Annotated in this window: 43 protein-coding genes (2 of these 43 only partly in view); 27 read left to right on the forward strand and 16 right to left on the reverse strand. The window is 35.8% G+C overall.

The annotated features are described in order from the left end of the window. Positions 1-12: the final stretch of a DUF1572 family protein gene (locus HCX49_RS11690; protein WP_021188481.1), read on the forward strand. The gene continues 555 nt to the left of window position 1, outside the view; the window shows 12 of its 567 coding nt (coding positions 556-567); its start codon lies off the left edge, out of view; its stop codon occupies positions 10-12. Positions 13-86: 74 nt separating this feature from the next. Here HCX49_RS11690 and rnr read toward each other — a convergent pair whose 3' ends face one another. From rnr to fsa, 3 genes are all read right to left on the reverse strand, one after another. After that, the gene (rnr, locus tag HCX49_RS11695; protein ID WP_132770835.1) at positions 87-2,216 is read right to left on the reverse strand and encodes a ribonuclease R; all 2,130 of its coding nucleotides are present in this window, start codon (positions 2,214-2,216) and stop codon (positions 87-89) included. Between the two features lie 509 nt (positions 2,217-2,725). Then, the gene (locus HCX49_RS11700; protein ID WP_021188479.1) at positions 2,726-3,184 is read right to left on the reverse strand and encodes a Fur family transcriptional regulator; all 459 of its coding nucleotides are present in this window, start codon (positions 3,182-3,184) and stop codon (positions 2,726-2,728) included. A gap of 100 nt (positions 3,185-3,284) precedes the next feature. Then, positions 3,285-3,944 carry a fructose-6-phosphate aldolase gene (gene fsa, locus HCX49_RS11705; RefSeq protein ID WP_021188478.1) on the reverse strand — a complete coding sequence of 220 codons (660 nt, stop codon included), beginning with the start codon at positions 3,942-3,944 and terminating at the stop codon, positions 3,285-3,287. A gap of 169 nt (positions 3,945-4,113) precedes the next feature. Between fsa and HCX49_RS11710 the strand changes: the two genes are divergently transcribed. Continuing rightward, on the forward strand, positions 4,114-5,334 hold the full coding sequence (locus HCX49_RS11710) for an MFS transporter (RefSeq protein ID WP_132770834.1): 1,221 nt from the start codon (positions 4,114-4,116) through the stop codon (positions 5,332-5,334). On the opposite strand, the gene HCX49_RS11715 is transcribed toward HCX49_RS11710, so the two are convergent. The 5 genes from HCX49_RS11715 to HCX49_RS11735 form a co-directional block, all read right to left on the reverse strand. Next, positions 5,296-5,763, reverse strand: a complete 468-nt coding sequence (locus HCX49_RS11715; RefSeq protein ID WP_021188476.1) for an aspartyl protease family protein — start codon at positions 5,761-5,763, stop codon at positions 5,296-5,298. The two genes, HCX49_RS11710 and HCX49_RS11715, sit on opposite strands and share 39 nt — an antisense overlap. 60 nt (positions 5,764-5,823) lie before the next feature. Beyond that, on the reverse strand, positions 5,824-6,351 hold the full coding sequence (locus tag HCX49_RS11720) for a helix-turn-helix domain-containing protein (RefSeq protein ID WP_206368423.1): 528 nt from the start codon (positions 6,349-6,351) through the stop codon (positions 5,824-5,826). Between the two features lie 49 nt (positions 6,352-6,400). After that, positions 6,401-7,339 carry a malate dehydrogenase gene (locus HCX49_RS11725; protein ID WP_132770832.1) on the reverse strand — a complete coding sequence of 313 codons (939 nt, stop codon included), beginning with the start codon at positions 7,337-7,339 and terminating at the stop codon, positions 6,401-6,403. A gap of 127 nt (positions 7,340-7,466) precedes the next feature. After that, complete coding sequence (locus HCX49_RS11730) at positions 7,467-9,770, reverse strand: BamA/TamA family outer membrane protein (RefSeq protein ID WP_237682784.1); 2,304 nt, start codon at positions 9,768-9,770, stop codon at positions 7,467-7,469. Continuing rightward, positions 9,760-15,030: a translocation/assembly module TamB domain-containing protein gene (locus HCX49_RS11735; RefSeq protein WP_132770830.1), complete on the reverse strand. Its 5,271-nt coding sequence runs from the start codon at positions 15,028-15,030 to the stop codon at positions 9,760-9,762. The genes HCX49_RS11730 and HCX49_RS11735 overlap by 11 nt, the downstream gene beginning before the upstream one ends. Before the next feature lie 287 nt (positions 15,031-15,317). On the opposite strand from HCX49_RS11735, the gene HCX49_RS11740 reads away from it, so the two are divergent. Continuing rightward, positions 15,318-15,749: a Dabb family protein gene (locus HCX49_RS11740; RefSeq protein ID WP_132770829.1), complete on the forward strand. Its 432-nt coding sequence runs from the start codon at positions 15,318-15,320 to the stop codon at positions 15,747-15,749. Between the two features lie 60 nt (positions 15,750-15,809). Here the strand turns inward: HCX49_RS11740 and HCX49_RS11745 are convergent, their stop codons facing one another. The 4 genes from HCX49_RS11745 to HCX49_RS11760 form a co-directional block, all read right to left on the reverse strand. After that, positions 15,810-16,103 (reverse strand): DUF4342 domain-containing protein, encoded by a 294-nt coding sequence (locus tag HCX49_RS11745; RefSeq protein ID WP_037525171.1) that lies wholly within the window; start codon positions 16,101-16,103, stop codon positions 15,810-15,812. A 69-nt stretch (positions 16,104-16,172) separates the two neighbouring features. Continuing rightward, positions 16,173-16,367: a YqaE/Pmp3 family membrane protein gene (locus HCX49_RS11750; RefSeq protein ID WP_021188471.1), complete on the reverse strand. Its 195-nt coding sequence runs from the start codon at positions 16,365-16,367 to the stop codon at positions 16,173-16,175. A 131-nt stretch (positions 16,368-16,498) separates the two neighbouring features. Then, positions 16,499-17,371, reverse strand: a complete 873-nt coding sequence (locus tag HCX49_RS11755) for a hypothetical protein (protein WP_168127144.1) — start codon at positions 17,369-17,371, stop codon at positions 16,499-16,501. Between the two features lie 292 nt (positions 17,372-17,663). Further along, entirely contained in the window at positions 17,664-20,279 is a 2,616-nt protein-coding gene (locus HCX49_RS11760) for a valine--tRNA ligase (RefSeq protein ID WP_132770825.1), read from the reverse strand. 338 nt (positions 20,280-20,617) lie between these two features. Between HCX49_RS11760 and HCX49_RS11765 the strand changes: the two genes are divergently transcribed. The 12 genes from HCX49_RS11765 to HCX49_RS11820 all read left to right on the forward strand — a co-directional run bounded on the left by HCX49_RS11765 (position 20,618) and on the right by HCX49_RS11820 (position 35,375). After that, the gene (locus HCX49_RS11765; protein WP_132770823.1) at positions 20,618-22,498 is read left to right on the forward strand and encodes an LTA synthase family protein; all 1,881 of its coding nucleotides are present in this window, start codon (positions 20,618-20,620) and stop codon (positions 22,496-22,498) included. Positions 22,499-22,507: 9 nt separating this feature from the next. Beyond that, positions 22,508-24,439, forward strand: coding sequence for an LTA synthase family protein (locus HCX49_RS11770; protein WP_132770822.1), 1,932 nt, complete (start codon positions 22,508-22,510; stop codon positions 24,437-24,439). Positions 24,440-24,904: 465 nt separating this feature from the next. Continuing rightward, positions 24,905-26,281 carry a tRNA uridine-5-carboxymethylaminomethyl(34) synthesis GTPase MnmE gene (gene mnmE, locus HCX49_RS11775; RefSeq protein ID WP_132770820.1) on the forward strand — a complete coding sequence of 459 codons (1,377 nt, stop codon included), beginning with the start codon at positions 24,905-24,907 and terminating at the stop codon, positions 26,279-26,281. A 438-nt stretch (positions 26,282-26,719) separates the two neighbouring features. Beyond that, on the forward strand, positions 26,720-27,877 hold the full coding sequence (locus tag HCX49_RS11780; protein ID WP_132770818.1) for an esterase: 1,158 nt from the start codon (positions 26,720-26,722) through the stop codon (positions 27,875-27,877). Positions 27,878-27,887: 10 nt separating this feature from the next. Next, positions 27,888-28,481, forward strand: a complete 594-nt coding sequence (locus tag HCX49_RS11785; protein WP_132771061.1) for a TIGR00730 family Rossman fold protein — start codon at positions 27,888-27,890, stop codon at positions 28,479-28,481. Positions 28,482-28,628: 147 nt separating this feature from the next. Then, positions 28,629-29,003: a transmembrane 220 family protein gene (locus HCX49_RS11790; RefSeq protein ID WP_132770816.1), complete on the forward strand. Its 375-nt coding sequence runs from the start codon at positions 28,629-28,631 to the stop codon at positions 29,001-29,003. Between the two features lie 11 nt (positions 29,004-29,014). Beyond that, positions 29,015-29,710, forward strand: a complete 696-nt coding sequence (locus HCX49_RS11795; protein ID WP_168127145.1) for an EboA domain-containing protein — start codon at positions 29,015-29,017, stop codon at positions 29,708-29,710. A 14-nt stretch (positions 29,711-29,724) separates the two neighbouring features. After that, complete coding sequence (locus tag HCX49_RS11800; RefSeq protein ID WP_021189017.1) at positions 29,725-30,711, forward strand: TatD family hydrolase; 987 nt, start codon at positions 29,725-29,727, stop codon at positions 30,709-30,711. A gap of 41 nt (positions 30,712-30,752) precedes the next feature. Further along, positions 30,753-31,607: a UbiA-like protein EboC gene (eboC, locus tag HCX49_RS11805; RefSeq protein WP_168127488.1), complete on the forward strand. Its 855-nt coding sequence runs from the start codon at positions 30,753-30,755 to the stop codon at positions 31,605-31,607. Positions 31,608-31,623: 16 nt separating this feature from the next. Next, a complete protein-coding gene (locus tag HCX49_RS11810) occupies positions 31,624-32,793 on the forward strand; it encodes a 3-dehydroquinate synthase (protein ID WP_168127146.1) in 1,170 nt (389 codons plus the stop codon). A 10-nt stretch (positions 32,794-32,803) separates the two neighbouring features. Next, positions 32,804-34,012 carry a metabolite traffic protein EboE gene (gene eboE, locus HCX49_RS11815; protein ID WP_168127147.1) on the forward strand — a complete coding sequence of 403 codons (1,209 nt, stop codon included), beginning with the start codon at positions 32,804-32,806 and terminating at the stop codon, positions 34,010-34,012. Between the two features lies 1 nt (position 34,013). Next, on the forward strand, positions 34,014-35,375 hold the full coding sequence (locus tag HCX49_RS11820; protein ID WP_168127148.1) for an alkaline phosphatase family protein: 1,362 nt from the start codon (positions 34,014-34,016) through the stop codon (positions 35,373-35,375). 119 nt (positions 35,376-35,494) lie between these two features. Here the strand turns inward: HCX49_RS11820 and HCX49_RS11825 are convergent, their stop codons facing one another. Further along, positions 35,495-37,507, reverse strand: a complete 2,013-nt coding sequence (locus HCX49_RS11825; protein WP_168127149.1) for a c-type cytochrome — start codon at positions 37,505-37,507, stop codon at positions 35,495-35,497. Between the two features lie 21 nt (positions 37,508-37,528). After that, positions 37,529-38,965 (reverse strand): DUF1080 domain-containing protein, encoded by a 1,437-nt coding sequence (locus HCX49_RS11830; protein WP_168127150.1) that lies wholly within the window; start codon positions 38,963-38,965, stop codon positions 37,529-37,531. A 272-nt stretch (positions 38,966-39,237) separates the two neighbouring features. Here HCX49_RS11830 and HCX49_RS11835 point away from each other — a divergent pair, with 272 nt between their 5' ends. The 10 genes from HCX49_RS11835 (at position 39,238) to HCX49_RS11880 (ending at position 53,019) form a co-directional block, all read left to right on the forward strand. Then, positions 39,238-41,724, forward strand: coding sequence for a ThuA domain-containing protein (locus HCX49_RS11835; protein WP_168127151.1), 2,487 nt, complete (start codon positions 39,238-39,240; stop codon positions 41,722-41,724). A 305-nt stretch (positions 41,725-42,029) separates the two neighbouring features. Continuing rightward, positions 42,030-42,737 (forward strand): DUF4198 domain-containing protein, encoded by a 708-nt coding sequence (locus HCX49_RS11840; protein WP_168127152.1) that lies wholly within the window; start codon positions 42,030-42,032, stop codon positions 42,735-42,737. 122 nt (positions 42,738-42,859) lie between these two features. Beyond that, positions 42,860-45,196, forward strand: a complete 2,337-nt coding sequence (locus HCX49_RS11845) for a TonB-dependent receptor domain-containing protein (RefSeq protein WP_168127153.1) — start codon at positions 42,860-42,862, stop codon at positions 45,194-45,196. Between the two features lie 35 nt (positions 45,197-45,231). Then, positions 45,232-46,452: a DUF4374 domain-containing protein gene (locus HCX49_RS11850; protein WP_168127154.1), complete on the forward strand. Its 1,221-nt coding sequence runs from the start codon at positions 45,232-45,234 to the stop codon at positions 46,450-46,452. 100 nt (positions 46,453-46,552) lie between these two features. Beyond that, on the forward strand, positions 46,553-46,885 hold the full coding sequence (locus tag HCX49_RS11855) for a hypothetical protein (RefSeq protein WP_168127155.1): 333 nt from the start codon (positions 46,553-46,555) through the stop codon (positions 46,883-46,885). A gap of 3 nt (positions 46,886-46,888) precedes the next feature. After that, positions 46,889-47,170 (forward strand): hypothetical protein, encoded by a 282-nt coding sequence (locus HCX49_RS11860; RefSeq protein ID WP_021189975.1) that lies wholly within the window; start codon positions 46,889-46,891, stop codon positions 47,168-47,170. 9 nt (positions 47,171-47,179) lie between these two features. After that, positions 47,180-48,811, forward strand: coding sequence for a PepSY-associated TM helix domain-containing protein (locus HCX49_RS11865; RefSeq protein ID WP_168127156.1), 1,632 nt, complete (start codon positions 47,180-47,182; stop codon positions 48,809-48,811). A 277-nt stretch (positions 48,812-49,088) separates the two neighbouring features. Beyond that, positions 49,089-49,832, forward strand: coding sequence for a LytR/AlgR family response regulator transcription factor (locus tag HCX49_RS11870; RefSeq protein WP_132770790.1), 744 nt, complete (start codon positions 49,089-49,091; stop codon positions 49,830-49,832). After that, positions 49,829-51,754 (forward strand): histidine kinase, encoded by a 1,926-nt coding sequence (locus HCX49_RS11875; RefSeq protein ID WP_132770788.1) that lies wholly within the window; start codon positions 49,829-49,831, stop codon positions 51,752-51,754. The genes HCX49_RS11870 and HCX49_RS11875 overlap by 4 nt, the downstream gene beginning before the upstream one ends. A 71-nt stretch (positions 51,755-51,825) precedes the next feature. Further along, a complete protein-coding gene (locus HCX49_RS11880) occupies positions 51,826-53,019 on the forward strand; it encodes a metallophosphoesterase (RefSeq protein ID WP_168127157.1) in 1,194 nt (397 codons plus the stop codon). A gap of 16 nt (positions 53,020-53,035) precedes the next feature. Here HCX49_RS11880 and HCX49_RS11885 read toward each other — a convergent pair whose 3' ends face one another. After that, complete coding sequence (locus HCX49_RS11885; protein WP_021189979.1) at positions 53,036-53,629, reverse strand: HD domain-containing protein; 594 nt, start codon at positions 53,627-53,629, stop codon at positions 53,036-53,038. Positions 53,630-53,992: 363 nt separating this feature from the next. Here HCX49_RS11885 and HCX49_RS11890 point away from each other — a divergent pair, with 363 nt between their 5' ends. Continuing rightward, the gene (locus HCX49_RS11890; RefSeq protein ID WP_132770784.1) at positions 53,993-56,239 is read left to right on the forward strand and encodes a DUF5703 domain-containing protein; all 2,247 of its coding nucleotides are present in this window, start codon (positions 53,993-53,995) and stop codon (positions 56,237-56,239) included. A gap of 173 nt (positions 56,240-56,412) precedes the next feature. Here HCX49_RS11890 and HCX49_RS11895 read toward each other — a convergent pair whose 3' ends face one another. Further along, a complete protein-coding gene (locus tag HCX49_RS11895; protein ID WP_168127158.1) occupies positions 56,413-57,081 on the reverse strand; it encodes an HAD family hydrolase in 669 nt (222 codons plus the stop codon). 263 nt (positions 57,082-57,344) lie between these two features. Here HCX49_RS11895 and HCX49_RS11900 point away from each other — a divergent pair, with 263 nt between their 5' ends. Further along, positions 57,345-57,671, forward strand: the 5' end (the start) of a protein-coding gene (locus HCX49_RS11900) for an MgtC/SapB family protein (RefSeq protein WP_021189984.1). Its footprint extends 429 nt past the window's final position; the window shows 327 of its 756 coding nt (coding positions 1-327); it begins with the start codon at positions 57,345-57,347; the stop codon falls past the right edge of the window.

Consider the following 57,671-nt stretch of genomic DNA (forward strand, 5'->3'; position numbering starts at 1 on the left):
TTGGATGGTTAGTTTCTCTTTGAAATGAAAAGCCCCCAAAAAAGTGTTTTACTTGATTGGAGGCGTCCATTGTATTTTAATATAACTTAACTGATTAAAGTAAAATCGATTTGACGTTTATCAAGATCAACCTTTTTAACTTTGATCTGTACTTCGTCACCTAATTGATATTTCTTTTTCTTGCGTTGACCTATGATTGCAAAGTTCTTTTCGTCTAATACATAAAAGTCGTCGTTAATGTCTCGTAATCTAACCATACCTTCACATTTGTTGGTTTCAATTTCTACGTACATACCCCATTCAGTTACACCAGAGATAATTCCTGTATATTCAGTCCCAATTTGTTCCTGTAAAAATTCAGCTTGTTTATATTTAATTGAAGCACGTTCGGCTTCTGCTGCCTTCTTCTCCATTTGTGAAGTGTGCTCACACATTTTTTCATAATGATCGGCATTGATTTTATCACCTCCACTTAAATAGTATGCTAATAATCTATGTACCATTACATCTGGATATCGGCGAATAGGTGAAGTGAAGTGCGTATAATAATCAAATGAAAGACCATAATGACTTGTTCCTTTAGTCGTATAGATCGCTTTTGCCATCGAACGAATTGCCAAGGATGTTAACATATTTTGTTCTTTACTGCCTTCAATTTTAGTCATTAAAGCATTGAGAGATTTTGCAGTTTCTTTGTCAGATTTGATCGTTAACTTATGCCCGAATCGAGCAGCAAATTGAGAAAATGTAGTTAATGTCTCTGGATTGGGGACATCGTGAAAACGATAAACAAATGGTAATTTATTTTTTCCTTTTCCTTGTTTTCCAATGTATTCAGCAACTTTTCTATTGGCTAAAAGCATGAAATCTTCAATGAGTTTATGCGCATCTTTTCTTACTTTGGTATAGACACCCGTTGGTTTACCGTTCTCATCCAACGTGAATTTTACTTCTTCACTTTCAAATGCGATTGCACCATTTTTAAATTTGCGCTCACGAAGAATATAAGCAAGTTCATTTAGTTTTAGTATCTCTGAAGCAAAATCTCCTGTTTTTGTTTCAATAACTTCTTGAGCTTCTTCGTAAGAAAAGCGTCGATCAGAATGAATGATAGTTCTTCCGAACCATTGCTCTACAACATTTGCCTTTTCATCAAGCTCAAAGACCGCCGAAAAACAAAGTTTATCCTCATGTGGTCGTAATGAACACACACCATTGGAAAGTCGCTCTGGAAGCATGGGGATTACCCTATCGACAAGATATACTGAAGTACCTCTTTCGTAAGCTTCTTTGTCCAGTTCAGTCTCTGGAATAACATAGTGCGAAACATCGGCAATATGGACTCCGATTTCATAATTCCCATTTTCTAATTGCTGAAAAGAAATTGCATCGTCGAAATCTTTTGCATCAGCAGGATCAATTGTAAATGTGGTGATTGCCCTGAAATCCCTACGTTTTGCAATTTCATCCTGAGAGCAGGTTTCTGGTAAAGCATTTGCCTCTTCTTCAACTTTTTTAGGAAACTTTAATGGAAATCCGTAGTCTGCCAATATAGCATTCATTTCCGTGTTGTTTTCTCCTTTTTTACCTAAAATAGTCTTGACTTTGCCAATCGGATTTTTTGCACCTTGTGGCCATTCAATAATAGAGACTACAACCTTTTCTCCATCCTTAGCACCCTCAAGATTATCAAGCGGTATAAAAATATCATGCAACATCTTTCTATCGTCTGCAATAAAGAATGCAAAGTTTTGAGAAAGATTGATAATACCTGTGAAATCTGTTTTTGCACGCTGTATAATTTCAACAACTTCTCCTTCTTTTTTACGGCCTCTGCTCTTTTCAAAAGTATGTACTTTAACAATATCTCCATGCAGTGCTTGACGTAATTTTCGAGGTGCTACAAAGATATCATTCTCAAATTCGTCTTGAGGTATAATATAAGCCGATCCTTCAGCAGTCATATCGACTTTTCCCGTCACGTAAACTTTAAGTTGACGAAGTTTGAATTTACCCTTCTCAACCTCTAAAAAAGGGCTGTTTTTCGGATGGTCAGTCAGAATGTTGGCGATTGCTATTTTGGAATCTGAATCGTGAACGTTCAGCTTTGATGCGACTTGTTTATAGTTGAGTGGCTTGTTGTTTGACTTCTCGAAGATGTCGATGATGAGCTGTGTTAAAACCTCTTGGTACGGGTTTTCTTTTTTTGTCGTCATACGTTTTTATTTACTTTTATCGTGTTGTAAGTGGGGGAGAAGGCTACTGTAGTTTGCAATATAATACCATTGCTATTTAGGCTATTCCCGATGTCTTATCACATACAATATACAAATATTAATCCGAAATTGTGGATATCTAAATGTTCTTTGTTTTTGTTATAGAATTAAGTGTATTTTTAATTCTATTTAGCTTATTTAATATTTTGATAACCAGTATAGTGAGTATTAAATAGCTTAATGAATCATTATTTGTGATGTTGATAAACAATATACTTTCAGGTTCTGCTCGATTTTTAATATTTTGCTAAATGTGTTTTTATCAAATTCTTATTTATTAAAATTTAATAAAGTGTATTGTATCAATTATTTAGATTTCTTTTTGCTGAATTTTAGTTGATGATTAAGAAAGAATCTTAGCATCAGGATTTAGTAGAAGCGTGTGCAAAGTAAAGGTTTTTAGAAATACTGGTACCTTCCTTTGAATTCAGTAAAATTTTGTTTTTTTATTATTTTTCCTGACATTGATCGCATAGACCCAGGGCATTTATAGCTACAGCTTCAAGTTTGTAACCTTCAGGAATGTTGAAGGAGGGAAGTGTGATTTCATCCATACAAAATACGGAGTTACAGCTTCTGCAGATGAAGTGCACATGTTGGTCATGATGATTGTGCTCGGAGCAGTTGGTCGAACAGAGGGCGTAAGTAGCTGTACCATTTAGATCAAAAATTTTATGCAATATTCCCTTCTCCTCAAATGAAGCTAAAACGCGATAGAGGGTGACACGATCAATTTCTTTACCGATTAATTTTTCGAGCTCTGGTTGTGAAATGGCTGATTTCTTAGTCGATATAACTTCCAAAGTTCGCAGTCTAGGCTGTGTAACCTTAAGCTGATATTGTTTTAGTAAAGTTGTAAAATCGACACGCTCATGTACTGTTTTTTCCTGTTGTTGCTCTTTACTCATAATACAAAAATACATCATTATTCTAATATAAAAAAGCGGTCAGAAACAAGTTATTCATACTCGTTTCTGACCGTTTCTTTAAAGTCGTTTTATATCGATTTTATTTCCCTGCTGCCTTCGCGTGGTCAGCTAAGAAAGTAGCAAGACCACTATCTGTTAAAGGGTGTTTTAATAAAGCTGTGATTGCAGATAAAGGACCCGTCATCACATCAGCTCCAATCTTAGCACAACCTAAAATGTGTGCACTGTTACGTACCGAAGCGGCTAAGATCTGTGTTGGGAAACTGTAGTTATCATAGATTAAACGGATTTCTTCGATAAGTCCTAAACCATCTGTAGAAATGTCATCTAAACGACCAATGAAAGGTGAAACATAAGTAGCTCCAGCTTTTGCAGCTAGGAGTGCCTGACCTGCAGAGAAAACCAAAGTACAATTTGTTTTGATTCCTTTTTTGCTGAAATATTTAATTGCCTTGATACCATCTTTGATCATAGGAACTTTAACAACAATCTTGTCATCTAACTTTGCAAGTGCTTCTCCTTCTTTGATCATTTCTTCGTAGTTTGTAGAAATTACCTCCGCACTTACATCGCCATCTACGATAGCACAGATCGCTTTGTAATGATTGATTACATTCTCGTCACCACTGATTCCTTCTTTAGCCATTAAACTTGGGTTTGTTGTTACCCCGTCTAATACACCTAAATCTTGTGCTTCTTTGATTTGTTCTAAGTTTGCTGTGTCAATAAAAAATTTCATCTTGTATTGAATTGATTGTTAATTGTTTGGTTTATTTATCATTAAGTGGCAAAGTTATCGATTAAAATTCACTAATCTTGTGCAGAAATGAAATTACTGCACAAATATTGCTTAGTCATTACTGTTCATTTTAGATCATTCCTTTCATTTACTTCTATTATTCATTGATATGCAGATATTTCGTTCGCTTCAGTATCCAAATTTTAGATTACATATAATTGGCCAGGCAATCTCATTGATGGGCACTTGGATGCAACGTGTTGCTATAAGTTGGTTAGTATATAAGTTAACAGATTCTGTTTTCTGGTTAGGTTTTGTATCTTTCATCTCCCTGCTTCCTTCTTTGGTATTATCTCCATTTATTGGAAGTTTTGTCGATAAACATAAAAAGTATAAGCTTGTTTTTATTACACAAATAGGTCTAATGATTCAAGCAGGAATCTTAACACTATTAGTGTACCTGAAGATGGAAACAGTATTGTGGTTATCTATTTTGGGATTTGCACAAGGAGTAATCAACGCTTTCGATGTGTTAGGAAGACAATCGTTGATGGTACACTTAGTGGATAATAGAAAAGATCTGCCTAATGCAATAGCACTAAATTCTTCTATATTTAATGCCGCGCGTATGGTTGGTCCGGCTATTGGTGGTATATTATTGAGTACATACGGTGAAATGATGTGTTTCAGCAGTAATTTTCTGAGTTTTATCCCTGTTTTGATTACTTTATGGATGATGAATGTCACAGAAAGTACAGCAAGCTTAAGCAAAGGAAGTAATTGGCAGGGATTGGTCGAAGGGTTTTATTATTTGAAAAGATCGCCCCATATTTTTTCGCTTATTATAGTGATGACTTTTTCTAGCTTATTAGTGATTCCATATACTTCTTTATTACCTGCTGTAGCAAAAGAAATGTTTAATGGCGATGCAGGTACATTTTCATGGTTTGAAAGTGCAGCTGGTCTTGGGGCAATGATAGGTGCTATTAATATGGCACGGCTAAAATCGGGGACTAATATGCGCTACCAAGTAATGGGCGCAGCATTGTTAATGGGAGCTGCCTTGTTTTTACTCGGGCATTCATCTGTTTTAGTTCTTGCTCTCTTATATACGGCGATCGTTTCTTTCGCTATGATGATGCAGAACTCCAGTATTAATACGTATATACAGACGCATGCGATGCCGATCTATAGAGCACGAGCAATTTCTTATTATGTAATGGCGTTTCAAGGTGTTTTCCCTATAGGTAGTTTGCTTATAGGGGCTTTAGCAAGCTATTTCGGATTGCGTAGTGTCTTATACTTTATGGGCGGTGCAGGTGTTTTGATTGCTTTATCTTATTATTTATATTTACGTCTGCATATTCATAAAAGGCTCTTTAAGTTTTAACTTTCTCTTGAGTAATTTAAGCGTTTTCTTTTTGTAATCAATCACTGCGCCATAAGGAGCTAAAATATCTCCTCCGATCACTCCGATCACAGGACGTAGATTCATCTGTTCGTAAGCATAGTTAATAGAACTGAGGTCAAGAACTGCAGCCCTATAATTTTTTATTTTCCAATCATGGATTTTAAAAAGAGGAATATGAATCAAAAAACTTTCCATGTTATTCGTGCCTAAACCTGTTGAAAGCGTATCGGTACTTTCTAATTGGAATTGGTCTGTGTGAATTTTTTCTAATTGGTTTTTATCAAAAACAGTCTTTGAAGCTCCAGTATCTAAAACCATTAAATGGGTAGTTTCGTATAAAGTGACCTCTATTAAAATATGAGTGCCTTGCTCCTGTAATTGTAAAATCTGTAAGGGGATGATTGCCATATTCCAAACATAGAAAAAATATGTGCTTCATGAAAGTTAAAGTATCTTTATTTAGATAGATTAATGCACTTGATCTAAAGTTTGCCGTAAAGCGGTAGGATTATTTAAATTTTTAAACTGCGTTGGTGTTAAACCTGTGTTTTTTTTGAATTGATTGCTGAGATATGCAGTGCTTGAATAATTAAGCTTTTCAGCGATTTCAGCTAATGAAAGTTCATCGTAAATTAATAACTCCTTAATATATTCTATTTTTTGGAAGATAGCATATTTTTCAATACTGATACTTGCTACAGAAGAGAAGAGGGCACTTAAAGAGCTGTATTCAACATGTAAATGATCACTTAATATATCTGATAAATTTTTATTCAGATAGTTATAAGGACAGCGTGTATAATCGATGATCAGCAATTTTATTTTTTCAATAAGACGCGTGTTTCTATCATCGATTAATTCAAAACCAATAGCATGCAGATTTTCCTTCACTTTCTTTCGTTGTTCCGGTTGTAGTGAATGGTCCAACGTAACAACACCTAGTTGTAGATCATGATAAGGGATATGCAACTCTTTAAATATATTTTCTACAGCCATCTTACATCTATTGCAGACCATATTTTTAATAAAGAGTTGCATATTATTTTTATAAAACGTTAATATCTTTTAGTACATTATTCATGTTTCGAACAGCATCCGCACTTTTGTGTAGTTTTTGCTTTTCCTCTTCCGAAAGCTTCAAAGGTACAATTTTATCCCATCCATTTTTATTGATGATGACTGGAACACCTAAATTGATATCCGATAATCCAAATTCTCCATCCAAAAATACACTTGCTGTGAAAAGCTTGTTTTGATTTCTAACGATACTTTCAACGACAGCTGCAGTCGCTGCCCCAGGAGCATACCATGCAGAGGTTCCGATTAAGGATGTCAAAGTTGCACCGCCTACCATTGTTTTCTGAATAATTTCTTCTTGCTCCTCCTCTGTTAAAAAATCAGTTACAGGAATACTATTCCATGTGGCATGTTTGATCAGAGGAATCATAGTCGTATCGCCGTGACCGCCGACAACAATTGCATTAAGGTCACTTGCAGAAGCGTTTAATTTTTGACTTAGCTGATATTTAAATCGTGCAGAATCCAATGTTCCCCCCATACCTATGATTCTATTTTTTGGAAGACCAGAGCTTTTTAAAGCCAAATATGTCATGGTATCCATTGGATTTGAAACAATAATAATAATGACCTCAGGAGAATGTTTGATCAAATTATCAACTACTGTTTTAACAATATTTGCATTAGTGCCGATTAGTTCTTCTCTGGTCATGCCCGGTTTTCTCGGAATTCCTGAAGTAATAACTGCTACAGTGGAGCCTGCGGTTGCACTGTAATCATTCGTTACACCTATTATTTTTGAGTCGAATCCCAATAAAGCAGCAGTCTGTGACATATCTTGTGCCTTACCTTCAGCAAACCCTTCCTTGATATCTAAAAGGATGATTTCTTCAGCAACCTCTCTTCTAATTAAATTATCTGCAGTTGTCGCTCCAACTGCTCCTGCACCAACTATTGTAACTTTCATAAGCCTTTTAATTTTGGTCCTTAGACATTAATTTTTCTTTGAATTTACTCAATAAATAGTAGGAAAGCAATTAAGTTGTATAAAAAATGATAGGAAATAAAAAGGAGAACTTTCGTTCTCCTTTTTATTAAAATGGATAGCCAATAGCTAGATTAAACATTAAGTTGTCCTTGCGCCATCTGCTACTTCCTAAATCAATATCTTTCAAGACCCAACGCTCTCCTTTATCCAAATATGGAATACGGAATGGAATAGCAAAATCTGTTCTTAATATAAGAAAAGTAAAGTCAAATCTTAAACCTAAACCGCCACCGACAGCTAATTCAGTCAAGAAATCTTTGCTAAATTTTGCTCCGGGCTTTTCATCATCTGTATTTTGTAGCCACACATTACCGGCATCAATAAATGCCGCCCAATGGACAAAACCAGCCAATTTAGCACGATATTCTGTACTCATTTCCAATTTTATATCTCCAGTTTGATCAGCATAGAACTTATTGGTCCCAATGTTTTGAGGTTTTAAAGTTCCTGGACCAATTGCTCGAGCAGCAAAAGCGCGAATACTGTTTGGACCACCCACATAATACTGTTTTAGATAGGGTAAAGCACGGGAGTTACCATAAGAGTAACTTAGACCTAAACTGACTCGCGATGCTAATTGTGAATTTTCACTTAGTTTTAAATAATGTCTACCATCACCACTTACCTTGATATATTGAGAAAAATAAGCGTTGAATAATTTAAATGTTTTACCCTCATTGTAGTTGGCACCTTTTATCAATCCCAATACATTACCAGATAAATCTAAATTTCCTTTAAAATAAAAGGTGTTTTTTAGATTTTTGTTCATCATATTGGATAAAGTAAAATTATAATTTGGACCAATAGTAAACTGTGGCTCTATAGCATGTTTTAGCGTTGGTACCGTATCCATCTGGGCTTTATATTCGTCTGAAATACGGCTGGGCTGTACATATGTAATCTCTAATAATCCCAAATCATGTTGTTTCTCTTCAGATTCCTGCCAGATATAACCATAGTCTAGTTTTAGAGATCGTAATGTATATGCTCGAGTTCTATTTAAGAATTCAAATCCCGTTTTGATGTAGGTTTTTGGTATAAATCTACGACTGGGATTTATTTTGAAAGGCGAAAGAATACGGGGAAATGTTAAAGTAAGATCTGCACCATAGCGATAATAGCTTGAGTTTAGACTTACACTTCCACCGGTCTGTGTTTCGTATCCACCAAAAACATTTAGACTTAACAGTTCGGCACCTCTAAAGGCATTGCGTAATTGCCAGTTCACATTAAGTTCGGATCCATTATATACCGAAGCCATTTTTCCTAACAATTCGAGACGAATAGATTTCTTAGGAAGAGGAGTAAGATAGTAATATACATCTAGTCCGTTTTTGACATCTTTACTATCAACGAAGTTGTTTTTAACAAATTTGAAGCTATTTAGATTTACAAGATGACTGATTGTTTTATTATGGGCACCGCGATTATAACGATCTCCTTTTTTAAAGAAGATATGGTTAGCTATAACGGGTTTTCTAAAGGTATTTTTTGGATCTATAAAGTAATATGAACTATCGAATAATTGCGCATTACGTGGAGCACGTTGATATCCTGTACCTTCGTCCGTATAATTTGGATAGATGTATATATTATTTATCTTGGATGGTGATTTAGCTATAACAGGTGTTTCAGGTTTAATAGTGACATATAAATTGACTTTATTATCTCCAATTGTACTATCTGCTTCCACCAATATATAGTCAGGACTGAAATAATAGTACCCAATATTTTTAAGTTCATTATCAATCCGATCACGTTCATTCAGGATATCATCTAAACTATAATGCTTACCAACCTTTAAAAGAGACTTATCACGAGATAGGAGTATATCTCGGCCAAGCTGTATCGTACTGTCTACATTAAACGTAACAGATTTTATTTTATAAATCAGATTAGTCGTCGCAATATAGTGTATGGTCGCTTCTTTATCCTTAATTGTAGTGTCAGACTTTACCTCTGCATTAAAGAAACCAATATTTTCAAGTCGATTTCTTAACAGGTTTTCATTATATTCCCTATTTACATCACTCAATAAAACGGGTTCTTCACCCATTTTTTTTAGTTGTCTGCGAATGAAGTTTTTTCCAACTGAATCACCAGCCATGTTGTTGAAAGCTAGTTTGTAACGCCATCCAAAAAGTGTCTTATTGGGTTTGGGCATTAATACCTGTTCCAGATGCGTAGCTAAGGCCTTTTTATGTTCTTTGGAAATCGTATCCGATTCAATATCGACATGGCCATCCACATATAAGGACTGACCCTCTTTTAAATTTTTTGTGGTCGAACAAGAAGCAATGAAAAGCCCTATAAATACAACAAAAGCTATAAATTGATTGCTATTTTTCATTATTCTCCCTTTCTTCATTTCTAATCACTTTTTCTCCTATTGTATCTGTTTTCTGATTCGTTGAATCAGTCTTATTGCTTGGTTTGGTTTGCTGGATTTGTTTTCTATCCAAGTAACGTTCTTTATATTTCTTAGGATCGTTACGCATCATACTATCTCGAATTGCAAAGCGGACGCTGTCCCTGTAAACGGAGTCGGTTTCCATACGTTCTACGTCAAAACGTTTACGGAAATTTTTGCTTCGGGTATTATATTCATTTAATTTTTTAGAATTCATCCAAATTTCTCTGAATTTATTGTAGCTCATATTGATGATAAATCCAATACCTGTTTCAACATATTGGCCCTGAAGTGTTACTTGATATTGGTTTTTCCGATATACGCGAGCGAAATAGCGACCATCTTGAGACAGTTGATAATCTAGACTAATATCTCCGGCAATATTCGCAGCTTGCTCTCCAGGTCTTGAATTCCCTTCAACTTCAAAATTCGAACCTATAGTGATTTTCAAACGGTCGTTAAATAGCATTTTTGAAACACCAATATTTAAATCGGTACGTGTTTCCCCAACTCCAGTTGTAAAATCCTGCTCGGATTGTAAGTCAAAATCTAATTCCACTCCTTTAATTAAATCCGAAGCTAGTCGGTTTAACTGTGACGTTAGTAATGAACTCACACTATTACGTGCCATAGATTCGACACCGCCACCACCAGATAAACTTTCAAATGGATTAGAAGCCAAAAAGCGTCCTAATACGATCAATGAGAAAACCTGCTTATTCATTTCAGAAGGGTCTGTTCGTATTTGTGAAAGGGCATTATTGACTTTACTCACCACATCTTGAGACGCAATGGCGTTATTTTCATCCAGATCAATATCAAATCCTAGTTTAGGCTCGAATAACTTTTCTGTGATTAATAAATTGACATTAAATGGTACTCGCTGTTTGTATAGATTAGAATTATCTGCACCAAGTTGAGTTTGTACCAATTCCAGGGTAGGGGCCTTGACTTTGTATACTGCAGTGATATCCATTCTCGCATCTAGCGGGTCTCCTGCCCATGTAATTGTACTTCCTTCTTTAAATAAGAACTCACGTTTCACAGGCCCAAAAGAAAACGAATAACTTCCTTTGTCGACCGTATAAGTTCCCGACATGGTGATTTTGTTACTCGCATCGATACCTGCATTTAATTCAGCTTCACCTTGGATGTTTAAGGCGTCCTGAGATCCTTCGTCAAGAATAACTTTGAATTTAGCATTCTTGTCAGTTTGAAGATTCAGCGTCACATCGATTCCTGTTAATTTTGTTGTTGTTAGTGAATCCAATTTTGCAAAAACATTTGCTCTTGTTGTATCACTTTTATCAACAAATTCTACGACACCTTTTCGCTCCACCATACCAGGGTCATCATTCGGCATAATGAATACAAAATCAGTTTTATCTTGAACTTTGATATTTCCATCGACAACAGGTTTATCCAATGTGCCTCTTATACGTAGATCAGAAGAAACGTACATTTTACCAAAGAACAGATCATTATCCTCCCGAGTCGAATTCACAACTTCAAAGTTATCAGTCTTAAGATTCAAATTAAAGTCATAATCTGTATAGTTTTTAGTTAAAATGGTACCATTCAAATCACCAGTATTGCCTTTTTTATCTTTGATGTTGAAATTGGATAAAGAGATTCCCCTATTATCAAAACTAATTTTTTCGTTATCAATTAAGAACGCCGCATTAAGCATAGCAACATTAAATTCAGCACCATTAAAATTCAGATCACCGTTGATAACAGGTCTATCAGTCGTACCGGATATTTTAAGCTCTCCTTGGACATCCCCTTTAGATTCTTTTAAGTACCCAAAGCTGAAAGCTTGAATTGTCTTCATTTTTAAAGGAGCAATGTTGAGCGTAGCATCAAAAGTAGCTTCTCCAGTTGGAGGACTTATAAACTCTCCGATTAAACTGACGTTATTGCCATTTTCAGTAATACTGACATTGGCTGCATACGTGTTTTCTTTTTCATTATTAACTTTAATATTGACATTTCCAATTGTATCCGTCCCTAAGTAAAATTTATCAATTCCAATATCTGATACAAAAACAGGGTTACTTTCAAGGCGTGAAATCGTTGCTTGTCCATTAATACCACCACCAATATTCATGTCATCAGCGGCAATCATTTTACTGAGGGTCTCAATTCTGAAATTTTTAAAAAGTAGATCTATAGGTGAATTCAGAACACTATCCTGTGATTTAATTTCCAATAACTGTCCCTTGTTTTCCAGAATGAAATTATGAGCTTGAATACCCGCTTTACCAAAGGATAAAACATTCGTACTATCGACATTCCATTTATCATAATTTAGCATTAATCCATCTTCTAGTAAGCTAAAAAGAAAGTTGCCACGATCTACTTTCATATGGGCACCTAAATGGTACTGTTCTTTATCTTTTTTGTCTTTAATCCAAACGCCAAAATCTAAGTTATTTTTAATGACTTTACCACTGAGTACCGTATTGATCAATTCGATATTGCTAACTTTTATTTTGTTAATCAAAGCAGAATAATACATGGTGCTGTCAACTGTTGTCAGATCAAAAGTCACACTATTAATATCTGTGCCTGCATAAACAATTTTTGGTGCATCGAGCTTAGCCTGGATTAACTTGTTCTTACTATTAAACATACCATCAAGTGTGATGTCTTTCATTTCAGTCAGATCAGGTAAGAAGTCCTTTATAAATTTTGTTCTGGTCAACTGAGCAGAAAATTCAAATTGTTGATCTTCGTATTTTGGAATGGTTACAGGAGCTCCAGGTTGATAATAAACGTGTGCAATGTCTTGTATTGCTGTACCAAGCTCCATTAATTTATATTTACCAACTAAATGGGCATTTAAAAAGGCAGATTTTAACATTAAAAGATTTGAGCTGCTATCCGAACGAGCGATAATTGAAATACTATCAAGAGTGTAGCGGTCATTATTGTATGCAATTGAAGAATTGATGATATGTGCTTCTCCATTCAGGAAATTAGGGTCTGCTGTTTCAAAATTTCCGACCATTTTGCCATGATAACGGAAGTCATCATCCATTAACTTTAAATTCTGTAAATTAATGCTATCGACCATCAGTTCAAAATCGACTTTCGGATATTTTGCATGCATATTCGCGGTAGCATTTAAATTGAATTTGACATTTGGATCAATACTATTAATTGAAGCTTCGATATCGCCTGCATTAGCATTCATATTCATATCGATATTATGGTATTGATATCCTAAAGCATCCAGACGGATTAGTTTTCCGTCCACATTCGCTATCGCTTTTTTAGGATCTAATCCATGCCCTTTTACGTTGGCTTCAAATGATAAGATACCTAAAACAGAATCTTGTTTCAAAATTTTTCCGATGTCAAAGTCTTTAATAGATACGTAAGCATCATATGTCGTATCACGCTTTGCCATATCAAATTTACCATTTACTTTAGCAGTTCCTTTTTCCGTCACTAAGGATAAATTGGTGTTGAATGATTGCATTCCCCCTTTAAATGTTCCAGTAAGCCCTATTGCATTTGGAAGTTCAAGATTTTTAGGAAATAATGATTTGGCAACAAGTTGTTCAATATCAGATCGGCCAGTTGTGAATTTTTTGAGCGTAAGGTCAATAGACATCTTATCAACATTAGGAAGACCCTTGAGTCTAGCACTGGCAATTACTTTTGTATTCGATAATGTGCTGAAATCTAAGTGTGGGATATTGAGATCGTTCAGTTTTCCCATTACTTTTCCGTCAATATTGAATTTTTTATTCATGAGCGGATGCATGATCTCCATAGTATCCAAGAACGGAGCAAAATAATAAATATCGCGCATATCAACATGACTCTTTTTAATGTTGGCATTGACAGTAAGCAATTCAGGTTTTTCCGATATAGCCTCTAAAGAAGGATAAGATATTTTAATATAATCTTGTAATAATGTTTTAGAAGTTGCAGCATACAGATTTTTGATCTCAGCACCTGTATTGGTATAGATAAAATCACCTTTTAGATTTTTAATTTCGAAACCGGAGTGATCTTTTGCTGTTAATGATTTTAGCGATCCGCTAATTGAATCTGCGCTATAATACAAATCAGTCATCGCAGTATTGATCGCAGGGATTTTAATATTGAAATAATCAAATCCTTTCATCCGTGCTTGATTGTCATCTTTATACCATACATTGGTATTATTGATGTTGATGTCCGAAACAGAAACAATCCAATTAACCTTGGATGGTGCTGATGCTGTTGTATTTTTATCTGCGGCTGGTTTAGTTATTTTTGCTATTTTATCAAAAAACACCTGTGAATCAGATCCTTCTAAATTAATCTTTTTTATTGAAACAATTTCCTTATTAAGATCAATACTATTAATATCCGCGTGTAGCTTTTGAATGGCAAACCTTGTTCTCAGTTTTCCCGCTTTATCTTCATATCGAACATTGATATTTCGCAGGTCTGCCGTATTAATACCAATATCAGGTAATAAAGAAGTGGCAATTGCAGTGGAATCAGTAATTCCAAAATCTTCAACACTGGGGCCATCGCCTTCTTGGGTAGGATTCCATTGTGTGACTAATGCACTTAAGCCGTCAATAGTAACTTTTGGCATATCAAATGCCATATTTTTTGTCAAGTCAAATTTCTTGATCCTGGTGTCAAAATGTTTCAAATAGACGTCAGCGCTCGTGCCAATTACGTCATCGGCATATACCACATGAAAACGATCAAAGATAACTTTGTCCATATTGAATACCATAGCAGAAGAAGTATCAGTTTTTGCTTTGGTACTTTCAGGACTCGCAAATGCTTTTATGATATAGTCAAAATTGAAACTGCTGTCAGGCATAGACCGACGTATTTTTGCGGTAATGCCAGTAGCCTCCAGTTGCTGGATTTCTACTGTACTTTTTAGTAGTTTCATCATATTGATGTCCACTTTGATGGCCTCACCTGCTACTAATGTATCTCTAGATTGATCTTCCAGATAGATGTTCTCTAAAACAAGTTTTTTTGGAAATTCAATATTGATGCTACCAATATGAAAGGGCGTGCCAATTTTGCCCTCAACATAAGTGGCTACTTTTCCGGCAATAAAATTTTGCACGGAAGGAAGTCGAATCAAAAAAATAATGAGAAGTAAGAGTCCAATGACAGATCCAATAATCCATAAAAGGGTCTTTAATGCGATACGGCTAAATTTATTCAAAATATTTTTTAGTCTTTATATAAACCTTAATTTATTATTATAACGTAAAACAAGTGATTATGTTTATATCTTATTTACTATTTTACATTTAATTTTATTACAAAGAAGGATGGATATTCCAGTTTTTCTCCAAGAACTAAATATAGGGAGAAGTATTTGTAATGTTGTCGAAATTAATCAAAAATAGTGCCTTATTTCTAGTATACAACCTCTATTTTTAAGTTTGGCTTTTAGATTGGTTTTTTGCTTTTTTTCTACGTATATTCGAGATAATCAACATAAAACAAATGGAAAGAAAGAAATTTTTAAGCTCATTAGCGCTAGCGAGCGTTGGTGGAACAGTACTGACTTCATGTCTAAATACACAAAGTAATAATGAAACAACAATAACACAAGCCGGATTCAATGCCGGATTTATATTTCATAGCGTCTATTTCTGGTTAAAAGAAGGAATCACGGCAGAGGAAGATAAGGATTTTTTAAAGTTTTTTGACATTTTGAAAAAAGTGCCAGGAGTACAATCTTGCCATATCGGTAAACCCGCTAAAACTAATCCAAGACCAGTGGTCGATAATTCTTTTTCATATCATATCATGTTGACCTTTGAAAATCTGGAAGCAATTACAAAATATGAAGAACATCCAGATCATCTAGCTGGGATTGATCAATATAGTAAGTATTGGGTAAAAGTAGAAGTAAAAGATACGGTTATTAGCTAGTTCTTAATAAAAAGCATAATGTGAAAGAGAGGATCATAAGTGCTCTCTTTCATATGTCTATCATTTTACTTCAATACTCTGAGATGTGTTTTGATTGTCTTGGTCATTATCATCTTTTTCTTGTCGCTCGACAGTTATTTTGCATTCTGTCAATAAAGCCGCCATAGCACCAACTGCTGCAAATATAGGGGCAAAGATGAGGCCTATAGCACCTACAGTAACAGGGAAACTCATGATTTCTTTTCCTGATTTATCGGATATGCTGATTTTCGTCACATTTCCATCCGCAATGAGTTCTTTAATCTTCTTTAGTAGATTTTCACCTGTAATCGAGAAAGTTTCTTTAATGCTCATAATGATTTGATTTTTAAAATGATGTCCAATAAATATAATCATTATTGTCCAAATAATTGGATAGAAATGTTAAAAGCGTTGCTCACGCTTAAACTGATTAAATCTGGATTTATTTTTACCATCAACTCGTGAAGCTACTGCCCATATTGCCGCGGGCAACCAACCGATAAGTGTGCATTGCAAAATCAAACATAAAATTCCAGAAAATATTTTCCCTCTTAAAAAAAAGGAAAGCCAAGGTAATAATACTGCTATTAAGATCATATCTTTTGTTTCTTTGTTTAGCCAAAGATAAATCCTACAATAATTTATTCACGTCTTTTTTAGGTAAACCTAGAAAAAGCATCGGCGAACATAGGTTATAAAAAGGTGAATAAATTCCTTCTTTCAATTGCTTACCTCATTTCGATGAGCTCACTTAACGTTTTTCCATCCCAGGTGTATTTCTTTTGACTTTTTGTTTCCTTGTAATTCGGCTCATCTAAATTGTCATCAATATTTTCGCCTTCAACTATTTTTTTATAGATCATAGTGGGATCACCTTTATGTTCGGAGGAGAACAAGATTGTTTCATCATAATAGAATACACCCGCATCAGAAACAGACATTTTGCTTGGAAAATGAATTAATTCTTGACCAGTCCATGCAAAATAGTAATATTGGGTAGCGATTCCACATGCCTCACCTAAAAAAGCAGAACGATGAATATTTTTAATGTTTTTTAATCCCATTCCTCCTAAGATCTTAGTCTCGGTACCAGTTTGATCATTTACCTCAGCTTGATATGAAGCGCGCGCAATAACGTTTTTTTCTCGATCAAAAACTTTGAGTTCGGCGTCATAATAAGATGGTGAATTTTCAGTAAAGGATCTGAATTTTTTAAAACCATAAATGAACTGTTCGCCCTCCTGGTTAAGTATGCTGTTGAGAGCTAGTAAACCTAACCATATAAAACCCTCTTTTTTGACATTGTCTTTTATAAAACTAATTTTATACCATGGCGCATAAAATCCTCTTATCGTACTTCCATTGTACCCCTCACTGTTAATAACAACCATTGCGCCCTCTTGTAGAGAATCGACCAACTTCGATTTAGTATCCGCATTTTCACGGACATATGCCACGTCAGCGAATACATAAGCTGTATCACCTTTCTGAAAATTCCATAAAGTGTATTCATCACTGACAGCATACGCTGCAGGTTGTTCCTGTGCACGAACCAATAAAAAGGTAATTGAAAATAGAAAGAGAAGTGCTTTTTTTTTCATGTTTTTAACAATCTAGTTTTTTTGTGTAAAATACTTATTTTGGAATGATCATAATCAATTAGATGACAAATTTGATTCCAATTAGGGATATGAATGTAATTATTTTTACACATCATTATAAATGAAAATATTGTTCAGTTCTATGCGTTTGAATTTTAATTGTTTATATCGTCTTTTAAACGCACATATTTTTAATATAGGGTAGCATTGGCTATGGGGATGAAACGCTAAAATTTAAGAGGGCCAATTTTCATTAAAATTGGCCCTCTTAAATTTTTAATTCTGAAATGATTTAAGCAAGACTAGCTAAGCTATCTTCTAATATTTTAATTTTAGATTCAGCATCAGCTTTCTTGTTTTGTTCATTTTGAATAATTTCTGGCTTCGCATTTTGAACAAAACGCTCATTCGATAATTTTTTGTCTACAGAAACGAGAAATCCTTTTAAATAATCAATTTCTTTTGTGATTCTTTCACGTTCAGCGTCTACATCTATGTTTTCTTCAAGCGCAACATAACATTCTTCTTTGCCAGCTAAGAAACTAACTGCTCCAGCTACTTTTTCTTGAACAAAGGTTAGTTTTTCAATGTTAGCCAACTTGATAATACTTTCTTGATAGTTTGTAAAATCAATTTCTGTTGCATTGATAGCTAACGGTAAAGCAATTTTAGGTGAAATCTGCTTAGTATTACGGATATTTCGAACTTCAGAAATAATCTGCTGAACAAAAGTAAATTCCTTAATGATTTTTTGATCGATAGCGCCAACCGTTGGATACTCTGCAACAATGATACAATCTTTTGCATCGCGTTCTCCAAATAGTTCATCATGCCAAAGTTCCTCAGACAAGAAAGGCATAAAAGGATGAACCAATGTAAGTATACGTTTGAAAAATCCCTTTACCACTTCAAAAGTTTCCGTTTCAAGAGGAGTTTGATACGCAGGTTTTACAAGCTCTAAATACCAAGCACAGAAATCATCCCATACTAATTTGTAAGTAGACATCAGGGCATCGGATAGGCGATAATGATTAAAGTGATCTTCGATCTCAATTAAAGTAGCATTAAATTTGCTTTCAAACCATTTTGCCGCAGTTTTCTGAGCTTCAGTTGCAGGAGCATCTATAGTCTCTAAACCTTTAACTAAACGGAATGCATTCCATATTTTATTCGCAAAATTACGACCTTGCTCACAGTAAGAGACATCAAACATTAAGTCATTTCCAGCAGGCGAAGAAAGTAGCATACCTACGCGTACACCATCGGTGCCGTATTGAGCCATCAGTTCGATCGGATCAGGAGAATTTCCTAATGATTTGGACATTTTCCGGCCCAATTTATCACGAACGATACCTGTTAGATATACATTTTTGAAAGGAGCTTTACCCGTATATGCATGTCCCATGATCATCATACGCGCTACCCAGAAAAATAAAATTTCGGGAGCTGTTACTAAATCATTTGTAGGGTAGTAATAGTTGAATTCTTCATTTTCAGGGTTGCGAACCCCGTCGAATACCGACATAGGCCATAAACCAGACGAGAACCATGTATCGAGTACATCTTCCTCCTGACGGATCGCACCAGCAACTTTACCTTGAGATTCAAACTCTTGAATTGCCTCAGATTCAGTTTTTGCAACTACCCATTCGTTTTTTTCATTGTACCATGCCGGAATACGTTGACCCCACCATAGCTGACGAGAAATACACCAATCTTTTACATTTTCCATCCAATGCTTGTAGCTGGATGTAAATTTGTCTGGAATTAAATTTACTTCTCCGCTTACAACATAATCTAATGCAGGTTGAGCTAATTTATCCATTTTGCACCACCATTGCATGGAAAGTTTTGGTTCAATAGCAGCATCAGTACGCTCTGAAAAGCCTACTTGAGATTTATAATCTTCAATTTTTTCGATCTGATTGACTTCCTCTAAAAGTTTCGCAATTTTTTTACGAGCAATGAAGCGGTCTTCACCAACTAAAATTTGAGCATTGGCATTTAATGTTCCATCATCGTTTAATAAATCAATGATTTCTAAGTTATGTTTTTGACCTAAAGCATAATCATTCAAATCGTGAGCAGGAGTTACTTTAAGGCAACCTGTACCAAATTCTATATCCACGTATTCATCTTCGATGATTGGAATCTCACGATTTATTAATGGGATAATAACTGATTTACCTTTTAGGTGTGTATAGCGCTCATCATTAGGGTTAATACAGATAGCTGCATCGGCCATGATCGTCTCTGGACGAGTCGTAGCAATGATGATTTGTTCATTTGAATCCTTAATTTGATAACGGATGTAGTATAGTTTTTGGTTGACCTCTCTACGGATTACCTCTTCATCAGATAAAGCTGTTTTTCCCTGTGGATCCCAGTTTACCATACGGACACCACGGTAAATATAACCTTCTTTATAGAACTTGATGAAGGTGTCAATCACTGATTCTGATAAATCAGCGTCCATTGTAAATTTTGTGCGTTCCCAATCACATGAGGCACCTAATTTCTCAAGTTGTTTTAAGATGATGCCACCATATTTCTCTTTCCATTCCCAAGCATGTTTTAAGAAATCTTCACGCGATAATGATTTTTTATCAATTCCCTGCTCTTTCAACATAGCGACAACCTTTGCTTCAGTTGCAATAGAGGCATGATCGGTTCCAGGGACCCAACAAGCATTTTTACCCTGCATACGTGCTCGACGAATCAATACATCTTGAATGGTATTGTTCAGCATATGTCCCATGTGCAATACACCGGTGACGTTCGGAGGAGGCATTACTATTGTGTACGGTTCACGCTCATCAGGTGTAGAACGGAAAAATCCGTTCTCCATCCAGTAGCTGTACCATTTGTCTTCAGCTTCTTTAGGATTGTAAGTTTTTGCTATACTCATGATAATTTTTTTTCAAAATCGTTTGCAAATTTAGCGAATTTAGTTGTTTTATAGAAGTTTAATATTGCTATTTCAAAAATTGGTTTTCGACTCATTTATGCTTTTCATTGCGTATAAAACCACATTAGTAAATGTAAATATATAATTAAGAGTATATCTTAAATTTTATCAAGCTTTAATGTGTTGAGTATGATCTTGTTGTAGTGTTGGTTTTGCAACCATTTCTCTTGTAAAATTGAAATTGACCTTATGGTAATATTTTTATAACATAATCATAACATTTTAGACTATTATTACTGAAATAGCGTACATTTGCGTGTTTTACATAAATACTAAAAATGAATAGAATTGCCAATGAGTTAAAGGCCCTAACTCAGTACTTTTTATTTTGGCTTATCATATGTTTTATTGATCGATTGCTGTTTATAACAGCTTTTTTTGATAAAATTGGATCGAAAAATTTCTCAGAGATTTTCAAAATCTATTATCACGGCCTTAGTTTAGATTTTTCAGCAGTATCCTATATCTGTGCAGTTCCATTTCTTATCTACTGTATCTTATCTTTTTTACCGAATGTACATTATAAAAGAAAAATATTGGATGTGTACACCATCACTTTGCTCGTTATTTATTTTGTTGTTTCTTTTATTAATATCAATATTTATCGGGAATGGGGCGATAAAATTTCAAAGAGAGCAATTGATGCTTTTTTAGCATCACCATCTGGAGCCGTTGCTTCTGCCGAATCAACACCTGTATTCTTTCCAGTTTTTGGAATGATTGTCGGAATCGTTGTGGGCTATTTTTTATATCGTTGGATGTTCAAAAAAGTGCATTTTTATAATATTAAGTTGCCTTGGCAGAATGCTATTAAATTATTGATTGGTGCTATTTTGCTATTTACCTTTATAAGAGGAGGATATGGAAGAGCAACTTTAAATCCGAGCAAAGCTTATTTTTCTGAGCAAAGCTTTTATAATCATGCTGCGGTAAATACACAATGGGCACTGTTGCGGGACTATTTTGCGAAAAGTACCCGGTTAAAAAGTCCTTATCAGTTTTATAATGATGAAGCCCAGCTCCATTCGACTTTAAAACCAGCATTTAATGCAAATCCAGATTCATCCGTTTCTATATTGACTACGAAACGTCCCAACGTTGTTGTTATCATGTTAGAAAGTTTTGTTGGCGGTCTTATTGAATCAATGGGAGGAGAAAAAGGAATTACACCAAATTTTGAGAAATTAATTAATCAAGGCGTATTTTTTGATCACATTTATGCGGCCGCAGATCGATCTGATAAAGGAATGGTGGGAATATTCAGTGCCTTTCCGGCACAAGGACCCGAAAGCATTATCAAGTATATCGATAAACATGAGAATTTGCCGGCCGTAGGTCAAGAATTAAGCAGTGCAGGTTACCATGGCTCATTTTATCATGGGGGTCAAAGTGAGTTTTACAATTTTAAATCGTACATGTTGATGCACGGTGTTTCGAAAGTTGTCGATAATGCAAACTTTGGTGTAGATGTTTCACGGGCTTCATGGGGTGTCTATGACCATATTGTATTAAAACGAATGCTACATGATTTTGATACCGAGAAAACCCCCTTCTTTTCAACAATTTTTACACTAATCAATCACGAACCCTTTAACTTGCCAGGGCGTTATAAATTTGGGACCAAATCAAATGCAGATAAATTTAGAAGCACGGCCTTCTATACAGATTCGATTGTTTATGATTTTATTAATCAAGCCAAAACCAAAAGCTGGTATAAAAATACCCTATTTGTTGTTGTAGCAGATCATGGACACCGGTTGCCTGCAGAGAAATGGGAGTTGTCTAACCCGCATCGTTTTCATATCCCACTTTTATTTTTTGGCGATGTAATCAAACCCGAATTCAGAGGTAAAAAAATCGACCGTATCGGTAATCAGACCGATATGGTAGCTACATTGCTTCATCAATTAAATCTTCCGGCTACTCGATACCATTGGAGTCGCGACTTATTGAATCCAACCACACCTCAAATTGCGTTTTACAATTCTAAAGATGCTTTTGGTGTAATTACACCAGATCAAGTCGTGAGTTTTGATAATGTAGGGAAGATTATTAATTATAAACAGAATAGTGACTATTCTCCTGTAAAAACAGATAGTTTACTCAATATAGGAAAAGCTTATTACCAAGAAGTGTATAAAGAGTTTTTAAAATATTAGATAGAAAATATGATAAAGTTGAAAGGTTCATTTGCACCATATCTCGGTTTGCTGATTAGATTTCTCATACTGTTGTTAATTTATGCTTTTTTAAGACTGGGTTTTTATGGGATTAATTATGCTCTTTTTCCCCATGTAAATAGTGCTCAATTATTGTATATGTTATGGGGTGGGGTTAAATTTGATATCGTAGCACTACTATATTTAAATATACTCTATTTATTGATGCAGATTATTCCTGCACCATTCAAGTATAATACCTTATATCAAAAAATAGCAAAGTGGATTTTTATTATTACCAATTCAATCGGAATCGCTTTAAATTTAGTTGATTTTGCTTATTATCCATTTACCTTGAAACGAACTACAGGGACGGTATTTGATCAGTTTGCAAATGAAAAAAATTTAGGTTCCTTGGCTATAGATTTTTGCCTTGACTACTGGTATCTTTTTATACTATTTGCGATATTGATTTATGCTTTAATTAAGCTATATGATCTCGTACAAGTGCAGCGTCCACTACTGTTTAGATGGCCTACATATAGCATTCAATCGGCTTGTTTTTTAATTGCTATTTTTCTGTTTATTGGAGGTGTTCGTGGAGGATGGGCGCATAGTACAAGGCCTATTACATTAAGTAATGCAGGAGATTATGTAACGAATCCCGAAGAGATGAATATTGTATTAAATACCCCTTTTAGTTTAATGAAGACGTTAAAAGCGGTTAATTTAAAACCTATTCATACGTATACAGAACAAGAGCTGACTACAATTTATAATCCTGTTCATTATCCTCAAAGTAAGGAGCCTTTTAAAAAAATGAATGTTGTCTTTCTAATTTTGGAAAGCTTTGCAAAAGAACATTTTGGAGAGTTAAATAAAGATATTCAAGGCGGACAGTATAAAGGATATACACCATTTTTGGATTCTTTAATCCGGGAAGGATATACTTTTGAACATACCTATGCTAACGGACGTAAATCAATTGATGCATTGCCTTCTGTTATAACAGGAATACCATCTGTAGGTGAACCATTTGTATTGTCGGTATATTCAGGTAATAAAACGACCAGTATTGCTAATTTGTTAGCAAATAAAGGTTATGAAACAGCATTTTTTCACGGTGCTCCAAATGGAAGTATGGGATTTTCTGCATATATGAAGTTAGCCGGTATTCAACATTATTATGGTAAAAACGAATACAATAACGATGCAGACTTTGACGGTATCTGGGGCATATGGGACGAACCGTTTATGCAATATATGGCTAATGAAATTAACACCTTTAAACAGCCATTTTTTGCAAGCTTCTTTTCGCTTTCTTCTCACCACCCTTTTAAAGTACCCTCAAAATATGAAGGAGTTTTTCCAAAGGGACCTTTACCTGTTCAAGAACCTATAGGTTATACTGATAATGCACTGCGTCAATTTTTTAGAACTGCATCTTCTATGTCTTGGTATAAAAACACCTTGTTTGTTATCTGTGCAGATCATGCAACGGTAAGTGCATTGCCAGAATACCAGACTGCGGCCAATAGTTATGCGATTCCTATTATCCTTTACCATCCAGGAGGAGATTTAAAAGGTAGAAGTGATAAATTGGCGCAACAGATAGATATCATGCCTACAGTATTAAATTATTTGAATTATGATAAACCATATTTTGCATTTGGTTTCGATGCATTAAATCCAACAAAGGAAAATTTTGTAGTCAACAATAATTCAGGAATATTTAATTTTTATTACAAAGATTATTTGCTGATCAACGATGGAATAAAAAATATTTCCCTCCACAATCTAAAAGAAGATAGGTTGATGAAACATGATTTATTGAAACAACCACCCCTAGTGCTAGATACCATGGAAACAAAATTTAAAGCTTTTGAACAGCAATATAATAACCGAATGATCGAAAATAAATTAATTTACGACGGTAAATAACTGAATTATTATCATTTATATTAAGCATTACCCCACAAAGGTGATGCTTTTTGTATTTTTAAGATTAACAAGACGATCACCCTAGCACGATATAAGAGTGAGCCTGCAGGATGATAACAATGGCTATACGATCACCCTAGCACGACATAGGATTGAGCCTGCAAGTAGATAACATTGACTATACCATCAGCCTAGATCGACACAATGAATAGGTTATCTATGCACCTGCTATGCACAATATACATACAACAAATAGCCGAATGAGCTTATAGGATGACTATAGGTTGAAACTCATTTTGAAAAGTTTTAATACAAACTTTAGAAATAGGATAAATGATCGATGGAGATTACACGTTTGTGAAAGATTAAAATAACTAAAAAATATTTATTCGCTATTCGTTTTTTATACGTCAATTTGTAATTTATTTGCCCATGAACTAAAGTAGTAATCCTTATCTTTGCATCATGTCTGAACACGCTATTTTGGAACAAGAAACAATTGTGGCATTAGCCACAGCAAGTGGTAATGGTGCTATCGCTGTAATACGTCTTTCTGGTAAAGATGCTATTGAAATAACCAACCAGGTATTTCGGGGTAAGAATTTGCTCAAGCAAGCTTCACATACGCTTCATTTCGGTACAGTACGAGATGGAGAAGAAATCATTGATGAGGTATTGGTCTCACTATTTGTAGGTCCTAATTCTTATACTAAAGAAAATGTAGTTGAGATCTCCACCCACAATTCTAAGTATATAATTGAACGTGTGATGAGTTTGCTTATTAAAAAAGGAGCACGAGCAGCTAAAGCAGGGGAATTCACATTACGTGCTTTTTTAAATGGGGGAATGGACCTTTCTCAAGCAGAAGCTGTTGCTGATTTGATTGCTTCAAATTCTGCCGCTTCCCATCAAATTGCGATGCAACAGATGAGAGGCGGATTTTCCAATCAGTTGAAAAAATTGAGAGATGATTTGATCCACTTTGCATCACTAATAGAATTAGAACTCGACTTTTCAGAAGAAGATGTAGAATTTGCAAACCGCGATCAATTGAAAAGTTTAATTAAACAAATTAATCAAGTGGTGAGTAAGTTGATTTCTTCATTTGAACAAGGTAATGTCTTGAAAAATGGTGTTCCAGTCGTAATTGCAGGTAAACCTAATGTCGGAAAATCTACATTGTTGAATGCTTTATTGAATGAGGAGCGCGCCATTGTATCGGACATTGCGGGTACCACAAGAGATACGATTGAAGATGAAATAAATATCAAAGGAATTACTTTCCGATTTATTGATACTGCCGGTATTCGTGAAACTATCGATGTTATCGAGGCTAAAGGAGTAGAGCGTACAAGAGAAAAAATGAAGCAGGCACGTTTAATCATTTATTTATTTGATCCTACACAAGACGAGGTGGTAGATATTGAGGAGCAGATTGCAGAAGTTGCAGTGTTGAACATACCTTTTGTTACAATTATTAATAAAGCTGACTTGCTTACAGTAGAGCAGAAAAAGCAGTATGAGGTTTTAAAACCGCTATACATATCTGCAAAAGAACAAATAGGGGTAGAAGAGCTAAAAGATGAACTATTAAATCAAGTAAATCTATCTAACTTAAATACTGACGATGTCTTAGTAACCAATATCCGTCACGTAGAAGCTCTTCAGCATACACGAACATCCTTGGAACGCGTACTCAACGGAATTGACAACCCGGTTACATCTGATTTCTTAGCCATGGATATACGTCAATCATTATATCATTTAGGCGAAATTACAGGTTCTGTTTCAACCGATGATTTGTTGGATAATATATTTTCTAAATTCTGTATCGGAAAATAATAATTGGAATAATTAACAGTTAAAAAGCACTAACAGTCAAATTGTTAGTGTTTTTTTTGTGATTAATGATTTGCTGAATAAAAATTCGTGTTTGCTATAGTGGATAGTAGAACTCAAAAATTAGAATTGACTCTGTTTTCTATTATTGACGTTTATTTTGTTCCGATCGATCTGATTGATGCTAGTGTGTGGTAATTAACTGTGATGTCTATTTTATATTCAATTGACTATTACTTAAAGTCCTGTAATATGGGGTGATGAAATACAATATTCGTTTTATCATTTTAAAAGCATATGGTGATTTTAAATATTCGTATTTCCCACTGAAATTCCTTAAATTTAAATACTCCAATATTAAGCGGGTTTAGTTAATCAATATCTTATTAGCCTTAAGCTTTTTGTCAAGCTTGTATTGTTAATGTTCATAAAAACATAGAAATGAAGATCACATCCATTTTATATTTATTGCTATTGGGGCCCCTAATTGGCAAAGCCCAAGAAAATCTCGATTTTAGTGGCAATAAGACCATTGTTTCTCCCGAGATTAACGGAAAACAGATAACCTTCAGACTTTTGGCTCCAGAAGCGAAGACTGTAAAGTTACAGGGAAATTGGATGCAAACTGATGACTTGAATTCTGGAATTAAAGATTCAAGGGGAGTATGGTCGTTTACAAATCAAGATCTGAAACCCGATATTTATACCTATTCTTTTATTGTGGATGGAGTTAAAGCTACTGATCCCAATAACGCTTATCAGGTTCGGGATGTGAGTTCTGTCATGAGCATGTTTATCGTAAATGGATCAGAATCATCCAATTATACTGTTCAAAATGTCCCTCATGGTACTGTTGCTAAAAGATGGTATACTTCAAGAGGGCTAAAAGAAGATCGTAGATTAACCGTTTATACACCTCCCGGTTATGAGGCTTCAAAAGAAAAATATCCTGTCCTTTATCTTTTGCATGGGATGGGGGGGGACGAAGAAGCTTGGATGACCTTAGGGAGAGCTTCACAAATTTTAGATAATCTAATAGCGCAAGGAAAAGCAAAGCCGATGATCGTCATTATGCCTAATGGTCACACGAGTAATGCGGCTGCACCAGGGGAGTCTTCTAAGGGTTTTTATAAAATTGATATGGTAACTCCAGATATTTTTACAGGAGATATGGAAGCTAATTTTAATGAAATCATAGCTTTTACAGAACAGAATTATCGGGTGAAAGCTGATGCGAAAAATCGAGCTATTGCTGGACTTTCAATGGGAGGTTTTCATTCCTTGTATATTTCAGCTAACCAACCTAAAACTTTTGATTATATTGGATTATTTTCTCCTGCAATTCTTCCTCCAGAAAATAAGAAAAGTCCAATTTACGAAAATCTTGATGCCAAGCTTCAGGTTCAAAAAAACAACGCTTACCGCTTGTACTGGATTGCCATTGGGAAAACGGATTTTTTATACAAGCATGTTGCCGGCTTCAGGGATAAACTCGATAAGATGAATTTTAGCTATCAATATGTCGAATCAGAAGGCGGTCATACCTGGAGCAACTGGAGGAAATATCTCAATGATTTTGTTCCTCAATTGTTTAAATAAAAAAAGTGTTATGATGCGAAAAATTAAAAGTATCGTTGTTTTTTGTGCTTCTAGTTTAGGTAAAGAAAATATCTATGAGGAGCAAGCTGCTCATGTCGGGCATGTATTTGCGAAAAAAGGTATTTGTCTAGTATATGGTGGTGGACGAGTTGGATTGATGGGGGCAGTTGCCAATGGTGCATTAGAAAAAGGAGGCGAAGTGATAGGTGTCATTCCTGAGTTTCTCAATTCCAAGGAAAGAGAGCATACAGGGGTTACAAAGTTAATTACAGTAGATACCATGCATGATCGCAAGCGAATCATGCACGATTATTCAGATGGAGTCATTGCATTGCCAGGGGGCTTTGGAACACTCGAAGAGCTATTTGAAATGGTGACTTGGGGTCAGCTGGGGTTGCATAAAAAACCAGTTGGAATTCTCAATACGAATGGTTATTATGATCACCTCCTGCTATTTATTGATCACATGACGGCAGAAGGTTTATTGAAAGAAGAGAATAAATCCATGCTTCTGTTTGGAAATACCATTGAAGAGTTATTAGAAAAAATGGAACGGTACGAAGCACCCAAGGTTACTAAATGGATAGAAAAAGATGAAATTTAAACCTATTTATTAGTTGTTTAAGCATCTCTCTTATTGTGATTTTACTTTCGTCTTAATTTTTTTACAATTTGACTGATTAAAACAGATTTATAATCTGTTTATTTGTGTATCAGTAATGATGAAATTTCATCGAATAAACCTAACCGTATGGCGCTAATTATTTTAAATATTATTTTTTGCATTGCTTTTATAGGATTTGCCTATGTAAATCTCAATGATAAAGATTCCTGGCTGTGGATTCCAATTTATATGCTGGCCTCTATTTGTTGCGGACTAGCCGTGTTTAATTTCTACTATCCATTTATATACCTTGGTGCTATTGTATTTTATCTAGTTTATGCAGTTATACTTTTTTTTGCAAAAGATGGCGTTCGCGATTGGTTGATGAAATATCGTAGACCAAGTATTGTGGAAAGTATGCAAGCAACGAAGCCATATATTGAGAAGACAAGAGAGTTTTTTGGTCTTCTGATTGTTAGTGGCGCATTAGCTATAAATTATTTTGTTGCTGTTAATTTATAAAATTTAAACTTGTGGTTGATTTAAAAAGGAAAAAACAGCTAAGTGATATATTTCAAAAAATTATCCAACAAAACCTAGAATTAGATGCATGGTCTTGGTTGGACAATAAAGTGGAATTGATTAAAAATGAAGAAAAAACACTTCAATTAAATTTGAGTTTTTCCCAGCTCCCAAGAAAGCTTGGAAAAGAAAATATTGTTGTCCAATCCGAAGATGTTGCTGATCTAAAACAATTATTACCTGGCTTTTCTTTGGAAGCATGGACCATTGACCGATTATGTAGAGTATGGTTGTTGATGCAGTTACCTGATCAGAACAAGGAACAATATCTGAAAAAAATCAATACTTTATTTATTGCTTCAGAAATGAATGAACTGATTGCATTATACTCCGCTTTACCTTTCTTGAGCCATACCGAAGAATGGGTCGGTAAATGTGAAGAAGGAATCCGTAGTAATATAGGTACTGTATTGGAAGCAATTATGTATCATAATCCTTATCCATCAGTTATGCTTTCAGAAGGAGCATGGAATCAAATGATTTTGAAAGCATTTTTTACAGAGAAAGATGTTAAAAAAATTACTGGATTAAAAGAGCGCGTTAATCAGGCTTTAGCGAATACCTTGAACGATTATGTACAGGAACGCTTGGCAGCCCATAGAACTGTTCATCCAGAAATCTACCAATTAATAGAATTAGGAAAATAAAAAAATATAGAATTATGTGCTGTAATGAAAATTTCCAAGAAAGAAATTTAGGCGAAAGAAACCAAAGTACTCTTGATTTAAATGATATTAGTGGAATGAAGTTTTTTGACCCTCATATTCACATGACTTCACGAACTACGGATGATTACCAAGCAATGGTTGATGCCGGGATTGTGGCAATTATTGAACCTGCTTTTTGGTTAGGACAACCTCGAACAGGGATCGATAGTTTTACGGATTACTACAGTAGCTTAATTGGATGGGAAAGATTTAGATCTTCTCAGTTTGGCATTAAGCATTATTGTACTATTGGATTAAATTCACGTGAGGCGAACAATGAGCAATTAGCCGAACAGGTGATGGAATTACTGCCTCAGTTTATTTTCAAGGAAGGTGTGGTCGGTATTGGTGAAATTGGTTTTGATGATCAGACTGCTGCCGAAGAAAAATATTTCCGGTTACAGCTGGAGCTTGCTAAAGAAGCTGGACTTCCCGTACAGATTCACACACCACATAGAGACAAGAAAAAAGGCACGCAACGAAGCATGGATATTGCTATTGAACATGGACTTTCTCCGTATTCAGTGATTATAGATCATAATAATGAAGAAACGGTTAAAGAAGTCTTAGATCGAGGGTTTTGGGCAGCTTTTACGATTTATCCTTTTACGAAAATGGGAAATGAACGTATGGTTGAGGTTGTTAAACAATATGGTTCTGAAAGAATTATGATTAATTCAGCTGCCGATTGGGGAATTTCTGATCCGCTCGCTGTTCCTAAAACGGCAGCTCTGATGAAACAATCAGGTATTAGTTTAGATGATATTGAATTGGTGAGTTACCGGAATGCAATTACGGCTTTTGGTCAAAGTGGACAGATAGACGAACGTGATTTTGTAACTATAAAAAATATTGATCAGTCTCAAAAATTTGAAAGTAATTCTATTTTGCGTGGTGGTCAGCAACCAAGGATAGATAAGAATTCGATCATTATTACTTAATCGTACAAATATTGAAAAAATTAAAAGGATATATACGATTAATGAGACCAGCAAATGTCGTTACTGCAGTAGCCGACGCACTCGCTGGTATAGCAATATCCGGATATTTATTAACAGAAGGATGGAATTCTCCAGTACCTATTATTTTACTTTGCATTTCAACAATAGGGCTGTATAGTGGTGGAATTATTTTTAACGATGTTTTTGATGCAGATCTGGATAGAATAGAACGACCTGAGCGACCCATACCTAGTGGATTGATCAGCGAAAAAGAGGCCACAGTATTTGGATCTTTATTCTTCTTAGTTGGACTAATAGCAGCCTATTTCGTAGGAAGTATTACAGTAATATTAGCTATAGCGATTATTTTAGCTTGTCTTGTCTACAACAGATGGGCAAAACATCATTCATTTTTAGGTCCACTTAATATGGGACTTTGCCGTGGCCTAAACCTCTTATTGGGAGTTAGTATTATAAGTACAGAGGTAAGTCAATGGTGGTTCTTGGCTATTGTACCTATTATCTACATCGCTTCTATTACAATGATTAGTCGGGGAGAAGTACATGGAGGAAGTAAAAAAATGCTTTATTTTGCCGCTGTACTTTATGCAGTTGTTATCGCTAGCATTTTATTTTTTGCACAAACGAAGGGTGATATTATTATTACTCTTTTGTTTATCATTCCGTTCGCTTGGATGATTTTTAAACCCCTATTAAGAGCTATAAATAATCCAATAGGCCCCAATATAGGTAAAGCCGTTAAAGCAGGAGTGATTGCATTGATCCTCATGAATGCTGCATGGGCAAGTGTATTTGCTGATTGGAAAATTGCACTTGTCATTATTTTTTTATTACCATTATCTATTATACTGAGTAAAGCATTCGCAGTTACTTAATTAATAATTTTCAATTATGAGTTTTTTAGAACAGTCATTTAGTGTGAAATTTGAATATAAAATACATTTTACTAAATCGTTATTTCACACCGATAACCCTACTTTTACAGATTTTTTTAAAAGCAATCCTACAGATGTATTGCGTAAGATTTTTTTCGTCCTAGATCAGGGAGTTGCTGATGCACACCCAGATCTGGTTTCAGCGATCAGAACCTATTTCGATCATCAGCAAGAAGTACAGCTGATTTCTGAAATTTTGATTATACAAGGAGGAGAAGCCTCAAAAAATGATACAGGTCTATTCGATCGTTTGGTTGAAGCAGTAGATCAATATGGAATAGACCGACATTCTTACATTGCCGCGATCGGTGGTGGTGCCGTGCTTGATCTTGTCGGTTACGCAGCCGCAGTGTCACATCGTGGAATTAAACACATTCGTATACCAACGACTGTACTCTCGCAAAATGACTCTGGGATTGGTGTTAAGAACGGTATAAATTATAAGGGTAAGAAAAATTTTTTAGGCACTTTTGCTCCCCCCGCGGCTGTGTTTAATGATGATCAGTTTTTGTTAACATTAACGGATAGAGATTGGCGGTCCGGAATATCTGAAGCAGTTAAAGTTGCTTTAATTAAAGATCCTAGATTCTTTTATTGGATAGAAGATAATGCAGCGAAACTGGTGAGTCGTGATTTAGAGACCATGGATTACTTAATTGTACGTTGTGCCGAATTGCATTTAAACCATATCGCATCAGCCGATCCATTCGAGATGGGATCGGCGAGACCATTAGATTTCGGTCATTGGAGTGCACATAAACTAGAACAATTGAGTAATTTCAGTGTGCTGCATGGGGAGGCTGTAGCCATGGGAATAGCTTTGGATAGCACGTATTCTTTCTTAAGTGGATTGTTAACAGAAGATAAGCTTTTGCGCATATTGAATGTGCTGCTTCATTTATCATTTGATATTTCTAATCCATTTATTCAGATCAATGATGATGAATCGCCAATACTTCGCGGTTTAACTGAATTCCAGGAACATCTTGGCGGTAAATTGACCATTACATTATTGACGGATCTCGGAACAGGTAAGGAAGTTCACCACATGGATCACCAGTTATTGATTGCGGCAAGTAACTATGTCTTAAATTTTACCAGCGCAACAGCTGGTTTGGATCATTAAATTAGTTAAAATGAAAGTTAATACAGGACATTTAACCTATTGCACCAATATTCATCCAGGGAAAAATTGGAGTGATGATTTTACAGCTCTAAAAGATAATTTTTCTTTTATCAAAGAATCAGTTTCGCCTGGCCAGCCATTGGGAATAGGATTGAGATTATCAAATGTATCGAGTTTAGAACTTAGCGAGCAGGGTAATATAGCGGAATTTAAACATTGGTTAAAAGAAAATAATGCTTATGTTTTTACAATGAATGGATTTCCTTATGGAGAATTTCATCGTACTGTTGTCAAAGAAGATGTACATACCCCTGACTGGACTACCGAGGCACGTAAAGATTATACAATCAGACTTTTCACTATTCTTCAATCCTTATTACCAGAAGGAATGGTCGGTGGAATTTCGACATCGCCGCTTAGTTATAGACACTGGTTCAAAACGACTACCGATTTTACGGAAGCCAAAAATGCTGCCACGATAAATATAGTTGCTGTAATAAAAGCATTAGTTACAATAGCAAATGCAACAGGTACGGTTATGCACCTTGACTTGGAACCAGAACCTGATGGAATCATTGAAACTGGACGAGAATTTATAGATTGGTATACAGACGATCTGCTTCCAACTGCTATTTCAGATCTTGTAGATTCATTTGGCATTACCGCTATCGAAGCTGAAGCTCTTACCAAGAGACATCTTTGCCTTTGTTATGACGTATGCCATTTTGCAATTGGCTATGAAGATCACGCCGATGTATTAAAAGAACTTAAGGAGAAAGGTATTGCAGTAGGGAAGATACAGATATCTGCTGCTTTGAAAGCAAATATGGATCAGTCCCCTGATCAGCGTATAGCTATTAAAGAAAGTTTTCAAAAATTCAACGAACCGACATATCTACATCAGGTAGTGGCCTTAAAAAGAGATGGCAAGCTTATTCGTTATACAGATCTAACACCAGCCATAGCAGATTTTGAGCACCAGGATGTGATGCAGTGGCGCGCACATTTTCATGTTCCTATATCTGTTCAAGATATTGGAGTCTTGCAATCAACGCAACAAGATATTATAGAAGTGTTGAATCTCCAAAAAGTTGCCCCTTTTACCGAACATTTGGAAGTGGAAACCTATACTTGGGAAGTATTGCCCGAACAGTTAAAGATACCAATAGCTGCATCTATCAGTAATGAACTGGAGTGGGTAATTAAAACAAATGTATAAGATGAAGAAAACAGTTGTAATTGACGTAGTTGGGCTATCTGCAAATTTAATAGGAAAATATACCCCATTTTTGGAACAATACATAAAAAGAAAAAATTTAGCAACTATAGCTCCAATGTTACCGGCTGTTACTACCAGCGTCCAGTCTACCTATCTTACAGGTAAAAAACCTACCGAGCATGGTGTGGTTGGAAACGGTTGGTATGATCATGTAGATTCGGAAATTAAGTTTTGGAAGCAGTCTAACAAACTTGTATTAGCGGAAAAGATCTGGGATAGAGCAAAAAAAGAAGACCCGAACTTTACGTGCGCAAATCTATTTTGGTGGTATAATATGTATTCAAATGCAGATTATAGCGTTACACCACGACCTAATTATCTGGCCGACGGTCGAAAGCTTCCGGACTGTTATGCAGAACCGGCAACATTGAGAGATCTTTTGCAGGAAAAGCTTGGTCAGTTTCCTCTTTTTAATTTTTGGGGACCTGGTGCTAATATTAAATCAAGCCGATGGATTGCTGATGCATCTATGATCACAGATGAACTGTATGATCCTACACTGTCTTTAATCTACTTGCCACATTTGGATTATTGTTTGCAAAAATTTGGAAATGATTGGTCTAATATCGGTAAGGAACTAGGTGAGATCGATATTCTGATTAAGGACTTGGTTGAATTCTATGAAAAAAGAGGAGCGAACATTATTATTCTTTCGGAATATGGTATTGTACCTGTAAATAATCCCATTCATATCAATCGAATACTAAGGGAAGCCGGATTATTACAGATCCGTGTAGAACGAGGTCTGGAATTATTGGATGCAGGAGCCTCCAAAGCATTTGCAGTGGCAGACCATCAGGTTGCACATGTCTATATAAATGATTTATCGGTAGTTGATCAGGTGAAGGATATGTTAGATAAATTATCAGGAATTGCGGTAGTGCTTGACAAAGAAGGTAAAAAGGAATATGGGATAGACCATGACCGTGCAGGAGATTTTGTTTTGGTTGCAAATCCAGAAAGTTGGTTTACTTATTATTTCTGGCAGGATGATGCTAAAGCACCCGATTATGCAAGATGCGTCGATATCCATAAAAAACCAGGATATGATCCTGTTGAAATGTTTATGTCTTCTAAATTTCGTGCATTATATAAACTGTTGAGAAAAAAAACTGGTTTTCGTTACGTTATGGATGTAATACCTTTAAATGCTAATTTGGTAAAAGGTTCACATGGTAGCGTGAATACACCTTCCGAATTTCATCCTGTTTTGATTACGGATACGGAATTAAATAAGAGCAGTATACAGGCAACAGAAGTATATGAGTTAATTTGGAAATCTTTGCATAGTAAAAAGAATTAAGTGACTCACAGTAAAATCCGATCAAGAACAATATATGTTCTTTTCAAGAATAAAAACAAAGCCATTCTTTTTTAAGAATGGCTTTGTTTTTTAATAATACGTTGATAAAGATCAACTCATTATTTTAATGAGTTGATATAAGCTGCAATTTTCAATCCATCAGCTTTAGAAACTTGTGGCATAGGCGGCATTTCTGTTGCATATCCAGGCCAGTTTTCTGGTTTAGGGTTGTAGATGAGCTGCAAAATTTTCTCATTTGAATATTTGCGTTTTGCAATATCAGTGAATGACGGTCCAATCTGTTTTTTCGTAGGATTGTGGCAGGCTAAGCAAGTATTGCTAGTCAATATTCCCTTCACCTCAGCATAAGTAGGAGCTTTAGTTACTGTTTTCACTTCATTTACTTTAGCCTTTGCTTCAACAGGTTTTGCTTCTGTGCTTTTTGTTTTAGCAGTCGCAGTTTTTTTACCGGCAACAGTTTTATTATTTGCTGCGGTTGTCTTTTCTGCAGGTTTAGTTGTAACATCAACTACAGGATCATGAGTAGAATTCCTGGTGCTAAGTGAACTTATTGCTAGTTTTTCTCCAGATGGAATTGCATTTAAAGTATAGTAAGCTTCAGGATGGACAATTGAATAAAAGTTTTGTTTCTCACGAATACCATCTACACTTATGGTGTGGATATAATGTTCACGTAATCCATCGACAACAATTCTTGCTTTTAGTCCATCAGGAGAAACCTTAACTCCTTTTATGTTTAAAGTCTCTTTATTTACTGGAGGAGAACCATATACAGGATGGTATTTATATATGAAGCTTTCAACGCTGTATGAAGCTAGATCTTCAGCAGATTTTAAATCAACAGGTTGTGTAAATTCGATCTCAAAACCGTCTGGCATAGCTCTTACTGCTTTCATTTCAAAAGGCGTCTTGTTGTTGTATACTAAGCGCTCAAGTCCTTCATTTGCTTCACCTGCAGAACCCCACCCACGGTTGGTTTCACCGACAAATAAAGATCCATCCTGTCCCCACGCCATTCTCAAAACACCAGAACGGAAACCACTCTTAAACAAAAATGCGGCGCCTTGTTCTTCACCATTTACCGTCTCTAAGAAAACACGTGAAATGATGCTCATACCTTGGTCACCAACGAGTAATTGTCCTTCAAATGGACCAAATGTGCCTTTCGGAATTTTGACAGGTTCAGAGTTTGAAATACCAAGAATACCATGCGGCAACCATACTGACGGTAAACGAATCTCTGGAATTTCTTTTTTCATCTCAAATACCGTTTTGAAATTCTCGTTGACTCTATTTTCAGGTTTGATGTAGCGACCTTCAGCATTTTTGATACGACGTTCATCTACTTTAGAATAGAAAGATTCAGATGATAACTTTAACGGTGAATCAGGTCTTTTTGTCCATACTAAACTGGCTGGATGTCCCATAAAATCTCCTTTACTGACCTTCCATAATCCTCCGGAACCAACCCAGTCACCTTGGTTTTCTGTATAGTAGAGTTGACCGTCAATCACATTTAATCCTGCTGGAGAACGTACACCTGCAGCCCATGGTTGCATTTTTCCATCTGCGCTAATGTTCATAATCCATCCACGCATAGGAACACGACTTTCTGCGCGCCACCACTCTTCATCACCAAAAGCTACATTTCCAGATACGAAAAAAGAACCGTCAGATGCGATTTTAGGACCAAAACTATATTCATGATAATGTCCGCTTAAAGGCCAAGCATACACAGTTTCATAAACATCAGCTTTGCCGTCCATATTTTTGTCAATTAGCTTTGTTAGCTCGCCTCTTTGTGCAACATATAACGCACCATCTTTGTAAGCAAGACCTAAAATCTCGTGAAGACCCGTTGCAAATTTTCGAAAGTATGGTCTGTTGCTGGTGGGGTTTTCAACGATAAATACATCACCTCTACGGGTGGATATGCCTAGATCTCCATTAGGTAAAGTAACCAGTCCACCAACCTCTAAAACAGGTCCTTCGGGCATTCTTACTTTCATGATCTTAAAAAAATCTTCTTCTTTTGGTGTTTCTTGAGCGTGGGAAACAGTATAGCCAAAACTCAAAGCTAGCATTGCTAGCATTCTAAAAGTGTGTTTCATATAATATTTGTACTCTCTCAATTAGAATGAAATAGAATAATTTAATTGTTTGTCTAGGAGAATGATTAATTCTTTTCCTCCGTTAGCATCTCGAATAATAGGTTTAGGAGCACCTTTGTCAAGTTCAAGGTAATAAGACTGACCATCAACGAGGTAATACCCTTTCGCTAGTTCTTCAATTGAACTTGCATTTGCCAGTAAAACATACAAGTTAGGGACAGTTTTGTCAATGTTTATGGATCTGTTCAGGCCTTTACCATCATTTGAAACTGTGATGATATCGGTGACTTCAGCGCCATATATATTATATTTAAATTGTGGTCTATCCTCATTGTCGATAATATAACCTTTGGTTTTAAATCCACTACCAGTACTGTCAGCAGGCCATGTGGTTTGAACCGTTGCCAGCTGGGCTAAAGCAGGAGTAGCTTTCTTTACAAAAGAAGTTACTGCTCCACGGGCTCTAGAAGTACCGTTTCCTCTACCGTCCCACATAGGAGTGGCATCAATAAATTCGCCATGCCATCCCTGCAACAATAGGCCATTGTCCAAATCATAGCTGTAATGTGTCTTTAATGGACTGCCGACAGATATTGCGTGAACAGCAAGCAACTTAGGTGCATAATTCACAAAACTTCTAATCATGGTATTAGAAGGTGCATCTATATAAATAGGGTCAGCATCACCACCGCCTCTATTGTTTACATTAATCTGTTCTTCGGGAAGTTTTGATATTTTAATATTTCGAAAAGCAACTGAACCATGATCGCCTTGAAGACGCAGTGGACCTAACGGCTTTTCTTTATCGGCCGCTCCGCCCGTTGGACCAAACAATTCAACATTATCCTGAACTAAAACACCATTCAGTTCCACAGCTAAAACTCTCGCATTTGCAGTCTTTTTTCCTGTAGCATCAAATTTAGGCGCTTGAAATGCAATTTTTAAATGTTGCCATAGACCTGGTGCTTTGCTTGCATTTTGACGAGGAGCATAACCTTCAAAACCTTTGGACCCTTCTGGTCTAGCATCATCCCAACGTTCGTATATACCGCCATTGTCAGACGACATGGGTTGCAGCACTCCCCAAGAATCTTTAAGTTGGACTTCATAATTCCCTTGTAGGTAGATTCCTGAATTTGAGTTCTTTGCCATTAAGTAATCCAGTTCAAGAATTATATTTCCATGAACTGCATTTGTTAACAAGTCAGACCCCTTCATTTTATTAGAAGTGATGTTAACAAGGATACCGGATCCTTTTGTAGCTTTCAATTCATTCTCATTTCTTGGGTCAGAGATTACTTTTTCAGCAATAGTCCAAGATTTTCCTGTAGCATTGAAAGCAGCAAGATCATTAAGTTTAATTTCCGATTGATCGGTTAGCTGTTGGGCTAGTAATAATGTCGTTCCAAATAACCAGCATAAGCCGGTTGTTCCGAACTTCAAATAGTTTAATTTCATATGGAGTACTAGGTTTAAAAATTTAAATATAGTAATTTTTGTGCTTGCTAAAAGGATTTTGTGTAACAAAGTGAATATACTGACTGTTGCGGTTAATATTAAGCTATGATTTCTAAATATTCATATTACTGGTAAAATAGCCTCTAAAAATGGATCAGCAAAATAATATATATATTGGCTAAAATAAAGCTAGTATGAGTGGGGTTATAGTTGCATCTTTATGTCAAGAATACAAATTTAAGTAAGTACAACCGATAATATTAAAATTTATTATGATTAAAACACTTTTGTCAAAGATTTCTTTACTATTGATTTTTATATCAGTTTTAAGTTCTTGCCATCAAAAGAGGTCCGGAAAACCAAGAGTATTGGTTTTCAGTAAAACTGCAGGTTTCCACCATAATTCTATTGAAAAAGGAAATATTGCCCTCCAGAAGTTAGGACTCGAAAATAACTTTGATGTAGATACAACAACAAATGCAGATTGGTTCACCGAAGATTCGTTAAAAAATTATTCAGCTGTGATATTCCTAAATACCACTGGTGATCTTTTGAATAATTATCAGGAAGCCGATTTTGAGCGTTATATACAAGCTGGGGGAGGTTTTGTCGGTATTCACGGAGCTGCCGATGCCGAGTATGATTGGGGCTGGTATGGAAGGTTGGTAGGTGGATACTTTGCTACTCATCCTGAAGTCAAAGAAGGAAAATTAACAGTGGTTGATAAAAAACATCCAGCAACAAAAATGCTTCCCGATACTTGGGTACATACAGATGAGTGGTATGTCTTTAAAAAACGTTATGAAGCTACCCATGTGTTAATGAATATCAATAAGGAGGTATATGCAAATCCAGAACAAATGGCCGAGACGCCAATGGCCTGGTATCATGATTTTGATGGTGGCCGTTCTTTTTATACAGGTTTAGGCCATCAAGATGAAGATTATTCAGACCCTTTATTCTTAAAGCACATCTTAGGTGCTATCGAATATGCAATTGGAGATAATTACGAATTAGATTATGGTAAGGCTAAAACAAAGCGGGTTCCAGAAGAGGAACGATTTACGAAAGTTTCATTGGCTGTAGGCGAGTTCTTTGAACCTACCGAAATGGCCATACTTCCTAATTTGGATATTTTAGTAGCACAACGTCGGGGAGAATTGCTTCATTACAATCAAGAAACAAAAAAAGTAACTCAAGTGGGACTGTTAGATGTTTATCACAAAACTGAAACACCCAATGTTAATGCAGAAGAAGGCTTTATGGGGTTAACAATAGATCCGGATTTTGCAGATAATCATTATATATACGCTTTTTATAGTCCAAAGGATACATCTGTTAATCGTTTGTCACGTTTTGAGTTCAAAAATAATAAGTTAGACCTCGCAACCGAAAAGATTGTGCTTCAGTTTTATTCACAACGAGATATCTGCTGTCATACTGGTGGTTCTTTAGCATTTGATAAAGACCGAAATCTTTATTTATCAACAGGAGACAACTCAACACCATTTGACGAAAAGGATCAAAAATTTGTCAGCAATGGTTATTCACCGCGGGATGATAGGGCTGGACATGAGCAGTATGATGCCGCACGTAGCTCTGGAAATAGCAATGATCTGCGTGGTAAAATTTTGAGAATAAAAGTAGCAAAAGACGGTTCATATCAGATTCCAAAAGGAAATTTATTTCCAGAGGGACAGGAAAATACAAAACCAGAAATTTACGTGATGGGAAACAGAAACCCCTATAGGATATCTGTTGACCCGAAAAATGGATTCTTGTATTGGGGAGAAGTGGGACCTGATGCCAATACCGATAGTTTAGGTAGAGGTCCTCGCGGATATGATGAGGTAAACCAAGCGCGTAAGGCAGGCTTCTTCGGGTGGCCATTTTTCGTAGGTAATAATTATGCCTACAATCCGTATAATTATGAAACTGGAGTTAGTGGACAGGCATTTGATGTTCAAAAGCCAATTAATAGTTCCCGGAATAATACCGGTATAAAAGAATTACCGGCCGCACAACCGGCCTTTATATGGTATCCTTATGCAGAATCAACAGACTTTCCACAGGTGGGTTCAGGAGGGCGTAATGCGATGGCCGGGCCAGTATACTATTCGGATCTTTATCCAAAAGAAACGAGGTATCCAGATTACTATGATGGCAAGCTATTTATTTACGATTGGGTTAGAGGATGGATCAAAGCAGTCACTATGTTACCAAATGGAGACTTTGATAAAATGGAACCGTTTATGCCACATACAAAATTAGCTTCTGCGATTGATATGGAAGTTGGTCCTGATGGAAGAATATATCTTTTAGAATATGGCAACGGTTGGTTCAGTAAAAATGCAGATGCAGCAATATCAAGAATCGATTATAATGCAGGTGAATTAGCTTCAAAACGTGTTAATAAAACTGTTTCGGCAAAAAAATCACCAAGTGATACGACTTATAAAGATTTAGATAAAGCAAACGGAGCATTGGGGCATAAAGAAGGATCAGATACACCAAAAGGAGAAGCTTTAGTGTTAGCTTCTGATTGTCAAGCATGTCACGGTGTCGACAAGAAATCAGTTGGTCCTGCATATACAGTAGTTGCTAAACACTATAAAGATAATAAGGACGCATTATCGTTGTTATCTAAGAAAATCATCAATGGTGGAGGCGGTGTCTGGGGTGAGGTAGCCATGCCTGCTCATCCATCATTAAAGCAAGAGGATGCGAATGAAATTGTTAAATGGATACTTTCATTGTAGGAGTTCCATAGATTTTTATTAAACGTTACAAAAGAGGTTGTATCATCAGATACAACCTCTTTTGTTTTCTCTGATTTGATGTTTATTGACAGGCAATTACAGAAGATAGAAACGAGTAATCAATTTTCACACAATGATATTTAGGACTTCTTAAAAGTTCTTTTCATAAATATAATTATGGTTACCAATCCCCTAAACCAGTTATACTCCAGATATAAATTCATTTAATAGAATTAATAAATTGACTTGGATATTTTGTCAATGTTTGTATATTTGTCCATTATCTTTAATTAATCTAAATAACAATGTACTACGTTAAGCAACTATTAATTGCGATGATTGTACTTTTTGGCGGTAACCAAATAGTCCAAGCTCACGCGATTTGGATTGAAAGTAATCCTGTAGGTATTAAAAATCAATCTCATACCATCCGAGTTTACTATGGAGAATATGCAACTGGAGAAATTGAAAAGACAAAAGATTGGTATTCTGACTTGAATCAGTTAAAACTTAATCTTGTTGATTCTGAGAATAAGGTTGAACTAAAACTTACTGATAAAGGAGATTATTTAGAAGCTAGTTTTGTACCTGCTAAAGATGGCATTTATCAAATCTTTGTTTCTCACCCTGCCAAAGAACTTGGAGGCACTACAAGATATGAATTTTTAGCGCAAAGCCAGATTCAAGTAGGTAAAGACGCTGGATACGCAGCAATACCTTTAGCGGCTCACTTTATCTTCCAAAACAAAATCTTTAAAACAAATGATGTGGTAGAAATTCAGTTATTACGCGGGAATAGTCCGGTTGCTAATAAAGAAGTTTTAGTGATGTCTCCAAATGGTTGGAGCAAAAACTATAAGACTGATAGTCAGGGTAAAATTAAAGCAGAGGCTATCTGGGCTGGCACTTATGTAATCGAAAACAGTCATATGGCAGATCAATCAGGAAATTGGAACGATAAAACCTACAATAAGAATTGGCAGGGACTTACCGCAAGTTTTCAGGTAAAATAAAAAGCGTCATCTAGAGCGGTAATTCTAGTATGACGCCAAAGGTAGTCTAACGGTAATTAGGCTGCCTTTACTACTACGTTAAGCATGTAGTATATCCCTAAAAGTGTTACAATTAAAAGACAATGCAAAATAGCAAAATAATATTGACTATTGGTATGTCGTTATGCGTTTTGAACGGTATAGCGCAAAATAAAACCAATAGTTATAAAGGCCAGGTAAGATCTGCGACTGAGGTGGTTCCTTTCGCAACAGTAAAAATAGATCAACAAATTATTCGTGCTGATAAAAATGGGAATTTTTCATTTACAAATAACAAATCTACTGTTGATATCCAAATAACTGCCGTTGGTAAAATCACGGTCAATAGACAGCAAGTGGTTTTGTCCAATTACTTCAATAGTCCTATTCTTATCGAAATGCAAGATGATAGTCAAGGGATCGATGAAGTAGAAGTGATGGGGCTTACAAAAATTAAAGAGATAAATCGTCAAGCCTTCAATGTTACAGCGATAGATGCAACAAAATTATACAATTCAACATTAAATATTGCAGATGCACTGGATAAAGTATCTGGTGTACGTGTACGTGAATCTGGTGGCGTAGGTTCCAATACAAGTCTGACACTTAATGGATTCTCCGGTAATCATATCCGTTTCTTTTTGGATGGAATTCCAATGGACAATTTCGGTACTTCTTTTCAAATTAATAATATACCGATCAATTTAGCAGAAAGAGTAGAAGTATACAAAGGTGTTGTTCCCATTTGGTTAGGTTCTGATGCCTTAGGGGGAGCTGTTAACATTGTTACGTCTACTAAAGCACGCACCTTTGTAGATGCTTCATATTCCTATGGTTCTTTTAATACCCACCGAACAGCTGTCAATGCAGGTGTAACCAATAAAAACGGTCTTACGGTATTGTTAAATGCCTATCAAAATTACTCAGACAACGATTATAACGTAACAACATTAGTCTCTAATATCAATACTTGGGAATCGAAAGAAAATGTTAAAGTAAAGCGGTTTCATGATAAGTACCATAATGAGGCTTTAGTAGCTCAGGTTGGCGTGTCCAATAAAAGTTATGCAGACAAATTATTGCTAGGTATTACTTTGGGGCAGAACTACAAAGAAATCCAAACCGGAGCCCGTATGGTTTCGGTATTTGGAGGTTGGCACCGTCGCGGAAATACAGTTATGCCGACTTTAAAATATCAGAAAAATAATTTGATAAAAGGTCTGGATGTTACTTTAAACGCTAACTACAACTTTGGTAAGGAGCAGAATATTGATACGCTGAATAGACGGTACGATTGGTACGGTAATTATAAAGAAATGGGTACCAATGGGGAGCGTAGTCGACAGCTGTATGTTTATAAAAACAATGAAGGTATTGCATCTTTAGCAGCTAACTATAGACTTTCTGATCGTCAGTCTCTTTCTTTAAGTAATGTCGCGACTACTTTTAACCGCAAAGGAGAGGATGAGCTCAATCCTCAAAATAGTAATCTTGAACAAGGTCAACGTTCCATCAAAAACGTGATGGGTTTAGGCTATAGTTATGATGTCAAAGATCATTGGAGTACAACAGTTTTTGGAAAAATGATCACACAGAATAATAAACTTGAGGAAGCTGAGTCCGCTTCAGTTACCCGCTTCGGGTATGGACTCGCATCTACATATTTTATTCAGCGGGATCTACAGATAAAAGCTTCTTATGAAATGACCAATCGAATGCCGACTTCCTACGAGATCTTTGGTGATCTGGAAAATCAAGAAGCCAATGGTAACCTCAAACCCGAACGCAGTCACAATATTAATTTGGGTGCTATATATGGGTGGAAGCAGGGCGATGATCATCGTTTTTCTGTAGCTGGAAATCTGATATATCGCTATTCTTTTGATTTTATTTATAATAGATTGAATAATAATCAATCGAAATTGGTGGCTGATAACCGCGATGGTGTGAGCACACGTGGAGGAGATTTAGATGTACATTATTCTTATAAAAACTTTTTGAATTTTGGAGGTTCATTGACTTACCAGTACTTACAAAATAAGCAAAAGTATGAACCTGGGTATACAGGAGTGAGCCCTGTTTATAATGACCAGATGCCAAATATTCCTTATCTATTTGGAAATACCAATGTAGATGTTTCATTCCATGATTTTGGTGGAAAAAATAACAAGCTAACGGTCGGTTACAATCTATTGTACGTACACGATTTTTGGCTGTATTGGCCTAGTCGTGGAAATTCATCTGCCAATAAAAAACAGATTCCTAAACAGTTAAGCCACGATGTTAATCTTGTATATAGCTTAGGTTCTGGTAAATATAATATTGGTGTTGAGGGACGCAATTTGGCGAATGCAAATCTTTATGACAATTTTAGTCTGCAAAAACCGGGACGCTCTTTCGCCATTAACTTACGCTATTATTTTCAGCGTGATCATAAATAAACAAATAGTAAATTTTAAATATTAATACATATAGCATGAATAATACACTTAAAACCGTGATTGCCATCGCTTTTTTAGCAAGCACGACAGTGTCATGTAACGATAAGGATAAAATAGATCTTGATACAGTTAAGGGCAATTATGTACTGGCAGTTTCACCTGTTGCATCAACAGGTGTGGCAGATTATTTACTGACTGCACCAGATTTGGAATCGGGAAGAGTAACCACTGCAGGGCAGGGTGTGGAACAAGATGGTACCTATCGTTATTACGTTACACACAACAATAAGTTTTTTTCCATGCTTTACGGCCAAGGTAACCCTGGAGCAGTAGCCGTTTATAATTTATTGGATGGTAGATTAAACAAGCTTTCTGATTTTGTGACAGAAACTGTACAGGCTTTTGCACCTGTCAATGAAGACATCGTGATGATGAAAATTACGCGTGCTATGACTAATCCGTTGGTAAATTATTATCGATTGAATACCGATAATCTCTTGTTAGCAGGAGAAGGAACAATAAATGTACAAAAAGTTGCCGGAAACGGAGAGTCAGCATTCTTCACTTGGATAAAACAAGTCGGAAATAAAGTATATGCCCCTTACATGTCCATCCAGGCTTGCTGTAAAGCCGCATTTGATACTGCTTATCCTGATAGTGCTTATGTTGCGGTCTATTCATACCCCGAAATGAAATTGGAAAAGGTAATAAAAGATGATCGCATGAGTTATATCGGTCGTTATTTTAGAGATGGATTAGCCGTTGATGAGCAAGGGGATGTCTATGCTTTTTCTTCGGCAGTAGCCACAAAAGGTGGAGCTATTACCTCTAAAAAACCTTCTGCTATTTTACGTATAAAATCTGGAACTACTGAATTTGATAAAGGATATTATATCGATATCGAAGCTATCAGCGGGGGAAAAAACATTACAAATTGGATCTATGTAGGTAAGGGAAAATTTGTTGTTCAGATGACCACAAAAGCAGAAAAAGGTGGGTATACAGATGGAAAACGTATTGGTATACTGGATGTTTATAATAAAACATACCAAGATGTAACCGGAATGCCTGAACTAAGTAAAATTAAGGAGATTTCATATAATAATTATACAGCAAAAGATGGAAATGCTTTTATTGGAGTTGCATTAACAGATGCGGTGAGTTATGTATATAAAGTTAATGCGTCTACTGCAGTAGCAACACAGGGTTTGAAAGTTGAGGGGGGATCAATAACTGCTGTCACACGTATTCAATAAATATTTAGTATAAAAAATTGTTTCATATCAATAACAGATAGAGCATAAGGGAATCTCAAAGAGATTCCCAAGTTCTATCTTTTAATTTGCTTTTCTCATTATGATAAGTACAGTATGTTTAATATTGTTTATTGCATTTATGTTATGGATGAATACTTCCAAACGTATTGCGTGGAAGAATAAATCCAAACTTTGGGCCTATCTTGCCGATCGAAAAAAACAATCACGTACAATAGCAATAGTTCTGTTCCTAATAGCTACTGCCTGCTTGATTTATGCTGTAGGTATAGCCAGTGGAATATTTGCTTTTTTTGTTATCCTCATGTGTATGGGCTGTCTAGTAGTCTTTTTCTTTCCTTTTTCCTACTTTGGTTATCGTGTAGTATTAGGAGTTTATTTATGTTCATTTCTGATTGAAGTATTTATCCATTAATATATGCCTGCTAATAAAAAATATTTAACAAAATCTCCCTGGATAAGGCTTTGTCGTATTTTGTTGGGAACCCTAGGTGGTTATACGGTCATGATCAGTTTTCATGTATTATTAACAGCATTATTTCCACCAGAAAATGTAATTGCTACAGCATTCTTTACCGGATATTTACTTTGGGCATTTTTATTATTCTGGGCATTTTTAGAGCCTAAATTGTGGCGGTTGGCACTAACTTATATTGGCCTTACTTTATTGTTTTCGCTACCTTATATTATCAATCATTAAGTTTATACCATGGATCAAAGAAAATATAATATTTACTTTCATACCCACACGATCAGTGGTATTGTTATCGCAGCACTGCTTTATGTGATCTTTTTTGCAGGCTCTTTCTCTTTTTTTAAAGATGATATCGCTGCATGGCAAAAAGGTAAATCACTTAGCAATGTAGAATCTCCCGCTGACTTCAATTATATATTGGATTCGATGGGAACAAAATATAATCTCCAAGGTAGAAATTTCGACTTCTATTTATTGAGGCAAGGACACGGGACTTATGTCAATATGAGTGTGTCACAAGATACAACGATCAGTAAACCTGAACCCAAAACCGAAAAATCAAAAGGTCGTAAGAGACGGGGAGCAAAAAATGAAGATTCGGCCTATTTTTTACACTCATTTGTAGACAAAACACAGAGTTCTTATGATGAAGGTTATGATATGGGAGAGTTTTTATATCGCTTACATTTCTTAGCTCCACTCAATCAGATTCCAATTCGATTGGGAACTCCATTTGGTTACCTCCTGGCAGGAATTGTTTCATTTTTGTTTCTGTTTGCCTTGATTACAGGTTTATTTCTTCATTGGGATAAGATTAAAAATAACTTCTTTTTATTTAGACCGTGGAGTAAATGGAAAACAGTCTGGACCGACATGCATACTGTTTTGGGAGTTATCGGATTTCCATTTCAATTGATATTTGCCATTACAGGAGTTGTTCTTATCGTCAATTATGTATTGATTTCACCGTTTAGTAAATTAATTTACAATGGTGATCAGAATAAATTATACCAGGAGCTTCAGTATAACAGAGCGATGGAACCAACTTACAGTTATCAGCCCTTATCCAAAGAATTAGATGTCAACGCATTCGTAAACCACTGGATGAATGAATGGCCAGAATCGGATATTTCGAGACTTTATATCCGAAATTTTGGAGATAAAAGTATGGAAATTGCTTTAGAAACTAAACCTAAACCCAGCGCTAGTTTTGCGGGATCTGGTTACGTTCTTATGAAAGCCGCTGAAGGAAAACCTTCATCAGTGAAATCACCTACAACAGATGCAACATATGTTGATTGGGTTAAGAGTTTGGTTTATCACCTTCATTTTGGAGATTTTGGAGGCAGAACCTTGCGTATCGTTTATTTCGTTTTGGGTTTACTGGGTTGTGTCGTCATTATTTCAGGCATTATGATTTGGCTGGTTGCACGGGAAAAACCTAATATTCCTGCATATAAAAGGAAGTTTAATTTTTGGGCAGCCAATCTTTTCATATCCATGTCATTGAGTATGCTTCCTATTACTGCATTTACCTTTATTGTCATAAAATTTTCAGCTGTCGTAAATCAGAGTTTTATCTATAGTCTTTATTTTTATAGTTGGTTAGTGATGATCATCTATTTATTAATACTGCGTGATCTAACGAAAGTAAACAAGCATACCCTATTCTTATCAACCATTTTGTGTTTGGCAGTACCGATTGTAAATGGTATCACCACAAATCTCTGGATCTGGAATACATTTCAAACAAAATCATATGATATCTTATTTATTGATTTGCTTTTTACTACAATGTCGATTTTATGTGCATTTGCTTTTTTTAAAGTAAAGAAACAAGCTAAATCTTTTAAAATATTGAAATAAGTATGTCCTGTTGTTGATCAGGAAACATAAGTATCCAGTTCAATAGATAACAAAAGCGCCAATCTAATAAAGATCTGGCGCTTTTGTTATTCAATACGTTATTCGATTATCATCTCATGAGAATAGAACTTAAAAAAATGATCGTTCCAATCTCGATGCTGATCTTTAAACTATTTCCAAATGTTTATTTCTTATTGCTATATCGTTAAATTTAAAAAATGAATTTATTTTAGAGCACTTACAATATACTATCTTTACAATAGCTAAAAGTGAAAAGATGATAACCGTTGCCATAATAGAAGACGAGCCTGCAGTTCGTAAAGAGATCGCTTACCTGATACAGCAAGAAACCAATACCGAACTTGTGGGTTGGGCAGACAGCGTACATAAAGCCATTAAGTTGCTTGAAGAAAAGCAACCAGATGTAATATTTATGGATATTCAGCTCAAAGATGGAACAGCATTCGATTTGTTGAAAAAATTAACGCCCATTCCACAAAATATAATATTCATTACTGCATATAATCATTTTGCTATAAAGGCCATCAAGTACGGAGCACTCGATTATCTGCTCAAGCCTATTGATGAGATAGAGCTCCAGGAGGCATTAGAGCGATATCGTCGTCGAAGGGAAAATAATCCGCAATGGATGCAACAATTGTCTTTAGCACAGACCTCAATCCAGATAGGTGAATTACCAGAAAGTATTGTTTTGAATTCCATTAATAACACACGCATTGTTTCTGTTAGTGATATTGTCTATTGTAAAGGTGATGGTCCATATACTCTTTTCATTTTAAGTAATGGTGATAAGGAGCTTATCTCAAGACCTCTTAAGTATTACGAGGAACTTTTGCCAGCTCCACATTTCTTACGCACGCATCAGTCTTATTTGGTTAATCAGCAATATATCTCAGGCATTAACCGATCCGAATATATTGTTCTGAAAAATAAAGAAGAGATTCCAATCTCTACACGACGGAAGAATACGATATTAACCCAACTTTTTTTGAAAAAATGATACGTATACAGCTACTTATTTTTTATTTATGGATGGTTATAGGTTATTCATCTTGTAAAGACAATAACAAGAAAGTTTTGTTGGCAAAATCTGATGATGCCATTTCGGTTCAGATAAAGGATTTGGAAAAAGTAGGAGCTAATCCCACCAATAGAGATTCATTGATTACTGTTTGGCGAAAACTCGATCGAAACCCCATTGTGAAAAATGATACCATACAATCATCAACCGTTAAATATCAATTGGCAAGGCTTTACAGTATGAAGGGCAATGATTCTGCTCGTGTCCTTATTGAAGATGCACTTGAACTGATAGATCCTATAGATGGTGGTTTTAAGAATAAGGCACTTATATACAATGGGATGGGGAATGTTTTGAGCATGAGTGCCCGCATGAAAGAAGCCAGTTATTATTATAACAAAGCAGCCGCAATTGTTTTAGCAGACTCAACGGTAGATCTGTCATTTATAGCAAAAACATCTATGTTACTATCTGCAGCACAAAGTAACCTCCTAAGCTTTCAATATGACTTAGCTGAAAAAATGAACCGTGATGCTTTGCCTATGGCAGATTCATTGCCACAAGGACATATTAATCGACAACGTGTGCTGGTACAAATGATACAGACTTTGAATAAGCGCCAGAAACCAGCAGATAGTATGGCTTTTTATCTTCAAAAACTGGAAGTACTACATGCGCAGAACCCTGATAAATATAATATTAGTTTTCTATACGATTCTAAAATTCAATATTTTGAAAAACATACGCAACTTGATTCGTTACTTCATTATCAGCTGCTTAAAATTAAATCAGATGGATATCTGTACAATGAAGAGGCAACTTCGAGCGAAATTAATAATCTTTTTATCGATTACTGCAATATTGCAGCTATTTATACGGCTCAAAAACACGCAACATTAGCCTCACAATTTCTTGAAAAAGCAAAACTTCTAAAGGAAAAACATACAGGACTAATTTTCGCAGACAGTGATCTCGTTTATCAGCAAAGCTTGGCATCATTGTACAATTTACAGGGAAAGAAAAATGAAGCCATAGCGGTATTGACTCAAACAGCAGAATTACAAAAAGGAATCTATCAGACAGAAAATACACAAGCTGTTGCAGAAATGAATGCTCTTCATCAGTTGCAGACTAAAGATCGCTCTATTCATAAATTAAATGAAGGTATAAAAATTAATAAACTGCAATTGCAACAAAATCGTTTATGGCTTGCCGTATCTGTTTTAGGTATTATCCTCCTTGGTGTCACCATATTGTTTTTGTTTTATAGTTTTCGTCAACGTCGTTTTCTTCAAGAAAAAGAAAAAATACTATTGCAGCAACAATTGTTACGCACACAGATGGAACCCCATTTTATCTTTAATACATTAGCAGCTGTACAGAGTTTTGTGCGGTTGGATAAAAAAGAAATTGCCATCAAATACCTCAACCGTTTTAGTCGATTATTGCGTAGCAGTTTGGAGCTCAGCCGCGAAAATCGTGTACCTCTAGATGAGGAGATTGAAACGTTAGAAAACTACTTAAGCCTGCAGCAAATGCGTTATGAAGATGCATTTAGGTATACTATATTACAACCAATCGAACATGATCTGGGAGCAATTATGGTTCCGCCCATGCTTATACAGCCTTATGTAGAAAATGCGATACTTCACGGGATCGATTTGGAAGAAGGTCTAGGAGATATTAGTATTCATTTTGAGATAGAACAAGATATCTTACAAGTAAAGATTGCAGATAGTGGAAAAACTGAAAAAAGTAATTTTGATCCTGCACACCGTTCATTATCAGGTACGATCAGTCACGAGCGAATACAATTATTGGGTAAAAAAGCAAGTGTCTCTATTACAGAAATTCCAGAAGGTGGCGGTACATTAGTAATTTTACGCATACCTGTCGAATAGGAATAAATGTTCTGGAACTCATTTTATGTTTTGGCACGGCATTCGCCTTACTCTATATAATATTATTCGATATGGCACAGAGACTTATTTTAATTTTATTACTATTCCTCATAGGAGATATTTATTTTTATCAGGCAATAATTACACTTTTTTCAAATCCGCTGATCCATGTCATTTATTGGCTTATTGATATTGTTGTACTGGGTGCTATTATAGTCACTATATTTTTGCGGAAACGTATTAGCGATATTCAGCGTTATGCATCGGGTTTGATCACAGCGATGTTGCTTATCTTTATTCCAAAATTATTTTCTGTTCCGATTCTATTATTGGAAGATATTGGTCGACTATTCCGTAGTTTTCCGCCTAGGAATTTTTACGTCAGTGAACTTGTCGCAGTACTTGCTGGCATAGTCTTTTTGGCGATTATTTTCGGGCTGACTAGAGGTCGTCATTTTTATAGGGTTAGAAAAGAGATCTTGCATTTTTCAGATTTACCCGAAGCTTTCGATGGTTTTACCATTACACAATTGTCCGACATCCATTCTGGTAGTTTAAGTAACATCAAAGGTGTACAGAAAGGTATTGATCTTGCGAATGCCCAAAACAGTGATCTGCTCTTATTTACAGGAGATCTCGTCAACAACATGGCTTCCGAGATGGATCCATGGATTGATCTTTTTACCACCTTAAAAGCCCCTTATGGGAAGTATTCTGTTTTAGGTAATCATGACTGTGGTGATTATACCAAATGGTCCAGTACATCACTTAAAGAGGCAAATCTGATGCGTGTTAAAGAAATACACAGTGAGATGGGTTTCAAATTATTACTTAATGAAGCTGTCTTACTGCATAAGCATGGACAACGTATTGCATTAGTGGGGGTGGAGAATTGGGGCAAAGGCGGTTTCCATCAGTTTGGCAATCTCAATCAAGCAACAGCTGCTATACCTGCCGATTCCTTTAAGATCCTAATGTCTCATGATCCATCACACTGGGATGCAGTTACTGTAGATCACGCTAAACATGTTCACCTCACCTTGGCCGGTCATACGCATGGTATGCAGTTTGGAATTGAGCTTTTTGGTTTTAAATGGAGTCCTATCCAGTACTTTTATAAACAATGGGCAGGACTGTACCAACGAGACGGAAAATTTTTATATGTCAATAGAGGCTTCGGTTATCATGGTCTGAAAGGCAGGGTGGGCGTGTGGCCCGAAATCACAGTTCTTACCTTAAAACGTTCCACCGACCAAGTAGAATAAATGAGTTATTTGCAGTTTAATCTTTTCTTAAAATACCCTTTTCCACGCTTTCGTTGATGAGTTCTTCAGCATACTTCCATATCGTAGTAGATCCCTCATTAATGATTTTCTTTTTTTCGAATACCTTACTGTAATCAACATCAAACTCTTTCCAGGTTCCCCCATTATTTGAAGTGTTTTGCAAGAGAGGTTCCAATCGATCCATTGTTCTCGCAAACTTAGCTTCAGGAGTTAGACCTGCCTCAAATTCTTCCCATACTGCAATAAATTCTTTCGACTGTTCTTGAGGTAACAGTCCAAAAATCCGATTAGCAGCCAGTCTTTCTTGGTCTGTATTAACATGATTTTTTTGCATATCGTAGATGAAGGTATCTCCAGCGTCAATTTCAACAATATCATGGATCAGAACCATTTTTACCACTTTCAATACATCAATTGGTTCGTTTGCATGTTCAGCCAAAATCAATGCCATCATCGCCAGATGCCAGCTATGTTCCGCATCATTTTCATTACGGTTACTATTGAACAATTTAGTTTTCCGTTGTATGTATTTGACCTTATCGATTTCTTTTATAAAATCAATTTGTTTCAATAAGATTTCAAAATCCATTTTGACAGTGTTAAGAGATTGTCTTACAAAGATAGTTTAAATTATAAAAGTAATTCTTCTTGGCTCTTTGATAAATTATTAAGCATCATTTACTAAGTCATTTAGCCCTTTTCTAAAAAAGTTAATAATGCATGCATTTCATGTTAATATTGAATGCATACTTTATGACTTTACTCTATAGCTTTATAGGAAGAAAAACAATTTAATAATAACCAATTGCAGCTAATTAGCATCTATTTATTTTAAAAGTTGATTAGGCAAGCTATTAATAGATCAATTCGTATTGACACATTGATTGAACGATCTTCTATAATTTAAGAAAGTTGTGCTATCTGCAGTTTGTATTCAAAATATTTTTTAAAAATGAGTAGACTCCGACTAACCATCTTGTTTATAGTTCAATTGCTGATATTCGAAGCGTTTTCGCAGGAAGAGAAGAATAACTATAAAATCATTTTTAATACACCATCCATCAACGAAACAGGTAATGTTCCAATTGGTAATGGAAGTCTAGGGAGTAACGTCTGGGTAGAAGAGAATGGCGATCTATTATTATATCTCTCGCGTAATGATTCACATTCTGAATTACAACGGCTGTTAAAGTTAGGAGGGGTCAGGATTTCCTTTTCAGAGAGTCCTTTTTTTAAAGGGAAGCCCTTCCGTCAGGAATTGAATCTGAAAGAAGGAACATTAAAAATTCTAGCCGGGAAAAAAGGAGAGGAGTTAAATTTAAAGATCTTTATTGATGCAAACTCTCCTGTAATGTATATTTCTGGATACAGTGAAAAACCAGTTCAGGTGAAGGTGACTTTGGAAAACTGGAGAAAAAATAAACATGAGCTCAATATGGAAGAACTTGCTTCTACCTGGCTCTATAGAACCGGAGTTCCGGACGGGGCAGAAGCCTGGGAATCTGCAGATGTGTTTCTTAAAAAACCACAAGCCCTTGTATGGTATCATCGGAATGCTTACAGCAGTGTGCCTGTGCACATTAAGAAACAAGGAATGGAAGACTATGCGAATCAGATTATTGATCCCTTGAAGGATAATACTTTTGGAGGTTATATCAAAGCTTCAGGTTTAGTAAGTCTTTCTGATAGCGTTTTACACACCAAGAGACCATTAAAAAACATTGATATTCGGATAGCCGGCTATACCCGGCAAACGCCTGATCCGGCAACTTGGGAAAAGGAAATTGCTGGATGGATTGCTCAGTCTCCTAGTCCTAAAAAAGCCTATGAACAAACCGCTAGGTGGTGGACAAATTTTTGGAATAGAGGATGGATTGATATCAATAATGGTTCTGATAGTCTATCAACGTACACCCAGACTTATATTCTGTCTAAATATCAGATGGCCTGTCAGATGCGAAATGAATTTCCTGCTCGATTTCAGGGAGGAATTTTTAATGTAGATCCAAAGTATGCCTATTATGGACCTGATGTACGTCAAAAGAATTACTCGGCAGATTATCGATTTTATGGCGTGAATTACTGGTGGCAGAACGTGCGCTTTTTATACCTGCCACAGTTTGCACAGGGTAATTTTGACATGATGAAACCGTTTTTTGATTTTTATATCAAGCAAGCGAAGACTTTTGAAGCCAGATCAAACAAATATTATGGTGCATCAGGAATCTATATGCAGGAATGTATCAGTACATTCGGCTTACCGGGAATGGGCGATTTTGGATTGGAATCCGATGTATATTCTGAAGAATATACAAAAGATATATGGCAGCAATGTTTAGAAATGTCGGTGATGATGCTCGATTATTATCACTATACTGGAGACGAAGCATTTTTAAAAACAAAAGCGTTGCCTTGGGCACGAAAAGCACTTCAGTTTTACAATACACGTTTTAAGAAAGATGAGCAGGGCAAGTTACATATTTTTCCAAGCCACGGATTAGAAACATATTGGACGGATGTTGTCAATGATATGCCTTCTACTGCCGGACTACATTATGTATTAGAAGAACTTTTAAAACTACCTCAAAGTACATTAACTCCTGAAGATAAACAGAATTGGACTACTATGCTGTCCACTATTCCCGATCTGCCGAAGAAAAAGGATAGTCTTGGGAATGTTGTGGTGGACAATGCCGCTTTTTATAATCCTCAAAGAACAAATTATGAAGCACCGGATTTATATTGTTTATTTCCATTTCGGATTTATGGGATCCATAAACCCAATATTAAAGAAGTTGAGCGAGCCTATTTCAATATGCCCAATCCAGGTCGGGTATGCTGGTATCAAACAGGAATTTTTGCCGCTCGTTTGGGTCTTGCCACAGAAGCTGCCAAAGATATTAAAGCCCGTAGCGGTGCATATCTAAAAGGTTTTCGATTTAAAGGATACATGGATAGCCCGCACGATTGGAAACCAGATTATGACGGTGTTGGCAATATGATGAATACCTTACAGGAAATGTTGGTTCAATGTGACGGAGATAAGATTTATATGTTGCCGGCTTGGCCAAAAGACTGGGATGTGAATTTTAAAGTACATGCTTTTAAAAACACTGTTATTGAAGGTACTTATAAAAATGGGAAAATGGAATTCTTGAAAGTGATGCCCGAAAGTAGGAGAAAAGATCTCATCTTTTAGTTAGATGCCCCTTATAGAAATATTGAAAAAATCGAATCATAGTGCATGAATAGAGATAGTTTTAAAATACTAATTATTTATACACTTATGAAAAGCCACATCGCGTTGACTGTGAATAAAAAGAGTCTAACTCTTAGTGATACAACGTAGCGATGTGGCTTTTATGGTTTTAATTATTGCAGCGATATTGACGATGATGTCAAAATATCCAGCAGTTGCTTCGGTTTATCAATAATGAATGTTGCTCCATGTCGCTTTAATTCTTCGACTTCGCGAAAGCCCCATGAGACCCCGATTGCTTGCACACCAGCATTTTTGGCAGTATCCATATCGACCGACGAATCACCGACATAAAAGCAATCATCAGGTTTTACGTTCAGTATATTGAGTGTATCGAATACAATATCAGGATTGGGTTTAGCCGGATGTCCATTTCGATGACCCAATATCAGATCAAATGAAATCTCTGAAAAATATTTTGCCACCAATGGCAGGACAGCCTCATGATATTTATTAGATGCAATCGAAATCAAATAACCTGACGATTGCAGATCTTGTAATAATTGAATAATACCGGCATATGGTTTAGTATGGCTCTCGGCTTTTTCTTCGTAATATTTCTTAAATGCTGAAAGTAGGTGGGGTATAGTATCGTCTGTCCTCGCATCTTGAGGCAGTGCTCTTTCGATAAGCATTCGGACACCATTCCCTACAAATTTCTTGTAAGATTCAAGAGGATGAGTTGGATAACCATATTGCTCAAGGATCATATTGCAACTATCACCCAAATCTTGTAACGTATCTAACAATGTTCCGTCTAAATCAAATATTATAAGCTTCATGGGTTAAATCTAATAAAAATGATCTAAAAACAATTTTGTGTATGTAAGATTTGATTGCTATAGTGCTACTTAAACATAAACGAATTTATACAAAGTATGGTCGATGGGCGTGGTCATTGATCCTTTCAGAAGTTTATTGATCGCACTCAATAGAAAGTAGAAATTAACATAAAATCATAATAATTGGATAAAGCTCTTTTAAGTGAAGATTTCATATCTTCTTAAAGAAGTAAAGACTAACTTTAAAAAGATATTTTACAAGCATGAACATTCAATTTTTACTCATACAAACTGGTTATTTAGATTCGGTCGATTTTATTACGCGAATTGCCATCGCATTTGCCTTAGGACTTTCAATAGGAGCAGAGCGTCAGTGGCGGGACAAGAGCGCAGGACTACGTACAAATGCGCTGGTATCCATTGGAGCCGCAGCATACATGTTGTTGTCTGTATACCTATATGGTGCCGATGGTGGCGATCCAGGACGTATTGCAGCACAGATTGTGACGGGCATAGGATTTCTTGGCGCAGGTGTTATCATGAAAGATGGATTGACGATACGTGGACTCAATACCGCTGCAACGATTTGG

Origin of the sequence: Sphingobacterium sp. B16(2022), assembly GCF_012030425.1 — a bacterium.
Lineage (GTDB): Bacteria > Bacteroidota > Bacteroidia > Sphingobacteriales > Sphingobacteriaceae > Sphingobacterium > Sphingobacterium anhuiense.

Coding starts and splice junctions, on each gene's coding strand:
- rnr (WP_132770835.1), bottom strand. CDS start 2,216: ATGACGACAAAAAAAGAAAACCCGTACCAAGAGGTTTTAACACAGCTC.
- HCX49_RS11700 (WP_021188479.1), bottom strand. CDS start 3,184: ATGAGTAAAGAGCAACAACAGGAAAAAACAGTACATGAGCGTGTCGAT.
- fsa (WP_021188478.1), bottom strand. CDS start 3,944: ATGAAATTTTTTATTGACACAGCAAACTTAGAACAAATCAAAGAAGCA.
- HCX49_RS11710 (WP_132770834.1), top strand. CDS start 4,114: ATGCAGATATTTCGTTCGCTTCAGTATCCAAATTTTAGATTACATATA.
- HCX49_RS11715 (WP_021188476.1), bottom strand. CDS start 5,763: ATGGCAATCATCCCCTTACAGATTTTACAATTACAGGAGCAAGGCACT.
- HCX49_RS11720 (WP_206368423.1), bottom strand. CDS start 6,351: ATGGCTGTAGAAAATATATTTAAAGAGTTGCATATCCCTTATCATGAT.
- HCX49_RS11725 (WP_132770832.1), bottom strand. CDS start 7,339: ATGAAAGTTACAATAGTTGGTGCAGGAGCAGTTGGAGCGACAACTGCA.
- HCX49_RS11730 (WP_237682784.1), bottom strand. CDS start 9,770: ATGAAAAATAGCAATCAATTTATAGCTTTTGTTGTATTTATAGGGCTT.
- HCX49_RS11740 (WP_132770829.1), top strand. CDS start 15,318: ATGGAAAGAAAGAAATTTTTAAGCTCATTAGCGCTAGCGAGCGTTGGT.
- HCX49_RS11745 (WP_037525171.1), bottom strand. CDS start 16,103: ATGAGCATTAAAGAAACTTTCTCGATTACAGGTGAAAATCTACTAAAG.
- HCX49_RS11750 (WP_021188471.1), bottom strand. CDS start 16,367: ATGATCTTAATAGCAGTATTATTACCTTGGCTTTCCTTTTTTTTAAGA.
- HCX49_RS11755 (WP_168127144.1), bottom strand. CDS start 17,371: ATGAAAAAAAAAGCACTTCTCTTTCTATTTTCAATTACCTTTTTATTG.
- HCX49_RS11760 (WP_132770825.1), bottom strand. CDS start 20,279: ATGAGTATAGCAAAAACTTACAATCCTAAAGAAGCTGAAGACAAATGG.
- HCX49_RS11765 (WP_132770823.1), top strand. CDS start 20,618: ATGAATAGAATTGCCAATGAGTTAAAGGCCCTAACTCAGTACTTTTTA.
- HCX49_RS11770 (WP_132770822.1), top strand. CDS start 22,508: ATGATAAAGTTGAAAGGTTCATTTGCACCATATCTCGGTTTGCTGATT.
- mnmE (WP_132770820.1), top strand. CDS start 24,905: ATGTCTGAACACGCTATTTTGGAACAAGAAACAATTGTGGCATTAGCC.
- HCX49_RS11780 (WP_132770818.1), top strand. CDS start 26,720: ATGAAGATCACATCCATTTTATATTTATTGCTATTGGGGCCCCTAATT.
- HCX49_RS11785 (WP_132771061.1), top strand. CDS start 27,888: ATGATGCGAAAAATTAAAAGTATCGTTGTTTTTTGTGCTTCTAGTTTA.
- HCX49_RS11790 (WP_132770816.1), top strand. CDS start 28,629: ATGGCGCTAATTATTTTAAATATTATTTTTTGCATTGCTTTTATAGGA.
- HCX49_RS11800 (WP_021189017.1), top strand. CDS start 29,725: ATGTGCTGTAATGAAAATTTCCAAGAAAGAAATTTAGGCGAAAGAAAC.
- eboC (WP_168127488.1), top strand. CDS start 30,753: ATGAGACCAGCAAATGTCGTTACTGCAGTAGCCGACGCACTCGCTGGT.
- HCX49_RS11810 (WP_168127146.1), top strand. CDS start 31,624: ATGAGTTTTTTAGAACAGTCATTTAGTGTGAAATTTGAATATAAAATA.
- eboE (WP_168127147.1), top strand. CDS start 32,804: ATGAAAGTTAATACAGGACATTTAACCTATTGCACCAATATTCATCCA.
- HCX49_RS11820 (WP_168127148.1), top strand. CDS start 34,014: ATGAAGAAAACAGTTGTAATTGACGTAGTTGGGCTATCTGCAAATTTA.
- HCX49_RS11825 (WP_168127149.1), bottom strand. CDS start 37,507: ATGAAACACACTTTTAGAATGCTAGCAATGCTAGCTTTGAGTTTTGGC.
- HCX49_RS11830 (WP_168127150.1), bottom strand. CDS start 38,965: ATGAAATTAAACTATTTGAAGTTCGGAACAACCGGCTTATGCTGGTTA.
- HCX49_RS11835 (WP_168127151.1), top strand. CDS start 39,238: ATGATTAAAACACTTTTGTCAAAGATTTCTTTACTATTGATTTTTATA.
- HCX49_RS11840 (WP_168127152.1), top strand. CDS start 42,030: ATGTACTACGTTAAGCAACTATTAATTGCGATGATTGTACTTTTTGGC.
- HCX49_RS11845 (WP_168127153.1), top strand. CDS start 42,860: ATGCAAAATAGCAAAATAATATTGACTATTGGTATGTCGTTATGCGTT.
- HCX49_RS11850 (WP_168127154.1), top strand. CDS start 45,232: ATGAATAATACACTTAAAACCGTGATTGCCATCGCTTTTTTAGCAAGC.
- HCX49_RS11855 (WP_168127155.1), top strand. CDS start 46,553: ATGATAAGTACAGTATGTTTAATATTGTTTATTGCATTTATGTTATGG.
- HCX49_RS11860 (WP_021189975.1), top strand. CDS start 46,889: ATGCCTGCTAATAAAAAATATTTAACAAAATCTCCCTGGATAAGGCTT.
- HCX49_RS11865 (WP_168127156.1), top strand. CDS start 47,180: ATGGATCAAAGAAAATATAATATTTACTTTCATACCCACACGATCAGT.
- HCX49_RS11870 (WP_132770790.1), top strand. CDS start 49,089: ATGATAACCGTTGCCATAATAGAAGACGAGCCTGCAGTTCGTAAAGAG.
- HCX49_RS11875 (WP_132770788.1), top strand. CDS start 49,829: ATGATACGTATACAGCTACTTATTTTTTATTTATGGATGGTTATAGGT.
- HCX49_RS11880 (WP_168127157.1), top strand. CDS start 51,826: ATGGCACAGAGACTTATTTTAATTTTATTACTATTCCTCATAGGAGAT.
- HCX49_RS11885 (WP_021189979.1), bottom strand. CDS start 53,629: ATGGATTTTGAAATCTTATTGAAACAAATTGATTTTATAAAAGAAATC.
- HCX49_RS11890 (WP_132770784.1), top strand. CDS start 53,993: ATGAGTAGACTCCGACTAACCATCTTGTTTATAGTTCAATTGCTGATA.
- HCX49_RS11895 (WP_168127158.1), bottom strand. CDS start 57,081: ATGAAGCTTATAATATTTGATTTAGACGGAACATTGTTAGATACGTTA.